Origin of the sequence: Aquimarina sp. ERC-38 (assembly GCF_026222555.1) — a bacterium.
GTDB lineage: Bacteria > Bacteroidota > Bacteroidia > Flavobacteriales > Flavobacteriaceae > Aquimarina.
On record NZ_CP098511.1, the window covers coordinates 115,343 to 165,000 of the forward strand.

At 34.3% G+C, this 49,658-nt stretch carries 49 protein-coding genes and 2 riboswitches; of the genes, 15 read left to right on the top strand and 34 right to left on the bottom strand.

The features are described 5' to 3' along the window. Positions 1–59: 59 nt before the first annotated feature. A complete protein-coding gene (locus tag NBT05_RS00530) occupies positions 60–521 on the top strand; it encodes an Lrp/AsnC family transcriptional regulator (RefSeq protein ID WP_265771465.1) in 462 nt (153 codons plus the stop codon). 21 nt (positions 522–542) lie between these two features. Next, complete coding sequence (gldA, locus tag NBT05_RS00535) at positions 543–1,442, top strand: gliding motility-associated ABC transporter ATP-binding subunit GldA (protein WP_265771466.1); 900 nt, start codon at positions 543–545, stop codon at positions 1,440–1,442. A gap of 13 nt (positions 1,443–1,455) precedes the next feature. Here gldA and NBT05_RS00540 read toward each other — a convergent pair whose 3' ends face one another. The 9 genes from NBT05_RS00540 to NBT05_RS00580 all read right to left on the bottom strand — a co-directional run bounded on the left by NBT05_RS00540 (position 1,456) and on the right by NBT05_RS00580 (position 13,259). Then, a complete protein-coding gene (locus tag NBT05_RS00540; protein ID WP_265771468.1) occupies positions 1,456–1,860 on the bottom strand; it encodes a response regulator in 405 nt (134 codons plus the stop codon). Positions 1,861–2,204: 344 nt separating this feature from the next. Next, on the bottom strand, positions 2,205–5,348 hold the full coding sequence (locus tag NBT05_RS00545) for a PAS domain S-box protein (RefSeq protein ID WP_265771469.1): 3,144 nt from the start codon (positions 5,346–5,348) through the stop codon (positions 2,205–2,207). A 257-nt stretch (positions 5,349–5,605) separates the two neighbouring features. Continuing rightward, positions 5,606–6,352, bottom strand: a complete 747-nt coding sequence (locus NBT05_RS00550; RefSeq protein ID WP_265771470.1) for a head GIN domain-containing protein — start codon at positions 6,350–6,352, stop codon at positions 5,606–5,608. Then, positions 6,349–7,479: an acyloxyacyl hydrolase gene (locus NBT05_RS00555; protein WP_322874192.1), complete on the bottom strand. Its 1,131-nt coding sequence runs from the start codon at positions 7,477–7,479 to the stop codon at positions 6,349–6,351. The genes NBT05_RS00550 and NBT05_RS00555 overlap by 4 nt, the downstream gene beginning before the upstream one ends. Before the next feature lie 24 nt (positions 7,480–7,503). Beyond that, positions 7,504–8,457, bottom strand: coding sequence for a methylenetetrahydrofolate reductase [NAD(P)H] (metF, locus tag NBT05_RS00560; RefSeq protein ID WP_265771471.1), 954 nt, complete (start codon positions 8,455–8,457; stop codon positions 7,504–7,506). 41 nt (positions 8,458–8,498) lie between these two features. Then, entirely contained in the window at positions 8,499–8,978 is a 480-nt protein-coding gene (locus NBT05_RS00565; RefSeq protein WP_265771472.1) for a DinB family protein, read from the bottom strand. A 128-nt stretch (positions 8,979–9,106) separates the two neighbouring features. After that, positions 9,107–11,884, bottom strand: a complete 2,778-nt coding sequence (gene metH, locus NBT05_RS00570; protein ID WP_265773188.1) for a methionine synthase — start codon at positions 11,882–11,884, stop codon at positions 9,107–9,109. Then, positions 11,884–12,243, bottom strand: coding sequence for a four helix bundle protein (locus tag NBT05_RS00575; RefSeq protein ID WP_265771473.1), 360 nt, complete (start codon positions 12,241–12,243; stop codon positions 11,884–11,886). The genes metH and NBT05_RS00575 overlap by 1 nt, the downstream gene beginning before the upstream one ends. Before the next feature lie 11 nt (positions 12,244–12,254). Continuing rightward, entirely contained in the window at positions 12,255–13,259 is a 1,005-nt protein-coding gene (locus NBT05_RS00580; protein WP_265771474.1) for a homocysteine S-methyltransferase family protein, read from the bottom strand. A gap of 127 nt (positions 13,260–13,386) precedes the next feature. Then, positions 13,387–13,597, bottom strand: a riboswitch (SAM riboswitch). Between the two features lie 155 nt (positions 13,598–13,752). Here NBT05_RS00580 and NBT05_RS00585 point away from each other — a divergent pair. Then, a complete protein-coding gene (locus NBT05_RS00585) occupies positions 13,753–14,175 on the top strand; it encodes a hypothetical protein (protein ID WP_265771475.1) in 423 nt (140 codons plus the stop codon). 26 nt (positions 14,176–14,201) lie between these two features. Here the strand turns inward: NBT05_RS00585 and NBT05_RS00590 are convergent, their stop codons facing one another. Genes NBT05_RS00590 through NBT05_RS00600 form a run of 3 tightly spaced genes read right to left on the bottom strand, consistent with a single transcriptional unit; the run spans position 14,202 to position 15,338 of the window. Beyond that, entirely contained in the window at positions 14,202–14,804 is a 603-nt protein-coding gene (locus tag NBT05_RS00590) for a zeta toxin family protein (protein ID WP_265771476.1), read from the bottom strand. Continuing rightward, the gene (locus NBT05_RS00595; RefSeq protein WP_265771477.1) at positions 14,791–14,958 is read right to left on the bottom strand and encodes a hypothetical protein; all 168 of its coding nucleotides are present in this window, start codon (positions 14,956–14,958) and stop codon (positions 14,791–14,793) included. The genes NBT05_RS00590 and NBT05_RS00595 overlap by 14 nt, the downstream gene beginning before the upstream one ends. Before the next feature lie 59 nt (positions 14,959–15,017). After that, positions 15,018–15,338: a 2Fe-2S iron-sulfur cluster-binding protein gene (locus NBT05_RS00600; RefSeq protein ID WP_265771478.1), complete on the bottom strand. Its 321-nt coding sequence runs from the start codon at positions 15,336–15,338 to the stop codon at positions 15,018–15,020. 540 nt (positions 15,339–15,878) lie between these two features. Between NBT05_RS00600 and NBT05_RS00605 the strand changes: the two genes are divergently transcribed. Then, positions 15,879–16,397, top strand: a complete 519-nt coding sequence (locus NBT05_RS00605) for a hypothetical protein (protein WP_265771479.1) — start codon at positions 15,879–15,881, stop codon at positions 16,395–16,397. 210 nt (positions 16,398–16,607) lie between these two features. Here the strand turns inward: NBT05_RS00605 and NBT05_RS00610 are convergent, their stop codons facing one another. From NBT05_RS00610 to NBT05_RS00645, 8 genes are all read right to left on the bottom strand, one after another. Then, a complete protein-coding gene (locus tag NBT05_RS00610) occupies positions 16,608–17,663 on the bottom strand; it encodes an NAD(P)/FAD-dependent oxidoreductase (protein WP_265771480.1) in 1,056 nt (351 codons plus the stop codon). Then, positions 17,650–18,258, bottom strand: coding sequence for a precorrin-2 dehydrogenase/sirohydrochlorin ferrochelatase family protein (locus tag NBT05_RS00615; RefSeq protein WP_265771481.1), 609 nt, complete (start codon positions 18,256–18,258; stop codon positions 17,650–17,652). Before NBT05_RS00615 ends, NBT05_RS00610 begins: the two co-directional genes overlap by 14 nt. A 6-nt stretch (positions 18,259–18,264) precedes the next feature. Next, entirely contained in the window at positions 18,265–19,104 is an 840-nt protein-coding gene (gene cobA, locus NBT05_RS00620) for a uroporphyrinogen-III C-methyltransferase (RefSeq protein WP_265771482.1), read from the bottom strand. Positions 19,105–19,197: 93 nt separating this feature from the next. Next, positions 19,198–21,288: a HEPN domain-containing protein gene (locus NBT05_RS00625; RefSeq protein ID WP_265771483.1), complete on the bottom strand. Its 2,091-nt coding sequence runs from the start codon at positions 21,286–21,288 to the stop codon at positions 19,198–19,200. Positions 21,289–21,431: 143 nt separating this feature from the next. Then, entirely contained in the window at positions 21,432–22,682 is a 1,251-nt protein-coding gene (locus NBT05_RS00630) for a sulfate adenylyltransferase subunit 1 (protein ID WP_265771484.1), read from the bottom strand. 157 nt (positions 22,683–22,839) lie between these two features. Then, on the bottom strand, positions 22,840–23,778 hold the full coding sequence (gene cysD, locus NBT05_RS00635; protein WP_265771486.1) for a sulfate adenylyltransferase subunit CysD: 939 nt from the start codon (positions 23,776–23,778) through the stop codon (positions 22,840–22,842). A gap of 60 nt (positions 23,779–23,838) precedes the next feature. Beyond that, a complete protein-coding gene (locus NBT05_RS00640; protein ID WP_265771487.1) occupies positions 23,839–24,465 on the bottom strand; it encodes a phosphoadenosine phosphosulfate reductase family protein in 627 nt (208 codons plus the stop codon). 2 nt (positions 24,466–24,467) lie between these two features. Further along, positions 24,468–24,719, bottom strand: a complete 252-nt coding sequence (locus tag NBT05_RS00645; RefSeq protein WP_265771488.1) for a DUF2061 domain-containing protein — start codon at positions 24,717–24,719, stop codon at positions 24,468–24,470. A gap of 316 nt (positions 24,720–25,035) precedes the next feature. Between NBT05_RS00645 and NBT05_RS00650 the strand changes: the two genes are divergently transcribed. Then, positions 25,036–25,566, top strand: coding sequence for a hypothetical protein (locus NBT05_RS00650; protein WP_265771489.1), 531 nt, complete (start codon positions 25,036–25,038; stop codon positions 25,564–25,566). A 39-nt stretch (positions 25,567–25,605) separates the two neighbouring features. Here the strand turns inward: NBT05_RS00650 and NBT05_RS00655 are convergent, their stop codons facing one another. The 8 genes from NBT05_RS00655 to NBT05_RS00690 form a co-directional block, all read right to left on the bottom strand. After that, a complete protein-coding gene (locus NBT05_RS00655; protein WP_265771490.1) occupies positions 25,606–26,787 on the bottom strand; it encodes a trans-sulfuration enzyme family protein in 1,182 nt (393 codons plus the stop codon). A gap of 32 nt (positions 26,788–26,819) precedes the next feature. Continuing rightward, a complete protein-coding gene (locus NBT05_RS00660; RefSeq protein ID WP_265771491.1) occupies positions 26,820–27,161 on the bottom strand; it encodes a DUF86 domain-containing protein in 342 nt (113 codons plus the stop codon). Then, on the bottom strand, positions 27,151–27,465 hold the full coding sequence (locus NBT05_RS00665; RefSeq protein WP_265771492.1) for a nucleotidyltransferase family protein: 315 nt from the start codon (positions 27,463–27,465) through the stop codon (positions 27,151–27,153). Before NBT05_RS00665 ends, NBT05_RS00660 begins: the two co-directional genes overlap by 11 nt. Beyond that, positions 27,462–27,674, bottom strand: a complete 213-nt coding sequence (locus NBT05_RS00670) for a DUF433 domain-containing protein (RefSeq protein ID WP_265771493.1) — start codon at positions 27,672–27,674, stop codon at positions 27,462–27,464. Before NBT05_RS00670 ends, NBT05_RS00665 begins: the two co-directional genes overlap by 4 nt. Before the next feature lie 36 nt (positions 27,675–27,710). Further along, positions 27,711–28,136: an OsmC family protein gene (locus NBT05_RS00675; RefSeq protein WP_265771494.1), complete on the bottom strand. Its 426-nt coding sequence runs from the start codon at positions 28,134–28,136 to the stop codon at positions 27,711–27,713. Positions 28,137–28,493: 357 nt separating this feature from the next. Further along, positions 28,494–30,905 (bottom strand): bifunctional aspartate kinase/homoserine dehydrogenase I, encoded by a 2,412-nt coding sequence (thrA, locus tag NBT05_RS00680; RefSeq protein WP_265771495.1) that lies wholly within the window; start codon positions 30,903–30,905, stop codon positions 28,494–28,496. A 347-nt stretch (positions 30,906–31,252) separates the two neighbouring features. After that, positions 31,253–32,230: an alpha/beta fold hydrolase gene (locus NBT05_RS00685; protein ID WP_265771496.1), complete on the bottom strand. Its 978-nt coding sequence runs from the start codon at positions 32,228–32,230 to the stop codon at positions 31,253–31,255. 81 nt (positions 32,231–32,311) lie between these two features. Next, positions 32,312–33,598: an O-acetylhomoserine aminocarboxypropyltransferase/cysteine synthase family protein gene (locus tag NBT05_RS00690; protein WP_265771497.1), complete on the bottom strand. Its 1,287-nt coding sequence runs from the start codon at positions 33,596–33,598 to the stop codon at positions 32,312–32,314. Between the two features lie 182 nt (positions 33,599–33,780). Beyond that, a riboswitch (SAM riboswitch) is annotated at positions 33,781–33,902 on the bottom strand. Positions 33,903–34,181: 279 nt separating this feature from the next. On the opposite strand from NBT05_RS00690, the gene metK reads away from it, so the two are divergent. Then, positions 34,182–35,441: a methionine adenosyltransferase gene (gene metK, locus NBT05_RS00695; protein WP_265771498.1), complete on the top strand. Its 1,260-nt coding sequence runs from the start codon at positions 34,182–34,184 to the stop codon at positions 35,439–35,441. A gap of 377 nt (positions 35,442–35,818) precedes the next feature. Here the strand turns inward: metK and NBT05_RS00700 are convergent, their stop codons facing one another. Further along, entirely contained in the window at positions 35,819–36,742 is a 924-nt protein-coding gene (locus tag NBT05_RS00700; RefSeq protein WP_265771499.1) for a DUF302 domain-containing protein, read from the bottom strand. Positions 36,743–36,935: 193 nt separating this feature from the next. Here NBT05_RS00700 and NBT05_RS00705 point away from each other — a divergent pair, with 193 nt between their 5' ends. Beyond that, positions 36,936–37,721 (top strand): hypothetical protein, encoded by a 786-nt coding sequence (locus tag NBT05_RS00705; protein ID WP_265771501.1) that lies wholly within the window; start codon positions 36,936–36,938, stop codon positions 37,719–37,721. Between the two features lie 6 nt (positions 37,722–37,727). Further along, positions 37,728–38,342, top strand: coding sequence for a deoxynucleoside kinase (locus NBT05_RS00710; protein ID WP_265771502.1), 615 nt, complete (start codon positions 37,728–37,730; stop codon positions 38,340–38,342). 256 nt (positions 38,343–38,598) lie between these two features. Here NBT05_RS00710 and NBT05_RS00715 read toward each other — a convergent pair whose 3' ends face one another. Then, a complete protein-coding gene (locus tag NBT05_RS00715; RefSeq protein ID WP_265771503.1) occupies positions 38,599–39,849 on the bottom strand; it encodes a 3-deoxy-D-manno-octulosonic acid transferase in 1,251 nt (416 codons plus the stop codon). A gap of 184 nt (positions 39,850–40,033) precedes the next feature. Here NBT05_RS00715 and NBT05_RS00720 point away from each other — a divergent pair, with 184 nt between their 5' ends. The 3 genes from NBT05_RS00720 (at position 40,034) to NBT05_RS00730 (ending at position 42,715) form a co-directional block, all read left to right on the top strand. Beyond that, positions 40,034–41,206, top strand: a complete 1,173-nt coding sequence (locus tag NBT05_RS00720) for a DegT/DnrJ/EryC1/StrS family aminotransferase (RefSeq protein WP_265771504.1) — start codon at positions 40,034–40,036, stop codon at positions 41,204–41,206. Positions 41,207–41,232: 26 nt separating this feature from the next. Next, entirely contained in the window at positions 41,233–41,415 is a 183-nt protein-coding gene (locus NBT05_RS00725) for a hypothetical protein (protein ID WP_265771505.1), read from the top strand. A 169-nt stretch (positions 41,416–41,584) separates the two neighbouring features. Further along, positions 41,585–42,715 (top strand): ATP-binding protein, encoded by a 1,131-nt coding sequence (locus NBT05_RS00730; protein WP_265771506.1) that lies wholly within the window; start codon positions 41,585–41,587, stop codon positions 42,713–42,715. Between the two features lie 2 nt (positions 42,716–42,717). Here the strand turns inward: NBT05_RS00730 and folP are convergent, their stop codons facing one another. Both folP and NBT05_RS00740 read right to left on the bottom strand, forming a co-directional pair. After that, positions 42,718–43,542, bottom strand: a complete 825-nt coding sequence (gene folP / locus NBT05_RS00735) for a dihydropteroate synthase (RefSeq protein ID WP_265771507.1) — start codon at positions 43,540–43,542, stop codon at positions 42,718–42,720. Positions 43,543–43,567: 25 nt separating this feature from the next. Next, positions 43,568–44,125 carry an isochorismatase family protein gene (locus NBT05_RS00740; protein WP_265771508.1) on the bottom strand — a complete coding sequence of 186 codons (558 nt, stop codon included), beginning with the start codon at positions 44,123–44,125 and terminating at the stop codon, positions 43,568–43,570. Between the two features lie 74 nt (positions 44,126–44,199). Between NBT05_RS00740 and NBT05_RS00745 the strand changes: the two genes are divergently transcribed. The 4 genes from NBT05_RS00745 to NBT05_RS00760 all read left to right on the top strand — a co-directional run bounded on the left by NBT05_RS00745 (position 44,200) and on the right by NBT05_RS00760 (position 48,150). Then, on the top strand, positions 44,200–44,739 hold the full coding sequence (locus tag NBT05_RS00745) for a DUF1599 domain-containing protein (RefSeq protein ID WP_265771509.1): 540 nt from the start codon (positions 44,200–44,202) through the stop codon (positions 44,737–44,739). A gap of 10 nt (positions 44,740–44,749) precedes the next feature. Next, positions 44,750–45,850 (top strand): BT_3928 family protein, encoded by a 1,101-nt coding sequence (locus tag NBT05_RS00750; RefSeq protein WP_265771510.1) that lies wholly within the window; start codon positions 44,750–44,752, stop codon positions 45,848–45,850. A gap of 11 nt (positions 45,851–45,861) precedes the next feature. Continuing rightward, positions 45,862–46,932 (top strand): ABC transporter permease, encoded by a 1,071-nt coding sequence (locus tag NBT05_RS00755; protein WP_265771511.1) that lies wholly within the window; start codon positions 45,862–45,864, stop codon positions 46,930–46,932. A 138-nt stretch (positions 46,933–47,070) separates the two neighbouring features. Further along, the gene (locus NBT05_RS00760; protein ID WP_265771512.1) at positions 47,071–48,150 is read left to right on the top strand and encodes a zinc-binding metallopeptidase family protein; all 1,080 of its coding nucleotides are present in this window, start codon (positions 47,071–47,073) and stop codon (positions 48,148–48,150) included. 18 nt (positions 48,151–48,168) lie between these two features. Here NBT05_RS00760 and NBT05_RS00765 read toward each other — a convergent pair whose 3' ends face one another. Together NBT05_RS00765 and NBT05_RS00770 are read right to left on the bottom strand one after the other, a co-directional pair. Then, positions 48,169–49,011 carry an IS3 family transposase gene (locus NBT05_RS00765; RefSeq protein WP_265770344.1) on the bottom strand — a complete coding sequence of 281 codons (843 nt, stop codon included), beginning with the start codon at positions 49,009–49,011 and terminating at the stop codon, positions 48,169–48,171. Next, positions 49,011–49,406 carry a transposase gene (locus NBT05_RS00770; protein ID WP_265770345.1) on the bottom strand — a complete coding sequence of 132 codons (396 nt, stop codon included), beginning with the start codon at positions 49,404–49,406 and terminating at the stop codon, positions 49,011–49,013. Before NBT05_RS00770 ends, NBT05_RS00765 begins: the two co-directional genes overlap by 1 nt. Between the last annotated feature and the right edge of the window lie 252 nt (positions 49,407–49,658).

The window sequence follows — 49,658 nt, forward strand, 5'->3', positions numbered from 1 at the left end:
ATACACCTTAAAAATTACTATTTTTATACTAATTAAGTGTTAAGAAGTATTACTCTTTTATGGAAACCTTAGACGCTACTGACCTGGCTATTTTAAGAATTTTACAGGATAACTCAAAGATCACGACTAAAGAGATTGCCCGGGACATGAATTTGAGCACCTCTCCTATTTACGATCGTATTCGAAGATTAGAAAAGTTAGGCTATATTGAAAAGTATGTAGCTATTTTAAACAAAAAATTGATTGACAGATCTGTCACTACTATTTGCCAGGTTTCTATGAGATATCATAATGAAGCATTTATTGAAAAATTTGAAAAGCAAATAAAACAATTACAGGAAGTACAGGAATGTTATCATATGGCCGGACAAGTAGATTTTATTCTAAAAATTCATACTAAAAACCTGGAAGAGTATCATGATTTTATAAAGTATAAATTGTCTACTATTGAAAATATAGGTGTTTTAAATAGTACTTTTGTACTAAAAGAAATAAAGCAAAGTTCTGCTTTTTATATTTAACTAATCTTCATTAAAATATCCATGTCTATTTCCGTACAGAATCTTAGCAAACATTATGGCGAGCAAAAAGCATTAGATGATGTTTCTTTTGAAATAAAAAAAGGAGAAATTGTTGGGTTTTTAGGTCCTAACGGAGCAGGTAAATCCACTCTAATGAAAATACTAACTACGTACCTGTTGCCGGATGAAGGAGTTGCAATGGTCAATGGCTTTAATGTTTTAGAAGATGAAAAAAGAGTACAACAGAGTGTAGGCTATTTACCGGAACATAATCCATTGTATGACGATATGTATGTAAAAGAATACTTGAGGTTTAACGCGGATCTACATAGTGTTAGTAAAGACAGTATTAATAATGTCATTAAAATTACCGGCTTAGCTCCGGAAGTCCATAAAAAAATAAAACAGTTGTCAAAAGGATATAAACAACGTGTCGGGCTTGCCTGTGCCTTAATACACGATCCTGAAGTCTTAATATTAGATGAACCTACGACCGGATTGGACCCTAATCAAATTATGGAAATACGAGAATTGATTAGAACGATCTCTACTTCAAAAACCATTTTTCTATCGACGCATATTATGCAGGAGGTAGAAGCCATTTGTGATCGGGTTATTATTATCAGTAAAGGAAACATTGTGGTTGACCAGGAATTGGATGAATTACTAAACCAGGCAGAACAAATCGTATTGGTCGAATTTGATTACCGGGTAGATGAAGCTTTTCTTTTACAGTTACCTCACGCAAAAAAGGCAACGAACACCTTTGGGTTTGCCTATGAAATCCATTTTAATACTACAAAAGACATGAGGTCGTTTGTATTTGATTTTGCTCATGATAACCAACTTAAAATTGTTAACCTATCTCGAAAAAACAAAAACCTAGAAAGCTTGTTTCATGAAGTTACCGAAAACGCTTAAGGCTACGTATTATTTAACCTACTTGTTTAAAATCGTTAAGTACCGTTGTTAATTTTTCAATAGATATGGGTTTTACAATATAATCACTAACAATTTCGTAAGATTTTGCTTTTAAGGTATCAGCCGGATCTACTGAGGACGAAGCAATATACAGTACAATCTTCTTTTTACAAGGTATCTTAACGAACTGATCTAAAAATTGCCATCCGTCCAGTACTGGCATATTAAGGTCTAATATAATCACATCTGGTAATGCATCTTCAGACATGATGATAGCTTTTAAATTGTCCAGGGCTTCCTGCCCGTTCCTAAACACCATAATACTATCACAGAAATTAATAATTTCCATTACTTTTTTAACTCCGTATACAAAAATCGGATCATCATCAATAATACATGCTATATTAATCATCTTCATTCAATTACATTTAACTTTTTAGCTCTGGTGCATATGGCGAAAAATTGTCAATTCGAGTATTTCTTCGTTATAAAATGAAGAATACAGGGCTTGCCCTCAACTTAATTTAGAAGATAAAGTCCTTCGGTTTATCTCATCATAACATAGCTTTTTCGACTCAAATCTTTATCATATTCAGTTCTGTCAAAAGACTTAATAATTCCACTAAGCATAGACGAGGTACACTTCTTCTTTTATTCGAAGTACTCGAACTTACGGATTTTATCGTATGTCTATCTACATGCACCATTATCGTTTTTTATCTAATTACCATAAGGTAATGACTTCTTGAAGCTTTTTCTAAATTATTCTATTAATTTTTTACTATTTTCATAACTCAACTTTACTTTAAAGATAGTTCCCTGACCGTAAATACTTTCTACTGCGATGGAACCACCCATTGCTTCCACCTGGTTTTTAGATATAAATAATCCAATTCCCCTGGCATCTTTATTATTATGAAAGGTTTTATACATCCCAAAAATTCTTTGATGATGCATGTCCAAATCAATTCCAATCCCATTATCTTCCACTAAAATTTCTATTTGGTCTTTGTAACAAACCGAACTTATATTAATGTAACTATTTCTTTCAGTTGACCTATATTTGATTCCATTTGTAATTAAATTTAAAAGAATACTATCCAGGTAAGCTGGTACCCCAAGAATTCTAATATCTGCATCAATATCATACTTTATGGTTACCTGACCCTCCTGGGCTAGTGCCACTACGCTTCGCAATACCTTTTTAATTGTGTTCTGGAGATTAATACCTTCTAAATTATCTTTGATAGAAGTATTGATAAGCACTACTTCATTAAGATGTTTAATGGTTTCCGCCAGGTTTGAAGAAGCTTTCTTTAACATCTGGATAGGTTCACTTTTCGAAATTCCCATATTCTCCTGGATAAAAATATCCAATAGCATCTCAAAGTTACCGGAATGTGATTTTAGGTTATGAGAAACAATATGGGCAAAATTGCGTAAACGTTTGTTTTGGTCACTAGTTACACACAAAAGGGATTTTAATTCGGTTTCTGTTTCTTTTAGTTGAGAAATATTAGTAATCACCGCTAGGTATCCGCTTACAATTTCATTTCTCTTCACTGAGGTTATGGTAAGCTGTACGTTAAGGTGTGTACCATCTTTAGTCACACATATCCATTCACGGGTATCGTGGTCCAACTCCTTAGCCAGCGTGGTAAAGACTTCAAAATCTTTAATTGGATAGCCGAAACGTTCGGAAAGCTCACAACCCCTTTTCTCAATTTCTTCTGGTTTATAAAAATCAGGTAGAGATTTTAAATGAAGTACTTCTTCCTTAGCATATCCTAAAAGATTCTCCGCACCTTTATTAAACATAGTCACTTTACCATCATAATTGGTTTCTATAATACCTACCCTGCTACTTGCCTGTAAAACGCTTTCTAATCGCTGAACGGTTTGTTTTAGATCTTTTCTGGCAATAATCCTCGGGGTTACATCTACCACCTGTGCAATTAGTTTCAACGGAAAATTAAATTTATCACGAATTAAAGACATGGATAAAATCACGTGAACCACCTGTCCTTTTTTATGCATAAATCGTTTCTCCATACTAAAGTAAGAGCGACGGCCGGTTAATAGCTCCTGTAATAGTAGTTGGTCTTCTTCATGATCATCCGGATGTGTTAGATTTTTTAAGGTTAAGGTGTTAAGCTCCTGTATGGTATATCCAATGATACTACTTAGTGCCATATTAATCTCAAGCCATTTTCCTTTAATATCCAGGATAGCCATACCGATGGCTGCATGTTCAAAATTACCTCTGAAGGATTCTTCGCTAACCCTGAGTTGTTCAATTACTTCATTTTTTTCTGTAATATCATGTAACGCTACTACGGCTCCGGTTACTTTTCCTTCGGCATCAACAAGCTGTGCACCATTGGTACTTACTAACCTTTTCTTTCCGTTATTAGGAGTAAGTATAATTTCGTAATCTTTGAATTTACCTTTATGCAAAGCTTTTAATAGAGGAATTTCTTCTTCTTGTAAGGGGGTAACACCATCTTTTTGAAACAATCCGTAATAATTAGGCCATTCTTCAACAGGTATGGTATTATTAGGTAGTCCAAACCAATTCTGGGTTACTGCGTTGAACATAGTCAGTTCTCCATGCTCGTTACAGGAAGCTAAACCTACGTTTATGGAATTTAGGATGGTTTCCTGGAACACTTGTTTTTCATAATTCTGTAGTTCCGTAATTTTACGATAGGTGATATCTTCTGTTTGCATAATTAAACCACCTATCTCTTTTTGATCAGTATACCAGGGCCTGAGCTCCCATGATATCCATTGGTGACTACCATCTTTCCGAATAAATTTATCTTCATCCTTCTTAAAACATTCTCCTTGTAATGCTCTACGATGATCTTCTTTCCAGCGATCCGGAATTTCCGGAAAAATTTCGTAATGTGTTTTACCTAAAATTTCGGGTTCTTTGATTTTATAATCGTCTATCCATTTTTTAGAAACTGCCAGGTACCGCATATTTTTATCTAACAAAGCAATGGCACTGGGAGCTTGTTCAATAAAAGCCTTATTTTCTTCAATGGTTTTTTTACTTTCGGTTATTTCAAGAATAGACCCGATCATCCATTCCGGATTACCCGCTTCGTCCCAACTTATAATTTTACCTTTTTCGGCAACCCATATCCAGTCTCCGTTTTTATGACGCATTCGGATTTCACATTCGTAATGATCCGTAAATCCCTTGATATGCTGACTTTTTAAAATTCTGGTATATTCCAGATCTTTAGGGTGTAAAGCTTTATCTCTTATATTTTTATGAAAAGGTTGCAGTTCTAATAGGGTATATCCTAAAATATCCGCCCAATTCTCATTAATTATTAATTCCTGGGTTTTACAATTGATCTCCCAAATACCTAAATTTGTACTATCAATAACATGTTTATAGCGTTCGTTTTGCTTTTTCAGACTTAACTTCACCTTTTCAAAACTTGTAATATCCGTATGTGCTCCTATCATCCTGATTGGTTTTCCTTTTGAATTACGAATAGCAAGCCCTCTGCAACGGATCCAAACTGTATGTCCTAATCTATGTGTGTACCTTACGATCTGGTCATAAGGGTAGGTTGGATCTTGACAGTGTTTTACGAAATTTTGAATAGCATTTTTAAGATCTTCATGGTTGATGATATTTTGCCAGGAAGAAGATTTATGTGGCATTTGATCGGGATCGTATCCTAATACCGTCCAAAAACGGGAACTCATCCATTCGTTTTCAGGATTGTCTAGGTCCCAAAACCATAATCCATCTAAAACAGCACCTTGGATAAAATCAAATATATTAGCATCTTTTTTGATTAAATCATAAAGCTCTTCTTTTAGATAATTATGCTCTTTAGCATCATGACTTAAAATATGAGTAGTTTTTTTCCTATAGATCATCTTTTAGTTACTAGGTTAGAGGCTGTCAAATTTAACTTAAAATTAAGCATTTATAACTAAAACCTAGTTTATATAAAACATGATAAAATTACGTTCTAACCGTATGTCCTAAAATAAAATAATTAAATATAATTAACTTATTATCAACGTTTTATATTAATATAAAATCTTAAAAGGAATATATTTTAATATAATATTAACTAAAATAAATTTTAAATAAAATGGGAAAACTCCCATTGTTTACTTAAAAAATTTAACTATCTGAAGATAAGTCGACCTTTAAATGGGGTAGAAACCTTGATTACTTCTGGTCGATTAAGTGCAATAACATCACCTGTACTTAGAATTGCTCCGGTAACTAATTTCTGGGGATTAATAAAAAGTTTATTGGAACCTCTATGAAAGATTACAACATCCTCTGCTACAAAATCTGAGGCATCTACCCTACCCGATCCTGAAGCTATATTTATTTTAAGGGTATTCGTTGTTCCTTTTATAAAGAAGGATCCAATATTATTACCTGTGATCGTAGTTTGATTATTTTCTATGTTTAATATAAATTGACCCGTGATGTTCCCTTCTGTATTTTCAAAGAAATCTTCTGATAATAAATCCAAGTTCGCAAAGCGCAAAACTCCCTCTGATATAATATCGAATTGGGTTGCGCTCCTGATTTCTGAAATATTCACAGCAGTAACTGTAATTTTAGTCTGATTAAAAGCTCTTACCAGGTTACAATCATTATTGTTAGTCAGTATAAGTTGATCTCCTTCTACTACCGCACTAATTTCATTCAGTAGGTTATCCCCGGTTTCAATTAGTACAGAGGGTTCAACTCCTGGTTTTATAACCACTTCAATATTAGGGTTTACTAAAATTTTTTTAAAGTCACTAACTACTAATTCTTTTGAAACTTTTGATCCGGTCCTTTGTAAACAGTCGATTGTATTTTCTGTATCACAACTAATTACCATCACAACAAATAAAACAATTAATAGTCTCATAACTTATATCCTATAGTAAATTCTACGGCCTCGGCTTTTGCGGCGTGAGATCGTACGGTAACAGAAGCATACCAATTATTACTAAAGTAATATCTTGCTCCTAACCTGTTATAAAACCGACCTTCAAAGTCAAATGGATAATATGCATAAAAACCCAATTGTGAAATTAACGACACCCGGTTTACCGTAAGTTCATGTCCTAAAAATATACCTACTCTTTTTGAATCTTCATCTCCTGTTCCACTATCTGCAAACTCTGCATTTGCCCTAAACTCAATAAATCTTTTTAGGGCCTCGGATATAAAAAGCTCTGTTCCTGCAACTAGCGTGCTTTTTTTATTTATCTTTTTATCTACAAACCCTCCTATGGTATGGAATACGTATTGTCCGGAACCTATTACATCAGTTTCATTAACCCCTCCCCTATAAAAAAAACCAAATTTTAAAGGTTTGTTACTTTTTACTTCTCCTTTCTCTTTAGCTACATAATCCGGAAAATCTTCTTGAAAGGAATAGGTAACCCCCGTCTGAAAGGTAAGTGTGTTTGTACTCTTGTTAGGAGCTTTTACATTTGCATTAGAATAATGAATAATACCCAACCCGGCTTTCACTCCAAGGTTTTTCAAAATGTTTTTCTTTTCAAAATTTAAGAAAGCGATTGTAGAACTTAATAGGTGAGATCCATAAGCTACATTTCTAAAGTTGTTATCAATATCAAAAGGATTAGTTGTATAAGCGATACCTTGTCCTATTTTTAGGGTAAGATGCCTTTTCAAAAAATAGAAATTCCAATGAGCGTACAAACTATAATTAGTTCCTAAACTTTGGTTCTTTAAATCCTGGTAGATCAAAGTAAAACCATAATCCGGGTAATTGTACAAACGTTGCCACTCTTTATTACCGAAAGTCCTTTGCTGTAAGGACAACATCATTCCTTCGGGATGATTTGTAATTAGATGAGATATATCCGGGTTATGTTTTAATATAGTCCCTTGAAAATAAGTGATATCTGCATCAAAGTATTTTTTTTCATTTTGCGCGTGTAAACAAAATGAAAAACCTATCCATACAATAACTACCCACTTTTTCATTCCGGCAAATGTAGCATAGTCCTTTGGGCTATCCAAGGGCAAAACGGCAAATTGCCAAAGCTAAAAAACTGCTTCTGCTATTTTTCTAATATTATCTGATTTACCCATGGAATAATAGTGTAGAACCGGAACCCCGTATTCCATCAACTCTTTGGATTGTTGAATAGCAAATTCGATACCTACTTCACGCACTGCTGCATTATTATCACATTTTTCTACAGCATTAACCAATTCGTCCGGAATATCCAGGCGAAATACCTGAGGTAACAACTGAAGATGCTTTTTAACCGCAACGGGTTTGATTCCGGGTATAATCGGAACGGTAATCCCTGCTTTTTTTGCAGCTTCTACAAAGGCAATATACTTTTGATTATCAAAAAACATTTGCGTAACTACATAGTCTGCACCCGCCTCTACTTTATCTTTTAATTTCCTGATATCTGCATCCATTGATGGTGCTTCGAGGTGTTTTTCAGGATATCCGGCTACACCAATACAAAAATTTGATTTGTTGTCCGTTTCAATTACTTCATGCAGGTATTGTCCTTTATTCATATTTGCAATCTGTGCTACTAATTCATTTGCATAACAATGTCCCCCTTTAGTAGGTTTAAAGTATTTTTCTTCTTTCATAGCATCTCCTCGCAATGCCATTACGTTATCGATTCCCAGGTAATGGCAATCTACTAATAGATATTCAGTTTCTTCTTTAGTGAAACCACCACAAAGCACGTGAGGTATGGTATCTACGTCATATTTATGTTTGATAGAAGCGCAAATCCCAACCGTTCCCGGACGCATTCGGGTTAATTTTTTATCAAGTAACCCATCTTTATCTATATATATAAATTCTTCTCTTGACGTGGTCACATCAATAAAAGGAGGATTGAACTCCATTAACGGATCAATGTTGTTGTACAACTCTTGTATGCTTTTCCCTTTTTGAGGTGGAATTAATTCAAAAGAAAATAAAGTTTTTCCTTTTGCCTGTTCTATATGTTCTGTTACTTTCATAAACTCCTTAAATACAGTACTTTTTAATTATTTGATTTGAGCTATAACGAAACTTTCGCTTGTTTATATATTAAGTTAATTTGTCCTAAATGATAAATATCATGAGGAACAATACCTTGAATCATATATTCATTAGAATAGTTCTCCCCACTAGCTTCTTCTGAAAGCCATAAATATGTTTTATCTTGTAATAACTCACAAAGCTGTTTTTGAGATTCCATAAGTTCACTCATAACCAATTGCTTGTCATCATCTGTATTGACAACTACCCCTTTAAGCCAATCCTGCTCCGAATTCATTTCAATACTGAATGCCTCGTTGCCTTGTAATTTTTCGATAACAAAACCCCGCCAATCTATCATATGTAGGACCAGTTCTAAAATGGAATGAGAAATATTGTTCAATTTAACATTCCAAAAACTATATGGAATATTTTCTAATGAACTCCATACGGAGGTTCCAAACCAGGGTTTTCCGTTAAAATGTTCTTCTAATTGTTTGATATAACTTTCTATATTCATTTTTCTATCCCGGACTTAAAGTCCCAGTTTTTAGTCCATTTATGATATCCTTTCTAGAGATCTTTTTCTTTAACACTAACCTTATTAAATCTTAAAAGCTGTATTTAACTATTTAAACTTTATAAAGTTTAATCCAAAATATTAGGGTTTAACCATTTCCGAGCGTATTCAAATTCGATTTCTTTCCGTTTTGCAAAATCAGCTACCTGGTCTTCTTTAATTTTACCCAGTCCAAAATACCTTGCTTCCGGATTGGCAAAATAATACCCAGAAACAGATGCAGCCGGCCACATAGCCAGGCTTTCTGTTAATTCTACCCCGATATTTTCTTTCACCTTTAGTAATTCCCAAATAGTTAATTTCTCTAAATGATCAGGACAAGCAGGATATCCAGGGGCAGGTCGAATTCCTTTATAAGATTCTTTAATTAAATCATCGTTACTCAAATCTTCATTATTGGCATAACCCCAATCTTCTTTTCGAACCCTTTTATGTAAATATTCAGCAAAAGCTTCGGCTAAACGGTCTGCTAATGCTTTTATCATAATGGAGTTATAGTCATCCAGGTCTTTTTCAAACTGCTCTGCAAGTTCTTTAGTACCAAAACCTGTAGTTACACAAAAACAGCCTATGTAATCTTGAATTCCACTTTCTTTAGGAGCGACAAAATCGGCTAATGCGAAATTGGGTTTACCTGCATGCTTTTTTAATTGTTGCCGAAGCGTTCTGAAAATAAAAGTATCATTTTGTGCTTCGTCTTTACTTTGTTGTTTTGTATCCGAAGTACCACTTGAATGTATTACTTCAATATCGTCATCATCAATAGTATTGGCTTCAAATAATCCAAAAATAGCTTTGGCTCCCAATAGTTGTTCATCCAGTACTTTCTTTAATAATTCTTGTGCATCCTTAAATAACGAAGTTGCTTGTTCCCCAACTACTTCATCCGTTAAAATGGCAGGATACTTTCCATGTAAATCCCAGGATCGGAAAAAAGGTGTCCAGTCGATAAATGGAGCTAACTTTTTTAAATCAAAATCTTCTAGTATTTGAATACCCAAAGTATTTGGTTTTGAAATTTCTGAAGATTGCCAATCAATCTGGTATTTATTAGTACGAGCGGCCGCTATACTCAGATATTCTTTCTTTTTAGTTCGCTTTAAGAAACCTTCTCTAAAAACGGAATAATCTGCTTTAAGATCCCCAACGTATTTTTCATTTATCTTTTTATTTAGCAGGTCTCCAACTACGGTCACAGCCCTTGAAGCATCGTTTACATGAACCACTGCATTTTTATATTGCGGGTCGATTTTAACTGCGGTATGTGCTTTGGATGTAGTGGCCCCTCCGATTAGCAACGGAACTTTAAAGTTTTTACGTTCCATTTCTTTAGCTAAATACACCATTTCATCTAAAGATGGAGTAATTAAACCACTTAATCCGATAATATCAACCTGTTCGTCAATAGCGGTTTGGATAATTTTTTCGGGAGGTACCATGACCCCTAAGTCCACAATTTCATAATTATTACATCCCAACACAACGGAAACGATATTTTTCCCAATATCATGCACGTCTCCTTTTACCGTTGCCATAAGAACTTTTCCAGCCCCCTTTCCTTCTTCTTCACCAATCGGAAGGGGATTTTTCAATTTCTCTTCTTCTATATAAGGTAATAAGTATGCCACGGCTTTTTTCATTACCCTCGCTGACTTTACTACTTGGGGCAAGAACATTTTACCGGATCCAAACAAATCTCCGACTACATTCATTCCCGTCATTAAGTTCCCTTCGATCACCTCAATAGGTTTATCCGCTTTTTGTCGAGCTTCTTCAACATCTTCAGTGATATACTGATCAATCCCTTTTACCAGGGCACGGGTAATTCTGTCTTGTAAAGGTTCTTCCCTCCAGGAAAGATCTACTACCCTTTCTTTTGCAGTTCCTTTAACCGATTCGGCAAGATCCAACAAACGCTCAGTGGCATCTTCTCTTCGGTTTAGAATAACATCTTCAACGTGTTCCAGTAAATCTTTGGGTATATCATCATAAACCTCAAGCATGGCAGGGTTTACAATCCCCATATTCATTCCTGCTTTAATAGCGTGAAATAAAAAGACGGAATGCATAGCCTCACGCACTACATTATTCCCCCTAAAAGAAAAGGAAACATTACTCACTCCACCACTGACACTACAATGTGGCAGGTTTTGACGAACCCATCGAGTGGCTTCGATAAAATCAATCGCATTTAGCTTATGTTCTTCCATTCCGGTAGCCACCGGAAAAATATTAAGGTCAAAAATGATATCCTCCGGTGGAAAGTTTAACTGATTTACCAGAATATCATAAGACCTTTTTGAAATTTCGAGACGTCGTTCGTAGTTATCAGCTTGCCCTACTTCGTCAAATGCCATAACGATAACCGCTGCTCCGTATCGTTTGATAGCTTTAGCATGTTTGATAAATTCTTCTTCGCCTTCTTTTAGACTAATAGAATTTACCACGCATTTTCCCTGTACTACCTGAAGGCCAGCCTCAATAATTTCCCATTTTGAACTATCAATCATGATAGGTACACGGGCAATATCCGGTTCAGCCATGATAAGGTTTAAAAAACGAACCATCGCTTCTTTACCATCAATCAGGCCATCGTCCATATTGATATCAATGACCTGTGCTCCTCCTTCTACCTGATGACGGGCAATATCTAGAGCTTCATCAAACTGTTCTTCTTTTACTAAACGTAAAAATTTACGTGATCCGGCTACATTTGTACGTTCTCCAACATTGATGAAATTTGTCTCAGGCGTCACGATCATTGGCTCCAAGCCAGAGAGCTTAAGGTATCTTTTAGTTGATGGGTTCTGGTTGTCCGTTGATAGTAATGTCGATTTACCTGCCATCATAATTTTTGCTTTTTATAATAGTTCATAAATCCATTTAGCAGTTTTTTACAAATTGTGATCTGTTCATCTGTAATTTTATGTTCTTTATAATCTATATAATTCAGATCTAAAGTCAGGTATAATTGGGTTTCTAATTCATACAGAGAACCTCTTGCAATATGTAAAAATTGAAGAGTATCTTTTGAGGTTCTTCTTACACAACCTTCAGCTATATTAGAAGGTATAGAGATAGCACTTCTCCTCATCTGGCTGGTTAAACCAAACTGTTCTTCTTTAGGAAATTTTCCTGTGAGTTCGTAGATAGTAGTCACTATTCTTCGCGATTGTTTCCATACATCCAAATCTATATATTCCATAAGTCCAAAAACTATAAACTATCAACTAATAGCTGTCGTGGTTTATAATTCTTTGCTAGATCTGCGATTGCCTTAATATGTTCAGGCGTGGTTCCGCAACAACCACCGATAATATTGATTAATCCTTTATCCAAATATTCTTTAATCTGAGACGCCATTTCTTCCGGAGATTCATCATATTCTCCGAAGGCATTGGGCAATCCTGCATTAGGGTGCGCCGAAACTCCAAAGGCAGTTTTTTTGGACAATACTTCTAGATGCGGGGTAAGCTGATTTGCTCCCAAAGCGCAATTAAATCCTACCGTTAACATAGGAATATGTGAAATAGAAATTAAAAAAGCTTCGGCAGTTTGTCCGGATAATGTTCTCCCACTAGCATCTGTAATCGTTCCGCTTACCATGATAGGAACGTCTATATTTCGTTCGTCTTTTACCTCTTCTATCGCAAAAAGAGCTGCTTTTGCATTTAACGTATCAAATACGGTTTCTACTAATAATATATCTACGCCTCCATCAAGTAAGGCTTCCACTTGTTGTTTATAAGCAATTCGTAATTCGTCAAAAGTTACCGCTCTGTATCCGGGATCATTTACATCAGGTGACATACTTGCCGTTCTATTGGTAGGACCTATTGAACCTGCTACAAAGCGTGGTTTATTTGGTTCTTTTTTTGTAAACTCATCTGCTACTTCTTTGGCAATTTTAGCAGACTGGTAATTTAAATCATATACGATATCCTGCATTCCGTAATCCTCCATGGCAATGGTAGTTCCTGAAAAGGTATTTGTCTCAGCGATATCGGCGCCTGCTTCAAAATAAAATCTATGAATTTCTTTGATCGCTTCGGGTTGCGTAATGCTTAATAAATCATTATTTCCCTGAAGTGGTTGTTCCCAATCCTTAAACTGGGTTCCCCGGTAATCTTCTTCAGAAAATTTATGTCGCTGAATCATAGTACCCATCGCACCATCTAGTATTAGGATTCGCTCTTCTAATATTTTTTTTATGTCTTTCATTTTCACTTATTAAACCTCTATTTAGCAATGATGAGATTCCGATCTTCATCGGAATGACATTGCTATAATGACAATTATAATATAATATCAAGAAATTTGTGGAAAAGATAGCCTTAGCTATAGGTTTTCGTTATCTAGTCCCGTTGTACAGGATAGAATGTAGCACCTTCTCTATCTAAAAAAAATTAAGAAAATCTAAACTGAAAAGGTCCTGCTTAAAGCGGGACTAATTCAACTTACAACTTTAAGAACCAAAAAGTAGTTTTTAAAATTGAGTTTCATCTAGAGGGTTGCTAAGGTTTCACAGGGTCTATTCCCTCCGCCTTTCTTGATAACATTAATATGTATATGAACTGTACGCTATGTACTTTTAAAACTAAATGCAAAGAACGGGCATAACAGTCTTTTTTGCAAGGAAAAATTATAAAAGATCACTTGCCAAAATAGTGTCACTCTATAATCATATTTCTGTCTTTATGAAAAAACAGAAAATATGCAAAACACTACAACGAACTGGCTTAAACGTTATTGGAAATGGATAGTTCCTATGATTTTTCTACTACTATGTATCATTATATTCTTTGTAGTTTCTCAAAATGCTCCACTACGTTACGGAAGTGTTTACTTACAACCACAACTCACCGAAAATGCCCGTCTAATCGCTAATAAAAATAAGGAAGTACAAACTATGTTCGGGACTTTAGCTAAACCTAATTTTCTAAATTTTATACAGGGAGAAGTATTTTATAGTAAAGATTATCAAAGAGTTGCTGTTTCCGTTAAATTAATAGGTAAAAAGAAAAATGGAATTCTTGATTATTGGGCACGTAATATTGGAAACAAATGGGAGTATGATTCTGTTGCCGTAAGGATTAAAAAACCTGAAAAGGTTAGGATTGTTGTTTTTAGGAAATAAAAGTATTAGAGTTATCACTTTACTGTTTAAGTCATCTGATCTAATATGGAAGAAATTTTATTTTTTAAATAATTAGGAATTATACTAGTTGACACTAAATTATTTTTGACTAAAGTAAAAATGTGTTCTGGTATTGAATTATAATTACTAGTATCAAAGAAGCTAACTTTATCAAAAAAATTCCAAAATTTATTGATATTGATAAAGCCTAACTCATATCTCTTTTCAATTTCTTCATCCGGAACAAAATGCCCTCCATTTTCATATCTAATTCGAACTCTTTCTTTAGCTTTAGTAATTGAATCAAGAGAAAAATAGATAATTTCTAAATGGTAATTATATTGCTTAAATTTTTTAGGCCAATAAAGAGGTGTAGAATCGAAATTAGTTTCATAGCAAAAATTATTTCTATTCTCAATAGCTTTGTAAATGGATAGTTCTAAATTTTCTCTGGCGAGATTTTGAGCCATAACGTCGATAAAGTCCGTAGGTATTAGCCTATTATAAATATTCTTATAAACAAGGTCATAATCGTAAGGCTTTATATTTTGATCAGTGAACGCATTTGAGAACGACGATTTTCCAGACCCATTACAACCTGCAACTACAATTAGTCTAGGTTGGCGCATTAAATTGAGGACTACTTTTCGGTTTCAACGTCAATAAACCTTTTGAAGCTTTGTCTTCGTAATTTCTAATTTCTTTAGAAACTTGTGGTAGTAATTCTGTGAACTTTTTATTAAGTTCATTTAAATAAACAGATAAATTCTCCTTAGTATCCATATCATAAAGATAATATAAAATTAAAAACTATCAAAGAAATTACCCTTCATGTAGCTTTACTAAGATTCCGGCGCCAACTCAACCTCTAATCCATCCAAATTAGGAGTAATGGAGATTTGACATCCTAAACGACTGTTGTCTTCTACATAAAAAGCTTCAGCTAACATTAGGTCTTCGTCCTGCCCCATTTCAGGAAGTTCGTGATCTGATAAAATATAACATTGACAAGAGGCACACATCGCCATTCCGCCGCAAGTTCCTTCAACCGGTAATTCATAAGCTTTACAAACTTCCATTAAGTTCATAGCCATATCCGTTGGCGCCTGGACTTCGTGAATTTCACCTTCTCTATCTTTTATTTTTATAGTAATGTCAGACATATGTTTAAATTCAATACCACAAATATACTTAAAGACTTTATTTATTTCTGCTGTTTTTATATCATAATTCAGAAGTAAGAAAGGCTTATAATGATTTTCAAAATAAAATAATACAAATAAAAAATCACCTTTATCAGTAATGAAAAGTCATTTAGTCAAACTGATAAAAGTTAACTTTTAGTTAAATAAAGTCATGACATCAAACGCTGCATTTAAGATTTTTTGATAAAAAAATAATATCTTAGATTATTAAATTGAGGAAGTCTAACCTACAAAAAGTTAAATTTTCTTGCTACAAAAACTCATCTAATAAGCGGAAATAAACGAAAAAAAATAGTTATCGTCATAGTTTTTATATTTTAAAACGGTTATATAACTTCATATTAACTTCCCTTTATAAATCTGGTAAATATTGAAATCACATAAATTCATGTTAATAATTTCAACTTTTTATAAAAAACATATAATGGAATTTTACACCTACATACGATAAGGTTATCTTTTTACGTTTTCTATACTTAACAACTTAAATATCACATAATGAAAACTTTAAAAAATTTAGCACTTTTAATTTTAGTATTAGTAATTTCTATTTCTTGTCAAAAGGAGACAGTTGTTGAAAGTCCAGTAAGCGAAAAAACAGAGACTTTAAATCCTATTCACCCCTTAAGCATTACAGAATTTAAATCTACAATTACACAACCGATTCTAGAAGGTGATTGGAAATTAGAATTTATTTATGATTCGGAGAACCGTAAATGGAATTCAGCCGTAACAGTAGATCGCGATTTCTTTCCGGCACCTTTTATAAATGGTACGCAAGTACTAAGAGTAGCATCTCCTGAAGTTACACTAAGCAGACCACTTTTAGGTGAGTTAACTGACATTATCAAATTTGACATTGAAGTAACCTCCAACAATTCTATATTAGTTGGTGATCAGGATAATAGTTTCAATTTTAAAGTTTATTCTTTTTATAATGGAAAAGCCTTATTAATAGTTGGTGTTGATGAAGAAGGCAACAGAGTAAGCAGATACCACTGGTTTGTAAAACAATAAAAAAATCCGGAAAACTGATTCTAAACAAATAGAAATTAAAATGACGGTTATGAATAGTACTTTCTACTATCTATAACCGTCACTTTTTTAACTCCTTATTTTCTAAGTTTTTAGAATTTAACTTTGTATTAGAAAAAAGACCCCAAAGGTTTTAGATTCTAACATATCATTAGAACAAGCCTCTGGGGTCTTGTTGTAGACTTTTATTACTTAAATAATAGCTTTTACTACTTCTTTTTTGGCTTCTTTTTTAGATCCGTCAAATCCTTCTATACCTCCTACCGTTGTATATTTCATCACATACTTTTTATCCGGGAAAATACGTTGGTACGCACTTTGACACATAATTGCAGCTTCGTGGAAACCAGAAAGGATTAATTTTAATTTCCCTTTATAGGTATTCACATCACCAATTGCATAAATTCCGGGGATATTAGTTTGATAATCATACGAATTATTAACTTTAATCGCATTTTTTTCAATCTCTAATCCCCAATCTCCGATAGGTCCTAATTTTGGGGATAATCCGAATAACGGAATAAAATAATCTGTATCCACATGAATATCTCCGTCTTTTTTATGTTTGATTCCTACGCCGGTTACAAAGTCATCACCTTTAATTTCTTTTACTTCAGCTTCTGTAATTAAATTTACTTTGCCTAGTTTGGTAAGTTCTCCTACTCTTTCTACAGAATCCAAGGCACCTCTGAACTCATTCCGACGATGTACTAAAGTTACTTCACTAGCTACATCGGCCAGAAAGATAGTCCAGTCCAAAGCTGAATCCCCACCTCCGGCGATTACTACTTTTTTATCCCGGTATACCTCAGGATCCCGGATAATATATGCTACACCTTTGTCTTCAAAATTCGCAATATTAGGAATAGGTGGTTTACGAGGCTCAAAAGACCCGAGTCCTCCTGCAATTGCTACAACGGGTGCATTATGTTTTGTTCCTCTGTTTGTAGTTACTACAAAAGAGTCATCTTCTAACCTTTCAATAGTCTCTGCTCTTTCTCCTAGTGTAAAACCAGGTTCAAAGGGTTTGATTTGTTCCATTAAATTATCAACCAAATCTCCTGCTAGTATTTCGGGAAAGCCTGGAATATCATAAATTGGCTTTTTTGGGTATATCTCAGAACACTGACCACCGGGTTGTGGTAGAGCATCAATCAGATGTGTTTTTAACTTTAATAATCCTGCTTCAAAAACAGTAAATAATCCAGTGGGGCCTGCCCCGATAATTAAAATATCAGTCTTGATCATTTGCAACTTCTTTTTTTCCTATTAATCCTTTGGTGAATTCATTAAGCGTTTCCACTTTTTCCTCAAAATCACCTTTTATTGTTTTTCTATATTCATTTAAATTCTTCACCAAATCATCAATATTTTCAGGAATTACTTCCTCAAAAAACTGACGTAATCGTTTAGCAGTGGTGGGCGACTGTCCATTTGTCGAAATAGCCACTTTTACATTACCCTTTGTTACAATCCCTCCCATATAAAAATCACAATAAGGTGGATTGTCAGCAACGTTTACCAACTTGGCCTGCGCACGGCAATCCTTCCAAACCTGTACATTTACCTCAGGAATGTCAGTAGTTGCCACTACCATATGTCTTCCCGTTAAGTATCGCTCATGATACGTATCAGCAACCATCGTTACACAATACTTTTTTGCCAAAGCAACCGTAGCTTCTCTAAACATGGGAGCTACCATAGTAACTTTAGCATCCGGACTTGATTTGGTTAAAAAATGAAGTTTTTCCTCGGCTACATTTCCTCCTCCAACGATAAGAACGTTTAGGTTTTTAACCTTTAAAAAAACCGGGTATAAATTATTCCTATCTTCCACCTTCATTAATACCTAAACCCTCAGAGTATGATTTTCTTTTTTTACTTCTTTACAAATAGAAGTCAATTCAACCTTTTTATTTACCACTTCTCCGATTACAATAATTGCCGGAGAAGCTAGTTTTTTATCTTTAACAATTTTTTCAATAGTACCGATTGTCCCGTATCCACATCGCTCATTTTCCCGGGTTCCGTTTTGTATGATAGCAACTGGAATATTTTCTTTATTTTCAGCGGTAAAAATACTTACTATTTCAGATAACTTACTCATTCCCATTAATATAACTACCGTAGCATTTGACTTTGCCGCCTGGTATACATCTTTAGAAAGCTTATGAGCTTTGGTCGTACCAGTAATCACCCAAAAACTTTCGGCGGCACCTCGTTTTGTCACTGGAATCCCTTGATAGGCCGGAACCGCCATGGCAGATGAAATTCCAGGTACTACTGCTGTTTTTATTCCAAACTGTCTGGCATAATCTATTTCTTCTGCACCGCGACCAAATAAAAACGGGTCACCACCTTTTAAGCGTACCACGTGACCATGGCTTTTAGCCCGACTTACTATTAACTCGTTAATTTGTTCCTGTTGGTACGCATAACATCCTTTACGCTTGCCAACAAAAATTTTCTCAGCACCTTTAGCATATTCTAATAAACATTCGTTAATTAACGCATCATATAATACTACATCAGCTGATTCTAAAGCTTTAATTGCTTTTAATGTAATTAAATCAGGATCTCCAGGGCCCGCTCCAACTACCGTTAAGAGCCTCCTACTTCTGTCTTCCTCTCGTTCCTCGTCGGAGACAATATGGGGAACGTTTGATTCTTTATCATTTTGCTTAATCATATCATAATTTTAAACGTTGATAGTCTCCTATCAAAATCTTAAGATACTGTTAATGTCTTTGGGAAACAAAATACTAGGTACAGATAACATATTTTATACCTTTTCTACTTCTAAAGTCCTAAATTTTTGAACTTTTGCTAAAAAACTTTGTGCTATCTTAATATAATCCAAAGCAAAATCTTTAGTTGGAGCATTCTTCTTTATTTCATAGACTAAATTTGAAAATCCACCTTCTACTTCAATTTTTCCGCTCTGAACAAATACCTCGTCAAATTGGCTAATAATACCAGCATGCGTATTTGTTTTTTTATTTTCAGCTAATAACAATGCTTTTGCAGAATTAACTAAGGAACTGTATGCATGATAAATAGCGTCAGAATACACCTCGTTTTCGAAAGAAACCTTTGCATTATCAATTTTTTCTTCACTTTCTAAAAATAAGGTAGCAATTAAATCAATAACCACTCCCGCACACTCTCCGACTCCTATTGCCTTTACATATTCTTCATTAGTTCCCCAATCGATAAAATCTTCCTGGGTCAAATTATCCACACTTGAAAGGTCTGTTAGCATCTCGTAAAAATACATTTGTTCTTTCTCCTGGTAATAGGCTACAAATGTTTTACCATTGGCATTAGCTTCAAAATCATCTAAAATTCTACGTAATGCTTCCGGGCCTCTCCTACTTGGTATTTTTACTACTTTATCTGCAAAACGACCTTCTCCATTACCTAAATTTCCACCTCCTAGTAAAACCTGTAAAGCAGGGGCTACTAATTTATCTTTGGTACGAACGGACATTCCCTGAAAACCAATATTTGCCATATTGTGTTGTCCGCAAGCGTTCATACATCCGCTGATTTTAATAACCAAATCTTCTTTTTCAAGATACTGCGGATATTCGGTTTTTATAATTCTTTCTAATTCTTCGGCAATACCTGTACTGCTGGCAATACCTAAATTACAAGTATCTGTTCCGGGACAAGCGGTAATATCAACAGCCCTGTTATATCCGGCTTCTACAAATCCCAGTTTTTCTAACTGTTGGTAGAAAAATGGCAGTTGACTTTCTTTTACAAAAGGAATTAAAATATTTTGACGAAGGGATAGACGTATTTCGCCAGCAGCGTAGTTCTCCACCAAATCTGCCAGTAATCTTGCTTTATCTGTATAAAAATCACCTAATAACACTTTAATCCCAATGGCAACGTAGCCTTCTTGTTTTTGAGGAATCACATTGGTAGATTTCCAAAGGTCAAAGGCCTTTTGGTCTTTTATTTCTACATTTGGTGCTTCCAAAGAAACCGGTACTGAAGTTTTGTAAGCTTCTGCATTAATTACTACCGTTTTTTGGGCAATTGCTTTTTGTTCGGCTTCCAATAATTCTTTAAAAGCTTCTAATCCAATATCTTTTACCAAGAACTTCATTCGAGCTTTAGCCCGGCTTTTTCGTTCGCCATAACGATCAAATATCCGCAAAACCCCTTCCATTAAAGGAATGATTTTATCCGATGGTAAAAAATCATACAACTCGTCTGCATGCCTAGGTTGTGAACCTAATCCTCCGGCTAACATTACCTTAAACCCTCGAACTCCGTTTTCGATTTTGGCAATAAAACCTAAATCATGCATATAGGATAACCCGGTATCTTCTTCGGTTCCTGAAAAGGAAACTTTAAATTTACGTCCCATTTCCTGACAGATTGGATTTCGTAAAAAGAATTTGTATAAGGCATCTGCATACGGCGATACATCAAAAGGTTCTTTAGGATCAATCCCCGCAGTTTCTGAAGCCGTTACATTTCGCACTGTATTTCCACAAGCTTCTCGTAAAGTGACATCATCTTTCTCAAGTTCTGCCCAAAGCTCAGGAGTCCGGTTTAAATCCACATAATGGATCTGGATATCCTGACGTGTGGTAATGTGTAAACGTCCCCTGGAATATTCATCCGAAACATTACATATTCTTCGTAATTGATTACTTAACACCTTACCATACGGCAGTTTGATACGAATCATCTGCACTCCTTCCTGACGCTGTCCGTAAACCCCGCGGGCTAATCGTAAGCTACGAAACTTCTCTTCATCAATCTTTCCTTTGTGAAATTGTTCGATTTTATTAGCTAATTCAATAATATCTTTCTGAACAATCGGATTTTCTATTTCGGTTCTAAAACTTTGCATATTCTAAGCCCCCTAACCCCCACCGGGGGAACTCTTACTCGGGCGGGTTAAGAGTTTTGTTGTTTTACTTTAATAATATTTTTATAGCAAAATATCTTTGATTTCAAATCTAGGATAATCACAGGAAATTCCCCTTTTGGGGGCTAGGGGGCTATAAACCCAACTCCTGCGGTATTATTTGTTTGCGGATCGATTAAAATAAAAGATCCGGATGCTTTATTTTCTTTATAGCTATCTACTGCCAAAGGTTTGCTTAATTGTATCTGAACCTCTCCGATTTCATTTAAGCTAAGTGTATTGGCTTCTTTATCTTCTCCGGAAAAATCAGTTGCTATAATACCACTGATACTTTTAATTTTTGCCAGTACTCGACTACTACCGCTTTGTACCAAATAATTGGTTCCGGGAATTAAATTTTTACTATCCATCCAACAAATCTTTGCCGTCAACTGTTTTTCGACTCTTGGTTTCTCCGAAGATTTTACGATCATATCACCACGACTTACATTCACATCATCTTCAAGGGTGATTGTGCAGGAACTTCCCCTGCCGGCAGTTTCAAATTTTTGATCAAAAAAGAAAATCTCTTTTACTTTTGAAGTAGTTAAACTAGGCAATACGGTTACTTCATCCCCTACAGAAAGATCTCCACCGTATAATTTACCAGCGTATCCTCTAAAATCGTGAAACTCCGCTTGTTTTGGACGAATTACGGTTTGTACCGGAAAGCGTGCTTCTGATTTTTCATATAAATCTTGAGCATCTAACTCTTCTAAGTGTTCTAATAAGGTTTGTCCTTTATACCAGGGCGTATTTTCGGAAGCATCAACTACGTTATCACCTTGTAATGCACTTACCGGAATAAAAGTAACATGTTGTTCTTTATATTCACTTTTGGCAATTAATTTTTCAAAATCAACTTTTATTGCATTGAATTTCTTTTCTGAGAAGTCTACCAAATCCATTTTATTAATGGCAACAATCACATCTTTTACCCTTAATAAATTATTAATAAAGAAGTGACGGTAGGTTTGCTCGATTACTCCTTTTCGGGCATCAACCAGAATAATTGAAGCCTGTGAGGTAGAAGCCCCGGTTACCATATTTCGGGTATATTCAATATGTCCGGGAGTATCTGCAATAATGTAACTTTTTCTTTTAGTCGAAAAGTAAATATGCGCTACATCAATGGTAATACCTTGTTCACGTTCTGCCACTAGTCCGTCAGTGGCTAATGAAAAATCAAGGTAGTCAAAGCCATTGGCTTTACTCCTGGTTTCAATGGCTTCTAATTTATCCGTAGTAAGTGATTTTGTATCGTAAAGGATACGTCCGATCAAGGTACTTTTACCATCATCTACACTTCCTGCTGTTGCTATTTTTAGTACTTCCATTCTTTTGTTAATAGTTGTTAGTTGTTAGTCAATTGTTGCTAACATGACTATAATTTTTCAACCAATCACTTTATTTACTTAACTAATCTTTAAAATTCAATTTTTAGATCGCTGATTTCTGAATACTATCACCTAAAAACTATCAGCTGACAACTAATTAAAAATACCCCTGTTGTTTTCGTTTTTCCATAGCGGCTTCGGATCTTTTATCGTCGATTCTAGCCCCTCTTTCTGAGATTGTTGATTCTCTGATTTCTGCTACTACCTTATCAATGGTAATTGCATCAGATAGTACGGCAGCAGTACAAGACATATCTCCTACCGTTCTAAATCGAACCAGGCGTTCTTCTACCAACTCATCTTTATCTCTAAAAACGACATTATCCTCAGCAGACCAGATCATCCCGTCTCTTACAAAGGTTTTACGCTTGTGTGCAAAGTAGATAGAAGGAATCTCAATATTTTCTTTTTCTATGTAACTCCAAACATCCAATTCTGTCCAGTTACTGATCGGAAACACCCGAACGTTTTGCCCTAAATCTATCTTACCGTTTAAATGATCAAACAATTCCGGACGCTGATTTTTTTCATCCCATTGCCCAAAGTCATCCCGAACTGAAAAAATACGTTCTTTTGCTCTTGCTTTTTCTTCGTCCCGACGAGCCCCACCAATAGCTGCATCAAATTTGAATTCTTCTAATGCATCCAGAAGGGTCGTGGTTTGCAGGCTGTTTCTACTGGCATATCTTCCGGTTTCTTCCATTACTTTCCCCTGGTCAATGGAGTCCTGCACGTTACGAACAATCAATTCTACCCCTAACTCTTTTACCAGGCGATCTCTGAACTCAATAGTTTCCGGAAAGTTATGACCTGTATCTATATGTAATAAAGGAAATGGAATTTTACCCGGATAAAACGCTTTTTGAGCCAATCGCACCAGGGTAATAGAATCTTTTCCACCTGAAAATAATAGAACCGGCTTTTCAAATTGTGCAACCACTTCCCTAAAAATATAAATAGCTTCACTTTCTAAAGGGTTCACCGTTAACTTTCTTGCTTTCACAATTTGCTTTTTATTTCTTTCTAGTACTTCCATTTAATTTTTAAATTAATTACGAGAGAGTAACATCCCCCTACCCTCTCAAAAGGGAAATTACTAACTTGTATGTAATCCGCATTCCCTGTTTCCTAATACTTTGGTTGGGTCAAAATATTTAAATTCATTAGGTAATTTGTTTTCTTTTAAATAAACATCTAAATCCGTATCGCTATAATAGTAAAACGGGCTTACTTTTAACACCCCGTCACTTCCCATACTTAAAATATCTAAAGAATCCCGTAGCGCCGTTTGCCCTTTTCTTAAATTTGTAAACCAGACATCAGGTTTAAAGTCATTCATTGCCCTTTTAAAAGGCTCCAACTTCACCTGTTCTGTAAATATTTTATGCTTTGGATCCTCTATATCCGGAATTCCCATAACCACATCTCTATGAGCCGTAGTTTGTGCAGGAACGTACAGTTTTATATTTAGACCTAGTAGTCCAATAACTTCTTCGGCATGTCGATAGGTATTAGGAGTGTTGTAACCGGAGTCACACCAGATTACCGGAATATCTTTTTTAGCTTGAGAAGTAACTTGTAAAATAGCTGCTTCGTAAGGCCTGAAATTAGTAGTTACTACAGGATTTTTTGCTTTGCTTATTACCCACTGTACAATTTCTAAAGGCGTTTTTTCTTTTAGTTCTTTATTTAAACTTACTATTTCTTCTTTAGTAAAACTCATATTTATTTACCCCATTTAATTTTATTCCAAATTCGCTCGTGAAAAAAGTATAAAATCATCTTAGTTACGAAGTCAACCGAGGCAATAGAAGTAGCCAGAACTAATTCTCCGGTTAATATATATGACACTATTAAAGTATCTAACGTACCAATCACTCGCCAACTGATTGCTTTTGCAATACTACGTATAGGACTTTCTGAAGTTTTATCATCTTCATAAGTGGTTTTGGTCGAAGCTACTTTATCTAAAATCATACAATTGAAAATACACTTTCAAAATCTATTACCCTACCAAAGTAGTAGAGTATGATACAAACATACTTCTTTTTATTTGTATGAGTCCTTTTAAACCCGTAAATCTTACGATTTACAAACACTTTTACGATTTATTCAAAGATTACCCTATTAACTTAGTAGATTAATAAAAACTAACATCTTCTCTTTTAATGTACTATTCTAATTTAACTAATGAAATATATAAGCAACATACCTTTCATCGAAAAAATATGCTTTTTATCTGTTTAATTACTAAATTGATTGTACCTTTGTGTAGTAATAAGCCCCTAATACTATGAGAACATATTACTTTATTTCAATTTTATTAATTTTCTTAGCTTGTAGTGCTTGTCAAAAAGATGAGGATACTTCTATTATAGAAGATCAAATATCCCTATTAGGCACTTGGAAGCTAACAGAACTATCAGTTAAAGACGGAATAATTTCTTCTACTATTCTGGATGAAACCTTTACTATAGGTTATACTTCAAAAGGTAAAGATTTTAATTACGAACTTATAGTTGCAGAAAATCCGAATAAAGTCGAAGGTAAGGGAAGTTATACTTCGGTTACTACTACCACTGCTTTAGGAAAAACAGAAACCTATGAGGAAAAGGTAACTGATTTTATTATAAACGGAAATTGGAAACTTAAGAATAATCAATTACTTATCACTTCTCAAGAACAAACGATTGTCGGTGATATTTTAGAATTTACAGATGACCATATTATCATACAGCAAGTAATAGATGACAGGGTAGAAGATTCCGTTTTAGGTACAGAAGCTATTACCCAAGGGACTCTTACTTATCGCTTGGAACGTTAACATCCGAAAAGAATATATTAGGATTTTAAAATTAGACACCTATATTCCGGTCAAAGCCTGATCCACATCTTTTATTATATCTTCCACATATTCTAAACCTACGGAACAGCGTACCATTCCGTCCGTAATTCCTACGGCTTCTTTATCCTCTGCGGCTAACTTGCTATGAGTAGTAGATGCAGGATGGGTTACAATGGTTCTTGTATCTCCCAGATTTGCTGATAAGGAACACATTTCAATACTATCAAAGAATTTTTTTCCAGCATCTACTCCTCCTTTTACTTCAAAAGCTACAATAGAACCTCCCAACTTCATTTGTTTTTTTGCAACTTCATAACGTGGATGAGATGGCAAAAACGGATATTTTACCCAATTTACTTTAGAATGGATTTCTAAAAATTCGGCTAATTTTAAGGCATTTTCACAATGGCGATCTGCTCTTACTGCAAGGGTTTCTAAGCTTTTTGAAAGCACCCAGGCATTAAAAGGGGACATGGCGGGACCCGTAACACGGGAGAATAAATAAATTTCCCTGATTAAATCTGCTGTACCTACCGTTACACCACCTAATACCCTTCCTTGTCCATCGATTAATTTGGTGGCAGAATGTATTACTAAATCAGCACCAAATTTAATTGGATTTTGTAGGTAAGGCGTTGCAAAACAATTATCCACAACAAATAAGATTCCGTGTTTTTTGGCTACTTTACTTATCTTTTCTAAATCCAATACATCTACCCCCGGGTTTGTTGGGGTTTCCACATAAATCAACTTTGTATTCGGCTGAATGAGTTCTTCCAGTTTCTCTTCTTCGGTTGTAGTAAAATAGGTAGTATTGATATTCCACTTCGGAAAATACTTGGTAAACAACGCATGTGTAGCTCCAAATACAGAACGACAGGATACGATATGATCTCCGGCATTTAATAATGCTGCAAAGGTAGAATATACCGCAGCCATTCCGGTAGCAAAAGCAAACCCGTCTTCTGCGCCTTCTAAGGCACACATTTTAGTAATAAATTCACTGGTGTTTGGGTTGCTATACCTGCTATAAAGGTCTCGTTGCTTTTCTTCGGCAAAAGCAGCCCGCATTTCTTCGGAGTCTTCAAATACAAATCCCGAAGTTAAATAAAGGGGCGTGGAATGTTCTGAAAACTTGGTACGATCTGTCTGAATTCGTACTGCTTCAGTTTCAAAATGCTTATTTTTTTGGTTTTTCATGGGTTCTAGTAAACAACTATATTTTTTAGGATTTAACTATTCTTACGTAAATCCTTAATTTCATCTTTTAAAATAGGAATATCTTTTATAGCAATACTCCATAAAATCGCACTATCAATATTGTCATATTCATGTGCTAAAATATTTCGTAAAGAAATAATTCTTTTAGAATTAGAAATAATAATTTGATCATTTACCGCTAAAAGTTTTTTGAGGGCTTCTCCAATAATTTCTAAAACACGTTCTAATGATCTTACTCCTAAAAAATCTTCCTTAAATAAAGTATAATTATGGGTATATCTTTCCTGAATCTTTTCTACTTCTTGAATTAAAGATTCTAAATCCAGAATATACTTTAGCTCCTTAGGCTGCATATAGTGAAATCATAGTTTCTTCCAATTCTTTTTTAAAAATTTTATTCTTTAAAGAGGATAGTGTGACTACGTCAACAGGTTTTTTTAGAAGTTCTTCCAAATCTTCTATAAAATTAAAATAATAATCAGCCATCTCTACCACCGGAATTTTAAAATCAAAAATCACTGCAAAATCAATATCGCTTTTTTGAGGATTAAATGTTGTATCGCTTAAGGCTGATCCAAAAACATTACACTGTACAACTTTATGTTTTTTACATAGTAATTCAATTTGTTCCTTATTCTGTTTAAGTAGATTAATCATATTCTTTTGATTATTTTAGTTGCAAAAGAAAAACAGACTGCGATATCTTCTCTTTCAAGAAATGGATAACTTTCCAAAACTTCCTCCACTGAATCTCCATTGCTTATAAAATCCAAAATTGTTTCTACTGTAATTCTCAAGCTTCTAATAGTAGGTCTTCCGTTACATAAATCCGCATCCAAAGTGATTCGATCCGACAGATATTCCATAATCCAAGTTTTATACTAAAATACAAAGTTTTAGTGCTATACTTTTTTATTATTAACTACTACCTTATATTCAATTGTTGCCGTAGGTTCTAATGTTTTAGAAACCGAACAATATTTTTCAAAGGATAATTGTGCTGCTCGTTTTGCTTTTTCCGGTTGGATATCCCCTTCTAGAAAAACAGTTACTTCTATAGTTTTAAACGGAGTAGCATCTTCTATTTTTTCCCGAATTCCGTTCACCGATACTTTATAATCCGTAATCTCCTGACGTTGTTTTTTTAATATGGAAATAATATCAATCGAGCTACATCCGGCAACCCCCATTAATACATATTCCATCGGACTGGGTGCCAAGTCATGTCCGCCAACAGCTGCTTTGCTATCAATATAGGATATGTGTCCTCTTTCATTTTTTAATTCAAAATGAAAGTCATTATCAATTCTATTTAATTCTATTTTCATTTTTTTTCCAGCCTCCCTACCCCAAAGGGGGAACTCAATTACTGCTGTTTGTGAGTTATTTAAAATTAATGTGTATATGTATAGCTAAATCAACATAAAATAATAGGATTCTTCATATAAAAAACTTGATTCTCTGTGTTAAAAAGCCTCGTCTTAGCTAAGGCTAAGCCTATGTTTTCGCCTTGATCTTCAACTTTTTTCTTTATAAATCTTCTATGCCATTCTATATTTATTTAGCTATATATGTTTTCGTAATACAATAATATCATTTTCTGATAACTAAGTCGTTTAAATAAATACTATGCAGTTGATAAAAAATTAATTTCTATACAAACTTGCTAGTTCTGCCACTAAGAGCTAGGGAGCCGCAATTCTTAAAATATCCCCAAAAACCCCTCTTGCCGTAACAGCCGCACCCGCTCCTGCACCTTGAATAATAACGGGCTGGTCTCCATAAGATTCGGTATAAATTTCAAAGATAGAATCAGACCCTTTTACCTGACCTAGCGAACCGGTACTAGGAACTGAAACTAATTTTACGTCCAAAATTCCTTTTTCCTGAGATAAATCCCCGTGTAAATCACCTATATATCGTAAAACATGATCTGGTTCTTGTGCTGCTTTTAATTTTTGATAAGTTTTATCTAGTTCTTTTAATTTTCCTAAAAACTGCTGACGATCTCCTTCTCTTAAATTTTCAGGTATCAGGTTATGGATGTTTACATCTTCAAATTCATTTGCCAAATCCAACTCGCGAGCCAATATCAATAGCTTTCTACCTACATCATTTCCACAAAGGTCTTCCCTAGGGTCTGGTTCAGTAAACCCTTGATCAATTGCTTCTTGTAGTACTTCACTAAAGGGTCTATCTTCCGTAGAAAATGTGTTAAAAAGATAACTCAAAGACCCGGAAAATACGCCTTTTATCCTGGTAATATTTTCACCGGATAAATGTAGTAATTTAATAGTATCAATTAGCGGAAGCCCTGCTCCTACATTCGTTTCGTACAAATACTGCTTTTGATTATTACTTAATACCTGACGTAATTCTTTATAAAAGTCAAAGCTTAATGTGTTTGCAATTTTATTTGAAGAAACCAAGTCGAAACCTTTTTCTACTAATTTAACGTAATTATCTGTAAAATCCGTACTTGCCGTATTATCAATAGCAATCAAATTTTCCAGGTGATGTTCCTCTGCAAACTTAATAATATCTTCTACAGTATACGCTTTACCTGAATCTTCCATCTCATTTTTCCAGTTGGTCTCCAAACCTTTAGCATTCGTAATTACTTTCCTGGAATTGGCTACGGCAAAAACCGTAAGATCTATTTTTTTTCGTTTCCGGATGTCTTCCTTGGACTTTAAAATTTGTTTAATCAAGGTACCTCCTACCAGCCCGTGTCCGAAGATAGCAATATTGATTTTTTTATCAATTCCAAAAATCTCTCCGTGAATTACATGCAATGCTTTATTAAGCTGTTCTTTTTTGACAACCAGGCTTATATTTTTTCCGGTCACCGTATTATTAAACAGAATAGGAACTATTTGATTTTTAATTAAGGCATTATAAGGTTTATGAAAAGTACTCAAATCTTGCCCTATGATAGAAATCACAGATACGTTACGCTCGATTGTAATGGTACTTACATCTTTATTGTAAAAATCCGCTTCAAATTCTTCTTCAAGGGCTTGTTTAGCATCTCTAGCCTGACTTGCACTGACCACTAATCCAATCCCTCTTTCTGAAGAACCTTGCGAAATAATACTTACACTCACATTTTTATAAGCCAGTGCTTTAAAAATCCGCGCATCTATTCCAGCTTTGCCTAATAATCCCCGACCTTCTAAATTTAAAAGAGATACATCTTTTAACACAGAAAGCGATTTGATCCCTTTATTATCCGAAGTAGAAGTTATTAAAGTACCTTTTCCTTCTCGATTAAAAGTATTTAGTATTCGCAACGGAATTTCCTTTTCGATCAGAGGAATAATTGTTTTAGCGTGTAAGATTGTTGCCCCAAAATAGGCCAATTCATTAGCTTCGTTAAAAGATAATCGGTCAATCTTCTTTGCATCTGCAATTAAATCCGGATCCGCAGTATAAATACCATCTACATGCGTATAGTTCTGTAATTCTTCTGCATCCAGGTAATTTGCTAATAAAGCTGCGGTATAATTACTACCATTTCTACCTAGCGTAGTGGTTTCACTAAGTTGGTTAGAAGCTATAAAACCGGTAACCACATTGACTGTTGTGCCATTGTATTTTTCAAAATGCCTTCGCACATTTTCTTTAGATATGTTATCGATAGGTTGTGCTTCGCCAAACTGATCGTCCGTAATAATAAGTTCCCTACTATCTGTAAAATGAGCATTAACTCCGATCTCCTTTAGTTTTTCTACCAGTATCTTCCCAGAAATGACTTCTCCCTGGGATAAAATCTGATCTTTAATCTTTTTGCTATAATTACCTAATAGAAAAACCCCTTCGTAGAGTTTATTTAATATGGTAAATTCCTTCTCTACATATTCACGGTTACTGTCTGATACCTGACTTGTTTTAAAAACTTCAAAAGCCTCCTGATAATCATCATGATTTACGGCTTTAGTCAAAATGTTTTCTAATTGATCTGTTGCCTTACCACGGGCAGAAATAACTACCGCCAGTGATTCTCCTTGATCCACTTTATCTTTTATAATACTTATTACCTGCCGTATTCCTTTTTCGCCAGCAAGTGATTTTCCTCCGAATTTTAATATTTTCATATGTCCCTACCTTCCAAAATTATATATAAAAGGCATTTATTTGTAATCATTACTAATTTTTGGTATGTAAATTATTAGTGTCCGGTATAAATTCAAAATCGCTATCGCTTCTAGAACCAAGACTAATTAATGTTATAGGATTATTCACTTTAAAAAATTATTTTTAAAAAAGTAGCCAATAACTATTTTTGAGTTTGGAATCATCTTATTTTACGATGCTCTCTAAACTTTTATTTATTTTAACCAGACATTAATATATTTAATTTAGCAATTCGTTATTGTAACAGTTGAGTTTCTTCATTTTTCTTAAACCTTCATGTGTTTTACTAAAAAAACACCTTGAATTATCATCTAATCTCGTTTTTAAAGATAGGATCTAGTATTTTCTCCAACTGTTCAAATTCAATTAAAAAAGCATCATGCCCATGTACTGATGCTATGATATGATGCGAGACATTATTTTTCACCTTTGTCAATCTATAAAAGGTTTCCGTATCTTCTTTTGCTGTGAAAAATATATCAGAATCCACACTTATTAGATGTATATTTGACCTTATATTTTTCACTACTTCTTCAAAGGTTTCTCCCCTAGAAGTAATATCAATATTTGCCAGTATATGGTTTAAAGTTTTATATGCCGATAAGGTAAATCTCTCTTTTAATTTTTTACCGTGATGCAGTAACCAACTCTCGACATTGTACACCCCCCAGTCTTCGTTAAAACTGCGATTAAATTTGATCTTAAAAGATTCAGGTGATCGGTAAAATAACATAGCATGTAAGCGAGCATCATGTACCGGGTTTTTTGAATTTAAAAGAATCTGTTCTTGTACCAGGCAATTTGCTTTTAACCAGTCAGTAGATTTCCAATCTGCAGCTACAGGTATGAGGTGTTCAATGAGGCTAGGGTTAAGTACGGCCAGTTCCCAGGCAATTCCCCCGCCCACGGACCCTCCTATTGTAGCAAATATTTTTTGAATCTCTAATTGTTTTATCACTTGATTAAAAATTTTTGCTACATCCCGGGCTGTAAAAGACTGGTAATCCTGTATCAGGTTTTCTTCAATGCCGTCATAACCATTTCCGGGTATATTAAAGGCAAGTATTGTATAATCTTTAGTATTGATGCACTTTCCTTCCCCAATAAGCCCCTTCCACCAACCTTGTTCTCCACAAACAGTCGAATTTCCGGTTAGGGCATGATTAACTAAGACTACGGGGGCGGTATATAAATCTTTGCCAAACAATTCGTAGGTTACGACGATTTGATCGAGCTCTTTTCCTTTTATTGTTTTATAGTTTTCTATCGAAACCTTTTGGAGCATAATATGTATCTTCAAAGTTGATGACAACTTTAGCTATCTAAACTTACCGGTATTTACCTTATTATCAAATTACTTCCTGAATTACGCAGTTACCGTAACTTTTTTAAAGGTTGCTTTTAAATCTGCTTTTAAATCTTCAATATTTTCTAAACCTACGGAAAGCCTAATTAAATCCTTAGTTACTCCGGTAGCAGCTTGTTGTTCTTCATTTAACTGTTGATGTGTGGTACTGGAAGGGTGGATAATCAAAGATTTAGAATCTCCAATATTAGCTAGTAACGAAAATAACTTAGATTCGTTCGCAACTGTTTTTGCTGATTCGTATCCCCCTTTTACTCCAAAAGTGATGATTCCACTTTGTCCTTTTGGTAAATATTCTTTAGCTAAAGTATAGTAGGTATCTTCTTTTAAACCCGGATATTTTACCCAGGCAACTTCTTCTTGTTCTTGCAACCATTTTGCTAAAGCCAATGCATTTTCACTATGTTTATACATCCGGATTTCTAAGGTTTCTAGTCCCTGCAAAATCTGAAATGCATTAAACGGACTTAAAGCTGCCCCATGATCTCGTAACCCTTCTACCCTCACTTTGGCAATAAAAGCAGCAGGCCCTAGGGCATCATGATAGACTAGGCCATGATATCCTTTAGAAGGCTCGGTAAATTCTGGAAATTTTCCGTTTGACCAGTCAAAAGTACCAGCATCGATAATAGCACCTCCTAGTGAAGTCCCGTTACCATTAATATATTTAGTCAAAGAATGAATAACAATATTCGCCCCGTATTTAATTGGGTTTAGCAAAGCTGGAGTAGCGACTGTATTATCTACTATAAAGGGTATCTTAATCGCTTTGGCTTCGGCTGAAATTGCTTTTAGGTCCAGTACATCTAACTTTGGGTTACCTAGAGATTCTACAAAGAATACCCGTGTGTTCTCTTGAATGGCATCTTTAAAATTTTGCGGATCGGACGGATCTACGAATGTGGTGGTAATCCCAAACCTGGGTAGGGTAACATTCAATAAATTATAAGTACCTCCGTACAGGCTACTAGAAGCTATGATGTGATCGCCTGTTTTTAATAAAGTGAGTAAAGCCGTATTAATAGCAGCGGTGCCTGAAGCGGTAACTACACAGGCAATTCCTCCTTCTAAGGCAGCTAACCTCTGTTCTAAGATATCATTTGTAGGATTATTAAGTCGGGTATAGATATAACCAGGTTGCGACAAATTAAACAGATTGGCAGCATGGTCAGAATCGTTAAATACATACGAACTGGTCTGATAAATAGGAACGGCTCTTGTTCCCCCGTTTATAGTTACATCATGACCCGCATGTAATGCATTAGTTGCAAATTTTTGTGTACTCATATCTTTTTACTTTTCTCTTCTTCCTGTATCTCCAGGAGGATCATTTAAAATTTAAGGCAGAAACAAAGCATGCCTTTTTCAATCGCTCATACAGAATTCTACATGTACCTTATTAGATACAGATTTATAAAAAATTAAAAAGAAAGGAGTTTAATAAATACCCGGACACAGGTATGAATCATGTGTTATCTATTTCGCAAATGCGAATAGAATGTAGCACCTTCTCTTAAAGAACCTTTAAGTTTTATTAAAAGGGTTGCTAAGGTTTCATTGGGTCTATTCCCTCCACCTTTCTTGATAACGTTTTAAAATGTATAAGAAACTTGATGCGAAATTAATAATTATTTTGAAACTGTCATAGTTTTCTTAAAAAAACCTATTAGGCTTTGCAAAGCTTATGTGAATACTTACATTTGCCTCCTAATTTTGGGAAAGATTTGACTGATTGCAACCCAAAGGATTATGAGATTCAATAACTATTCTAATTTGATAATCCTAAAATGCTAAAACAGTTTAGTACGTCGATGTATTGACTTTCAGGCAGGCACTGTAATCTTCAATTTTCCTTTACAACTTAATAAACATGGCATATTTATTTACTTCAGAAAGTGTTTCTGAAGGACACCCGGATAAAGTTGCAGATCAGATCAGTGATGCATTACTGGATAATTTTCTTGCTTTCGACCCTGAATCCAAAGTGGCTTGTGAAACTTTAGTAACCACCGGACAAGTAGTACTAGCCGGCGAGGTTAAATCTAAAACCTACCTGGACGTGCAACATATTGCTCGGGAAGTTATAAATGAAATCGGATATACAAAAGGTGCTTACCAGTTTAGTGGGGATTCTTGTGGTGTTATTTCTCTAATCCATGAACAGTCTCAGGATATTAATCAAGGAGTAGATCGCGAAACTAAAGAAGAGCAAGGTGCCGGTGACCAGGGAATGATGTTTGGGTATGCTACTAAAGAAACTGCGAATTACATGCCATTAGCTCTTGATATAGCGCATAAAATGTTACAAGAGTTGGCTGCTTTAAGAAGAGAAGGCAAAGAAATTGCTTATTTACGACCGGATGCTAAAAGCCAAGTGACTATTGAATACAGCGATGATAATGTACCTCAAAAAATAGTGGCTATTGTGGTATCTACCCAGCATGATGATTTTGATAGTGATGATGAGGTAATGCTTACTAAAATTAAAGAGGATATTATTTCTATTCTGATCCCCAGGGTAATCGCTAAACTACCAGAACATATTGGCGGATTATTTAATGATGATATTACCTATCATATCAATCCTACCGGAAAGTTTGTGATTGGCGGTCCACATGGAGATACGGGATTAACTGGTCGGAAGATCATTGTAGATACTTACGGAGGAAAAGGAGCTCATGGGGGCGGTGCTTTTTCTGGTAAAGATCCAAGTAAAGTAGATCGATCTGCGGCCTATGCTTCCCGACATATTGCGAAAAACCTGGTGGCAGCCGGAGTGGCTAATGAAATTCTGGTACAGGTATCTTATGCTATCGGAGTAGTAGAACCCACATCCATTTTTGTAGATACCTATGGGACCAGTAATGTTGACTTGACTGATGGCGAAATTGCTAATAAAGTAGCTGCCATTTTTGATATGCGACCGGCAGCCATCGAGTCGCGATTAAAATTGCGAAATCCTATTTATAAAGAAACCGCTGCTTACGGACATATGGGGAAGGAATCAAAAGTGATTACCAAAGTTTTTGAAAGTCCGTATTCCGGTAAAGTAGAAAAAGAAGTTGAATTATTTACCTGGGAAAAACTTGATTTTGTAGATAAAGTAAAGGATGCATTCGGTTTAGATTAGTTCTTAGGTAATCATCAGGCTTGATTTTAAAATACTAAAATCTGTCTTTTAAAACCTAAAATTATTATCAAGAACTGGTCATTTAAAGCAAAAAAGGGGATTTTGAATATTCAAAACCCCTTTTTTTTTGATTATTAGCGATTAGCGTCCGGTTAAAATAAATAAAAGTTTATAAAGTATAATAAAATAAGGTGACTCCAAATTTTAAAGTATTCGGAGGTTGCTCTTTTTACTTTTTCAAGAGTAATTTATTTTTTTATCGTGAATAATCTTATAATATTGATTTTCAATATTATAATGATTAGTCTTGACTCTTGGTTCTAGAAGCGATAGCGATCTTGAATCTTTACCAGACACTAATATTTTATAAAATTAATCTACAACCCAGCCGCAGCATTTGATAGATTGTTCAATGCACCAGTAATGGTAGCTAGAGTATCGTCATTATCTGTAATACCATGTCTTTTTACTAAATAAGCTGGATCGTTGTATGAAATTTTTACATTTCCATCAGCATCTTCCCAAACTAAAAATTTCTGTGGTAAATCAATCCCTGTAGATTGTGAGTTTTGCATTAAAGGAGTACCTAGATTAGGATTTCCGAATATAATTAAGCGGGTCGGATTTAATTCTTCTCCAATACTTTCAGCATTTGCCTGATGATCTAAGGTTGCTACCAGTCTTAAATTTTCATTTCCTTCTATGGCACCTACCAGTGTATTATAAGTATCTTCAAAAGAATTTGTGCTTTCTTTCGTAATAATACCTTCACCTACTTCAATCGTATCAGCATCATTTGATACTACTACTCCATTACTTATAAGCGTAGCAAAATTATTTAAAGCCCCATTAATAGCTTCTAGTTGCGGAAGATCCTGCAAACCATGTCTTGCTTGTAAATAAGCAACATTGTTAAAACCTACCCTCACACTATCTTGGGCATCTTCCCATAAAAATAATTTTTGAGGCAAGTCTAAACCTACTAATTGGTTTGCCTGCATTAAAGCAGTGCCTAGCATTGGGTTTCCAAAAATAAAAACTTTGGTATTTCGTAACTCCTTCCCTACAGAAGATGCATTATTTCTATGATTTACAGCTGCTAAAACCGAAACAGGTTCTGCTGATTCCAGTGCCTGAGATATGGCTAAATCTGCTACAAAGAAGCTTTGATTAGAAGGAGCAAAGGTCAAACCTGGCACCACGATTGGTTCCGGAGTAGGATCAGGATCTGTTGAATCATCTTCTTTACAAGAAATTATAAATACTAAAGAAAGTACTATTAAATTCAAAGTTGTTTTCATAATAAGTAATTGATTTGTTAAAGTGAAATATTATCTAAGTCGTTATAATTTAAAAAATACTACAAACTTGACTATACTATTTTACTGTTTCTCTAATAATTAACGTTTATTAAGAAGGCTTTAACTACAATTTGCCGATTTATCAATCAAAGCTTCTTCATTCTTCGGTACATTTTGTATTTTACCATAGTTTATGAGAATACTTCTTTTACTTGTCCTTTTAATTTTATCTGAAACCACTTCTTTTTCTCAAGATGTACTTACAAAAATTAATTCTACAGAAATAGCAACGGAGCACTTTGTAGGAGTAGATAACTTTTCAGCTTTATATACTGTTAACCAAAATATTTTATACAAAAAATGGAATGCCCAAACCTGGCAGTTTGGCGATTATACGTTAGGAACACTTTCAAAAGTATCTATAACTAATCCTTTAAAAATTTTGCTTTTTTATCAAAATTTAAATACGATTGTAATTCTTGATAAATATTTAAATGAAATTAATCGAATAGATTTCAATACCACTACCAATTTTAAAAACCCAGCTTTTGTATCACAGGCAAATGATCAGAGTATTTGGCTTTTTGATAACAATACGCAGCAACTGGAAATTTTTGATTTAGATACGGAAGAAACCCTCTTTACTACCTTACCTATCAAAGGTATTCCTATGGATGAAAGCTGTAATTTCAATTATTGTTGGCTTCTAACAGAACATAAAATTTTACAATTTAATATCTACGGAAATTTACTTACTGAAATGCTTAATGATCATTTTGAAAATATACATGCTTATAAAAAAGGAATTATACTCAAAAAGGAAAATAATCTATACCACTGGTCTCCAAAAACTAACCAGTTTGTATCTCTAGGGCTTCCTGAAATTCTTATTGAAGATTTTTCTGTTACTGGTGAAATACTTTATATTTACTCAGCAGGCATACTTCATTCTTATAACTTGCCTCAAATACTAAATTAATCAACTATGCACGTAGCTATTGCCGGAAATATAGGCGCAGGCAAAACCACTTTAACCAAATTACTAGCAAAACATTACCGATGGGAACCTCAATTTGAAGATGTTTTGGAAAACCCATATCTGGAAGATTTTTATAATAAAATGGAGCGTTGGTCTTTTAACCTTCAAATTTATTTTTTAAACAGTCGTTTCCGACAAATATTAGAAATTCGGGAAAGTGGAAAAGACATCATCCAGGATCGAACCATCTACGAAGATGCTTATATTTTTGCTCCCAACTTACATGCAATGGGTTTGATGACCAACCGGGATTTTGAAAACTACCGTTCCTTATTTGACCTTATGGAAAGTGTCGTAGAAGGACCTGAACTAATGATTTACCTGCGCAGTAGTATTCCTAACCTAGTTGGTCAGATACATAAAAGAGGAAGGGACTATGAAAACACCATTAGTATTGATTACTTAAGTCGGTTAAACGAACGTTATGAAGCCTGGGTACATAGTTATGATAAAGGGAACTTACTTATTGTTGATGTGGATAAACTTAACTTTGTAGACAATCCGGAGGATTTGGGAGAAATCATAAACCGTATTGATGCGGAACTCAATGGTTTATTTTAGCAAAATTAAAATCTTTGATTTTAATTGTAATTAATTTTAGTTTTTTATGTATGAGTGTCCGGTTAACATAAAAAAAATTTAAAAAGCATATCAAAACAAGGTGATCTTAAACTTTAAAGTATTTAGAGGTTGGTTTTTACTTTTTTGGTAGTGTAAATTAAACTCTGTCTGAGTTATTTTTTTTATCCATTTCAATATTGTAATAATTAGTCTTTATTCTTGAACCGACAGCGATCTTGATTCTTTACCAAACATTTCAGGTTTTTATATTTACATCAGCTATATAATTCATAATTATTGAAGTAGCTCCTGTATTACTATTTACAAAATGCCCGGCAATCATTCCGGTTTGGTTTCTAAATTTAACGTCAATTGTCAATTTTTTAATTATTTCCATAAACTCTTCCGCTGTAGTAACAGAAAACAATCCCCCTAATTTCCGAAGTTGTTTAGCTTCATGGAATTTCTCAAAGTTTTTTCCAATGATGATAGGAATCCCGAAAGTTGCAGGTTCTAAAATGTTATGTAATCCTGCCGTACCCATTCCTCCTCCTACATACGCTATATCTGCATAATAATAAGCTTTGGATAAATATCCAATGGTATCTAAAATAAACACTTTATAATCCTTTAATTGCTCAAGATTGGTTTGTTCGGAATACGTAATAGTAGGTATTTGAATTGTATTTTTTATACGTTGGATAGTCTCCGGTTTAATTTCGTGAGGAGCAATAATAAAACAAATATTTTCAGAAGTACGGTTTATGGTGTTCATAAAAATTACTTCGTCTTCTTTCCATGAACTTCCGATAACTATACAAAATCGATTGTTAACAAATTTTTCCAAAAAATCCACTTTATTATTCATTTCAAGTTGTAATGCCACCCGGTCAAAACGGGTATCTCCCACATGTATGACTTGCGTAACGTTATTAGCAAGCAACATATCCTTAGATTCTATATCCTGGGTAAAAATATGAGTGGCTTTGGATAAACTATCTTTTAAAAACCCACCATATTTTTTGAAGTAGATATGATCTTTTCTAAAAACCGCAGAAATTAAAAGAATAGGAATTTTTCTTGTTTTTAAAACTGAAAAATAGTTTGGCCAGACTTCGTACTTAACAAAAACGGCGATCTCTGGCTTAACTAAGTTAATAAATCGTTTTGCATTCTTTTTTGTATCAATAGGCAGGTAAGCTATATGATCCGCCAGTTTACTATTCTTTTTAGCTTCATATCCGGACGGCGAAAAAAAGGTGATTATTACAAAGGAATTAGTATATTTTTTTTTGATCGCCTGAATAACAGGTACCGCCTGTTCATATTCTCCTAAAGATGCACAATGAAACCAAAAAACCGGTTTGGAAATCGGAAATATAGTCTGTAGGGTTGAAAATACTTCTTTTCTTCCATTTGCAAAAAGCTTTAACTTCTGAGAAAACAACCCGATGAACGGAAGTAATAACTGAAAAATAGTACTAAATAAGGAATATAAACTGCGCAAAAAATGATTCTTTATAATGTAAAAATACATTTCCCTTTTTAAAGAAACTATTGAAGTGATTTAAAACTTTTTTTGATTAATTGCTAAATAATTCCTGGATTAAATAGAGTATAAGCACTTTTTCACTTACTTTTTATAGCTTGTATCACCTATTTTGTACCTTCGTTTTTCAGACATATATGCTATGAAGAAGATACAAATGGTTGATCTAAAAGGTCAGTATGAAAAAATTAAAGATCAGGTTCAACAGGGGTTTGATAATGTTTTATCTTCTACGGCATTTATCAACGGACCTGAAGTTCACACTTTTCAATCCGAGCTTGAAGAATATTTAGGTGTAAAACATGTTATTCCTTGTGCAAATGGTACGGATGCCTTACAAATTGCCATGATGGGACTTGGTTTACAACCCGGAGATGAAGTGATTACCGCAGATTTTACTTTTGCCGCTACAGTTGAAGTAATTGCACTATTGCAACTCACCCCGGTATTAGTCGACGTACTTCCGGATACCTTTAATATTGACCCGGATGCTATTGAAAAAGCTATTACTCCTAAAACCAAAGCTATTGTACCCGTACATTTATTCGGGCAAATTGCAGATATGGATCGCATTATGGAAATTGCTGAAAAACATCAACTCTTTGTGATTGAAGACAATGCACAAGGTATCGGGTCAAGTTATCAGGTTAATAGTGAAACAAGGCAAAAAACCGGAACCATAGGACATGTGGGTTCTACGTCGTTTTTTCCTTCAAAAAACTTGGGTTGTTACGGAGATGGCGGTGCTATTTTTACAAATGATGACGAATTAGCACATACCATACGAGGCATTGTTAATCATGGAATGTATACCCGGTATCATCATGATGTAGTAGGTGTCAATTCAAGGTTGGATTCATTACAAGCTACGGTACTTCGGGTAAAATTACCACATTTAGATAGCTATAATCAAACCAGAAGACAGGTAGCCAACCAATATACAACCGCCTTTAAAGGTTATGAAGCAATTATCACCCCTTATATCGTCGGAAATAAATGTGATACAAATCATAAAACCACTTGCAAAACCTGCGATTGTCACGTATTTCATCAGTATACCTTACAAGTTAAAAATATAGACCGGGATCAATTGGTTGAGTATTTAAACAACCATGATATTCCCTGTGGAGTATATTACCCAATCCCTCTTCACAAACAAAAAGCTTATCAAGACGAACGTTACCAAGAAAAAGATTTTACAATTACTAATCAATTAGTTACTAATGTAATCTCTTTACCTATGCATACAGAGTTAGATAACGATCAGATTGAATTTATTACTAGTAAAGTAATTGAGTTTATTGAGGGTAAGTAAATATTTATTACTGGAAATTCTATATAATGAAAGATAGGGAAAAAGAGCTAGCTGAACAGCGTAAGAAAATTATTAAAGGCTTAGAACTAGCATATCAAAAGTTAATCGAATTTAAAAAAAGTAAAAATTCGCCTTTGGTAATATCCAAAGATGGAAAAGTTATAAAGCTGGATCCATTTAAAGCTAAACCTACGGTTAAATACAAATAACATAGTCTATTAACTAACAATCTTTTAAACTCTAACAAACTATAATAATAAAACAAAACATGATTAAAAGCGATCGTATTCACTTTTAATTATATTTTTTGGTGATCGTATTCACTTTTCATTATGTTTATTAGTGATCGTATTCACTTTTCACTATATTTGAAGTATAATGATACGACGTTTACTTTCTAATAGAATAGATAGAAAAATAGGTTCCGGTAAAGCTATTATGATTATCGGACCTCGCCAAGTAGGAAAAACTACTTTAATTAAAGAAAAATTAAAAGATCAGAATGTTTTATTTCTTGATGGTGATGATCCTACTATTCGAAAAATATTAGATACCATTAATACAGAGAACCTACGTAACCTGATAGGTAACTACAAAACAATTTTTATAGATGAAGCACAACGAATCAATCAAATTGGTTTAACCTTAAAAATAATTACGGATCAATTTAAAGATGTTCAATTGTGGATAAGTGGATCTTCCTCTTTTACCCTTTCACATCAGTTGAATGAACCACTAACCGGACGAAAGTGGGAATATGAAATGCTTCCCATTTGTTGGGAAGAATTTGAAAATCATTTTGGCTATGTAAAAGCAGAACAAACTTTAGACCATCGTTTACTTTATGGTTTTTATCCGGATGTAATTAATAATCCAGGCGATGAAGTTGAAGTTTTAAAAAATTTAGTGAATAGTTACCTATATCGGGATATACTTTCTTACGCTGAAATCAGAAAGCCAGAAATTTTAGAAAAACTAGTGCAAGCACTAGCCTTACAAATTGGAAGTGAAGTTAACTACAACGAGCTTTCTCAAACGGTAGGTATTGATAAAAATACGGTGCAAAGATACATTGACATACTTGAAAAAGGGTATGTAATCTTCAAGCTTTCCAGTTTTAGTTCTAACCTTAGAAATGAAATAAAGAAGAATAAAAAAATCTACTTCTACGATAACGGTATTAGAAATATGGTGATTGGAAATTTTACTGATATTTCTTCAAGAAAAGATAAAGGTGCATTATGGGAAAACTTTCTGATTTCCGAAAGAATAAAACAAAATACTTATAAACTTACCCTTGCCAAACCTTATTTTTGGAGAACTAGTCAACAACAAGAGGTAGATTACGTAGAAGAAGTTAGCCAACAAATTTACGGGTATGAATTTAAATGGAATCCTAAGAAAAAAGGAAAACTTCCTAAAACATTTTTGAACGCTTACAATGCAAAAAGCCATATTATAAATAGAGAAAACTTTAGGAATTTTGTTACGATCAAGCAGTGGTCATGATTTTATAAACCTAATTCTTCCACCAACTTTATACATTCTACCGCTTCCTTTACATCATGCACCCGTAAAATCGAAACTCCGTTCTGTAAAGCTACGGTATTTAGCACAGTAGTTCCGTTTAAAGCTTCTTTAGCAGTAGTTCCCAGAGTTTTGTAAATCATAGATTTTCGGGAAACGCCTGCTAATATCGGAACATTTTGAAATTTAAATAATTCCAGTTTTTGCAAGAGTTCGAAGTTTTGTTTTATACTTTTAGCAAACCCAAAACCAGGATCAATAATTACATCATTGATTCCGTAATGCCTCGCTACTGCAATACGTTCCGAAAAATAAAACTGAATTTCTCTAACCATATCCTCATATTGATTCAGGTCTTTCATGGTTTGCGGAGTTCCCTTCATATGCATCATAACATAAGGCACTTGTAATTTTCCTATAGTAGCTATCATTTCGTCATCTAACATTCCTGCCGAAATATCGTTGATCATAGCTGCACCACATGTAATACCTTCTTTAGCAATAGTACTTCTGAACGTATCTATAGAAATTAAAATTTCCGGAAATTCCGAGCATAAAAGTTTTATAATAGGCAATAATCGCTTTTTCTCTTCTTCTTCTGAAATGTGATCTGCTCCGGGACGTGAAGAATACGCGCCTATATCAATAAAAGTAGCACCTTCAGTTAGCATTTTTTCTACTTGAACTAGTACTCCTTTTTCATCCTTATACTTCCCCCCGTCATAAAATGAGTCCGGAGTAAGATTTAAAATACCCATTACTTTAGGCGTGGATATATCAATTAATGAACCTTTACAGTTGATGGTCATTAGAATTTTTTAATTAAAATTTCAATTATACAATTTCGTTAAATGTATTTACGATTTCATTACATGCTTTGACTTTTACTTCTCCTTTTGTAGGTATCATATTTTCCCAAACCCAATTATAATGATCAATAACCTGCTTTGCTTTTAGTTTGGGACGATCGGCAGTAGTATGGGCGTCAGAGATGACAGTAATTTTATAATCTTTAGTTAAGGCAGATTGAACGGTAGACGCTACGCAAAAGTCAGTAGCACAACCTGTGATGTAAAGCTCTTCAATTGCTGCTGATCCAAGATATTTCAGCAGATTTGAACGATAAAAAATATCATTTACATATTTATCTAGCAAATAATCTGTACTTTCAATCTTTAATTCTTTAAGAATTTGCCAATCCCAATTACCTTTTTCAAAAGTCCCACTACCAGTACCATCATGCTGTACATAGATAACCTTTCCATTTAGACTTCGAAATAAATTGGCTAATCTATTGATTCGGTTGATTACACCTTTGTCATCGTACCTTGGAGTTTCAGAAGTAAAAGATCCTTGCTGCATATCGATAATGATCAAAGCACTTTTCGACAAATCATAATTTAATGCACCTTCCATTTTAATAATTCCTATATTAACGCGAAATTTACATAAAATTAGGATGGTTTATGCAAAATACTTCGGCACAATATGATGCTGTACTTAACAAATGCAGGGCATTATTTTCAAAAAAAATGAAAGACTACGGCAGTGCCTGGAGAATTTTAAGATTGCCTTCATTGACCGATCAGATTTTTATAAAAGCACAGCGCATTCGCAGTTTGCAAAAGAACGAAGTACAGAAAATAAATGAAGGAGAAGCTTCTGAATTTATAGGCATTATCAACTACAGTATTATGGCGTTAATCCAGATGGAAAAAGGTATTTCCGACCAACCTGACCTTACTACTGAAGAAGCATTGACTCTTTATGATAAACATAGTCAACTTACTAAAAAACTAATGCTTGATAAAAATCACGATTACGGAGAAGCATGGCGCGACATGAGGGTAAGTTCGCTTACTGATTTAATTTTACAGAAGCTCTTACGGGTCAAACAAATTGAAGACAATAAAGGGAAAACGATTGTAAGTGAAGGTATAGACGCTAATTATCAAGACATAATTAATTACGCTATTTTTGCCCTAATTCATTTACAAATAGATTAAAATAATATACATGAAAGCATTGGTAGGTTTTTCAAGAATCTTTGTAGGAATTCTTTTTATATTTTCAGGATTTGTAAAATTGAATGACCCTTTAGGTTTCTCCTATAAATTACAAGAATATTTCTCAGAAGGGGTACTTAACCTAGAGTTTTTAATTCCTATGGCATTATTAATTGCCGTTTTTCTAGTAATTTTTGAAATTCTGGTTGGGATAACATTGTTATTAGGGTATTTACCAAAATTCACGGTTTGGGCATTACTCTTAATGATTGTATTCTTCACCTTCCTTACTTTTTACTCAGCCTATTTTAACAAAGTAACAGATTGTGGCTGTTTTGGAGATGCAATACCTTTAACCCCTTGGGAATCTTTTACTAAGGATATTATTCTCTTAGTACTTATCTTAATTTTATTTTTTAACCAAAAATACATTACCCCAATATTAAACCCCGCCTCTCATAAGTGGGTGGTATTTGCAGCCTTTACCGCCTGTCTTGGATTTGCATATTATGTTTTAATGCATCTACCAGCCATAGATTTCCGAGCTTATAAAATCGGCACAAATATCACCGAAGGAATGCAGGTACCTGATAATGCAGAAAAGGCGGAGTTTGCTTACCATTGGAAATTTAATGTAAATGGAAATGAGAAAATTATTACTACAGAAGGTGAATATCCAAGTGTAGATGGTAAATTTATAAACGTAGAAACAGAAACAATTAAAGAAGGCTATATACCCCCGATTCATGACTTTGCCATTGAACGAAATGGTGAAGACTTTACTTCGGCTTTTTTAGCCAAAGAAAAATTAATAGTTGTTGTAATGTACAATCTTTCTAAAAGCGAAGCCGAAGGACTGGATGCTATCAAAAATGCTACGGATAATGCTTTAAAAAATGGTTATGAAGTAATCGGTCTAACTGCTTCTGGAGAAAATGATGTTGCTAAAATCAAACAGAAATACAATTTACAATTTGAAGTTTATAACACTGATGAAACCGCATTAAAAACAATTATACGATCTAACCCCGGAATCTTAATTTTACACAAAGGAACCATAAAAGACAAACTTCATTGGAATGATGCTAACATAAATTTTGAAAACTACTAGTTCCTTAATATATGTTGAAAATTTTTCAAACAGTAAGTTACGCACTATTAACTTTATTCGGGGTGATTACTGTTATTTTTCTTTTATTCACCATTTTACCCGGAGATCCTGCTCAGATGATGTTAGGTCAAAATGAAAGTAAAGAACAAATCGCAATTGTCAATAAAAAGTACGGGTTTGATCAACCCTTATCTACACAATATGCATGGTATTTAAATGATTTGTCACCACTTTCTTTCCATTCGACTAATAAAGATCATTTTACTTTTTTCAGCGAAGAAAAATATAACGGTGTTAAGTTCTTTAACTTAGGTACAACCCAGGTAGTTTTAAAGTATCCGTACTTAAGGGAATCTTTTCAAAAAAATGGAAAACAAGTAATTGAAGTGATTAGCGAAACTCTTCCTAATACCATATTGCTAGCAATAAGTGCCATTAGTATTGCGATGCTATTAGGAATTCTTATGGGTATTATTAGTGCTTTATATAAAAACACATGGATTGATAGGACTCTACAAATTATAAGTACTATTGGAATGAGCGTACCCTCATTTTTTAGTTCGATCCTTTTTGCTTGGGTTTTTGGTTTTATACTTCATAAATACACTCATCTTAATATGACTGGTAGCCTTTATGAAGTTGATGATTTTGGCAATGGAAGTTATATTCAACTAAAAAATTTAATGCTACCTGCTATAGTCTTAGGGATTCGTCCGCTAGCCGTAGTTACTCAATTAATGCGAAATTCATTACTTGAAGTGCTAAGTCAAGATTATATTCGAACCGCAAGAGCAAAAGGCCTTTCTCCGTTCCAGGTGATCTGGAAACATGCCATAAAAAATTCTTTAAATCCTGTAATCACTGCTATTTCCGGATGGTTTGCTTCTATGCTAGCCGGGGCAGTATTTGTAGAATATATCTTTGGGTGGAATGGTATAGGAAAAGAGATTGTTGATGCTTTAAACACCTCTGACCTTCCAATTATTATGGGAGCTGTTATTGTTATAGCATCTCTATTTATTTTGATCAACATCAGCGTAGATTTAATATATCGTTTATTAGATCCACGAATCCGGGTGTAATTTTAATAGATTGACTATTGTTTATTTGCTGATAAGGGATAGATAAATTAATATCTTTAAGAGTAGAACAAATTAGGGATAGCATTCATCCAACAGTATGGTTTAAAGTATCTTTCGCTCCTATAAATTAATAGTTAAATGAAAACTTTCCATTGCAGCAATTGCGATAATCCGGTTTATTTTGAAAACACTTTTTGTGAAAAATGTCACTACAATATTGGATATGACGTAATTCAAAATGAGATGTTATCCTTCGATCAAAATATTCAAAGATGGAAGGCTAAAACTGGAGAATATAAAACATATCATTATTGTCAAAATCAACAATTAAATGTCTGTAATTGGCTAATTCCGGAAGAAGCTACTGAAAATTATTGTAAAGCTTGTAGCCTCAATCGAACTATCCCGGATATTTCAGATAAAAGTCAAAAAGCGAATTGGTATTTGCTAGAACAAGGAAAACATCGTTTAATATACCAATTATTGAGGCTTAATTTACCTGTAGAAAGTAAGCTTGAACAACCTAACAACGGACTTTGTTTTGATTTTTTATCAAACCAGAATATTACGGATTCAGATCAAAAAGTAATGACCGGTCATGCTGAAGGGGTAATAACTATTACCCTAAGTGAAGCAGATACCGTACAAAGAGAAAAATTACGGGAACAACTTAACGAGCCTTATCGAACCATCATTGGTCATTTTCGTCATGAGGTAGGTCATTATTACTGGGAACGAATCATAGTATCTAATCAAGAATTACTAGAACAATTTCGAAATCTTTTTGGAGATGAACGAAGTTCATATGCGGATGCTTTAGATACACACTATAAAAATGGAGCACCTTCTAATTGGGATCAAAACTTTATAAGTAGTTATGCTTCCGCGCATCCTTGGGAAGATTGGGCAGAAACTTGGGCACATTACCTCCACTTTATGGATACGCTAGAAACTGCTTTTTATACAAATATTCAAATAGGAACTGACACCAACCATACAACAAATGCTAAGACAAAACCTATATTTAATCCGTATAAAGAAAAGGATTTTGATGTAATCCTTGATACTTGTATTCCGCTTTATATTGGTCTAAATAACTTAAATCGTTCTATGGGGATAAAAGACATCTACCCTTTTGTAGTAAATATTACGGTAGTTCAAAAGTTAAAATACATCCATCAGATAGTTCGTTTTAATATGATGTACATCCCTAAATAGTGTTGACCGCTTTTAGGTTTATATTTCATTGTTAAAAATAGTTATTGTTTTCCTTTGATCTTTGTTTATTGAAGGAAAGTTTTCTTCAAACTGGACTGGCGTTTTCTTATCGATGTTGTTATGTGTCCTTACATGGTTGTAATGGTTGACAGCTTGCTTCATTCTTTTCTTTAGTTGATCAAAGGTTTTAATCTCCCAGTAGTCAAGATAATCCCTTTTGATAGTCCTGTTGATACGTTCTGCATAAGCGTTATCTTGGGCAGATTGTGCCATACTGATCCTACAGTCATGTTGTTCTAAAAGCTTGATATAGGCTTTGTAGATATATTGACCGCCCCTATCGGAGTGATGTACCTTTGGTGGTTTATGGTCCTTTAGTGCCATTTGTAAAGCTTTTAGGTTAGCCGTAGCACGCATATGGTCCGATAGGCAGTAACCTACAATTTTCTTTGTATAAACGTCAATGATAAAGACTGCATAATAATGCTTCCCACAAATAAGAATGTAAGTAATATCACTTTGCCAAATTACTGACGGTGCAGCTACTTCCATCCCTTTAATTAAATTAGGGTAATACACCTTAGCGGCAATAGTCGTCCTTTTATAGTTCTTCTTGATCTTGAGCCTATAGCCCAATAACATCATAGTTTCTACAAACCTGTCCCTACCAATAAAATTAGGTTGTAGTATATCGTACATCTTTTCTACCCCACAACCCGGAAAGTCTTTGCGCAACTCATCTACCTCTACTACTAAGCCCTCAATCTTCCGATCAAAGACTTCTTGGCGCTTAGCGTATTGGTGTACGGCTTGTTTGCTAATACCTACAACGTTATATAGCTTATTTAATGAATAACCCATTACTTGCTGATGCTTTTGGAACCACCTAATTGTGGGGTGTTGAAGTTTTTTTTAATATCGATGTTAAGTTCATCTTTGGCTATCTCCACCACCTTCTCCAGATAGTCAATCTTGATTTGTTTACGCCCCAGGGCAGCTTCCAACTCTTTAACCTTTTTCTCTAATTCTTTTAACTTCTCCGAACTACTGTGTTTCATCTCTACAACTCTTGATCCATGCTCGTTAAAGGTAGAATATTTATAAATCCATTTGTAGATATTTGAGCGGGATATCTTATGTATCCGCTCCAATTGTGGGACACTGAACTTACCCGATTCAAAGTCACTGACCAATTGTTTTTTAAAATCCTCAGAATATTTTCTTCTCTTCTGAATACTCTTTAAATTTGCTCTCATATATTAATCACTTTATTTAAAAGTGGTCAACCTATAGCAGGGATGTACATGAAGTAGGAAGTACAAAGTATGAGGTATTAAGTACAAAGTGAGAAGTACAAAGTATTTTATATGCTAGAAGATGATAATTTTGTTCAATAGTTATAAATTTTTCTATTCTAAACTCATTTTTTGGAAGAGTATAGTGAAGGTATGAATCACTAAGTATTAAGTACAATGGGAACGCAATAGAAACGTGATTGTTAATTTGAC

Coding starts and splice junctions, on each gene's coding strand:
- thrA (WP_265771495.1), bottom strand. CDS start 30,905: ATGAAAATATTAAAATTCGGAGGAAAATCACTTGCTGGCGAAAAAGGA.
- metK (WP_265771498.1), top strand. CDS start 34,182: ATGGCATATTTATTTACTTCAGAAAGTGTTTCTGAAGGACACCCGGAT.
- NBT05_RS00600 (WP_265771478.1), bottom strand. CDS start 15,338: ATGTCTGACATTACTATAAAAATAAAAGATAGAGAAGGTGAAATTCAC.
- NBT05_RS00725 (WP_265771505.1), top strand. CDS start 41,233: ATGAAAGATAGGGAAAAAGAGCTAGCTGAACAGCGTAAGAAAATTATT.
- NBT05_RS00595 (WP_265771477.1), bottom strand. CDS start 14,958: ATGGATACTAAGGAGAATTTATCTGTTTATTTAAATGAACTTAATAAA.
- NBT05_RS00550 (WP_265771470.1), bottom strand. CDS start 6,352: ATGAGACTATTAATTGTTTTATTTGTTGTGATGGTAATTAGTTGTGAT.
- NBT05_RS00765 (WP_265770344.1), bottom strand. CDS start 49,011: ATGGGTTATTCATTAAATAAGCTATATAACGTTGTAGGTATTAGCAAA.
- NBT05_RS00625 (WP_265771483.1), bottom strand. CDS start 21,288: ATGCAAAGTTTTAGAACCGAAATAGAAAATCCGATTGTTCAGAAAGAT.
- NBT05_RS00770 (WP_265770345.1), bottom strand. CDS start 49,406: ATGAGAGCAAATTTAAAGAGTATTCAGAAGAGAAGAAAATATTCTGAG.
- cysD (WP_265771486.1), bottom strand. CDS start 23,778: ATGGAAGTACTAGAAAGAAATAAAAAGCAAATTGTGAAAGCAAGAAAG.
- NBT05_RS00545 (WP_265771469.1), bottom strand. CDS start 5,348: ATGATCTATAGGAAAAAAACTACTCATATTTTAAGTCATGATGCTAAA.
- NBT05_RS00745 (WP_265771509.1), top strand. CDS start 44,200: ATGCAAAATACTTCGGCACAATATGATGCTGTACTTAACAAATGCAGG.
- NBT05_RS00610 (WP_265771480.1), bottom strand. CDS start 17,663: ATGATCAAGACTGATATTTTAATTATCGGGGCAGGCCCCACTGGATTA.
- cobA (WP_265771482.1), bottom strand. CDS start 19,104: ATGATTAAGCAAAATGATAAAGAATCAAACGTTCCCCATATTGTCTCC.
- NBT05_RS00675 (WP_265771494.1), bottom strand. CDS start 28,136: ATGAAAATAGAATTAAATAGAATTGATAATGACTTTCATTTTGAATTA.
- NBT05_RS00530 (WP_265771465.1), top strand. CDS start 60: ATGGAAACCTTAGACGCTACTGACCTGGCTATTTTAAGAATTTTACAG.
- metH (WP_265773188.1), bottom strand. CDS start 11,884: ATGGCAGGTAAATCGACATTACTATCAACGGACAACCAGAACCCATCA.
- NBT05_RS00730 (WP_265771506.1), top strand. CDS start 41,585: ATGATACGACGTTTACTTTCTAATAGAATAGATAGAAAAATAGGTTCC.
- NBT05_RS00685 (WP_265771496.1), bottom strand. CDS start 32,230: ATGCTCCAAAAGGTTTCGATAGAAAACTATAAAACAATAAAAGGAAAA.
- metF (WP_265771471.1), bottom strand. CDS start 8,457: ATGAAAGTAACAGAACATATAGAACAGGCAAAAGGAAAAACTTTATTT.
- NBT05_RS00650 (WP_265771489.1), top strand. CDS start 25,036: ATGAGAACATATTACTTTATTTCAATTTTATTAATTTTCTTAGCTTGT.
- folP (WP_265771507.1), bottom strand. CDS start 43,542: ATGACCATCAACTGTAAAGGTTCATTAATTGATATATCCACGCCTAAA.
- NBT05_RS00660 (WP_265771491.1), bottom strand. CDS start 27,161: ATGCAGCCTAAGGAGCTAAAGTATATTCTGGATTTAGAATCTTTAATT.
- NBT05_RS00605 (WP_265771479.1), top strand. CDS start 15,879: ATGAAAACTTTAAAAAATTTAGCACTTTTAATTTTAGTATTAGTAATT.
- NBT05_RS00565 (WP_265771472.1), bottom strand. CDS start 8,978: ATGAATATAGAAAGTTATATCAAACAATTAGAAGAACATTTTAACGGA.
- NBT05_RS00700 (WP_265771499.1), bottom strand. CDS start 36,742: ATGAAAACAACTTTGAATTTAATAGTACTTTCTTTAGTATTTATAATT.
- NBT05_RS00755 (WP_265771511.1), top strand. CDS start 45,862: ATGTTGAAAATTTTTCAAACAGTAAGTTACGCACTATTAACTTTATTC.
- NBT05_RS00655 (WP_265771490.1), bottom strand. CDS start 26,787: ATGAAAAACCAAAAAAATAAGCATTTTGAAACTGAAGCAGTACGAATT.
- NBT05_RS00710 (WP_265771502.1), top strand. CDS start 37,728: ATGCACGTAGCTATTGCCGGAAATATAGGCGCAGGCAAAACCACTTTA.
- NBT05_RS00665 (WP_265771492.1), bottom strand. CDS start 27,465: ATGATTAATCTACTTAAACAGAATAAGGAACAAATTGAATTACTATGT.
- NBT05_RS00670 (WP_265771493.1), bottom strand. CDS start 27,674: ATGGAATATCTGTCGGATCGAATCACTTTGGATGCGGATTTATGTAAC.
- NBT05_RS00720 (WP_265771504.1), top strand. CDS start 40,034: ATGAAGAAGATACAAATGGTTGATCTAAAAGGTCAGTATGAAAAAATT.
- NBT05_RS00645 (WP_265771488.1), bottom strand. CDS start 24,719: ATGATTTTAGATAAAGTAGCTTCGACCAAAACCACTTATGAAGATGAT.
- NBT05_RS00750 (WP_265771510.1), top strand. CDS start 44,750: ATGAAAGCATTGGTAGGTTTTTCAAGAATCTTTGTAGGAATTCTTTTT.
- NBT05_RS00690 (WP_265771497.1), bottom strand. CDS start 33,598: ATGAGTACACAAAAATTTGCAACTAATGCATTACATGCGGGTCATGAT.
- NBT05_RS00705 (WP_265771501.1), top strand. CDS start 36,936: ATGAGAATACTTCTTTTACTTGTCCTTTTAATTTTATCTGAAACCACT.
- NBT05_RS00575 (WP_265771473.1), bottom strand. CDS start 12,243: ATGGAATATATAGATTTGGATGTATGGAAACAATCGCGAAGAATAGTG.
- NBT05_RS00590 (WP_265771476.1), bottom strand. CDS start 14,804: ATGCGCCAACCTAGACTAATTGTAGTTGCAGGTTGTAATGGGTCTGGA.
- NBT05_RS00615 (WP_265771481.1), bottom strand. CDS start 18,258: ATGAAGGTGGAAGATAGGAATAATTTATACCCGGTTTTTTTAAAGGTT.
- NBT05_RS00580 (WP_265771474.1), bottom strand. CDS start 13,259: ATGAAAGACATAAAAAAAATATTAGAAGAGCGAATCCTAATACTAGAT.
- gldA (WP_265771466.1), top strand. CDS start 543: ATGTCTATTTCCGTACAGAATCTTAGCAAACATTATGGCGAGCAAAAA.
- NBT05_RS00630 (WP_265771484.1), bottom strand. CDS start 22,682: ATGGAAGTACTAAAAATAGCAACAGCAGGAAGTGTAGATGATGGTAAA.
- NBT05_RS00640 (WP_265771487.1), bottom strand. CDS start 24,465: ATGAGTTTTACTAAAGAAGAAATAGTAAGTTTAAATAAAGAACTAAAA.
- NBT05_RS00540 (WP_265771468.1), bottom strand. CDS start 1,860: ATGAAGATGATTAATATAGCATGTATTATTGATGATGATCCGATTTTT.
- NBT05_RS00760 (WP_265771512.1), top strand. CDS start 47,071: ATGAAAACTTTCCATTGCAGCAATTGCGATAATCCGGTTTATTTTGAA.
- NBT05_RS00585 (WP_265771475.1), top strand. CDS start 13,753: ATGCAAAACACTACAACGAACTGGCTTAAACGTTATTGGAAATGGATA.